Annotated in this window: 50 protein-coding genes, 9 tRNA genes and 1 other RNA gene; 31 read left to right on the forward strand and 29 right to left on the reverse strand. The window is 71.8% G+C overall.

Annotated elements, in window-relative coordinates; genetic code table 11:
- The 3 genes from ACIBTU_RS03680 to ACIBTU_RS03690 all read right to left on the reverse strand — a co-directional run.
- Positions 1-2,025 (reverse strand): DEAD/DEAH box helicase (locus ACIBTU_RS03680; RefSeq protein WP_399124262.1); only part of this gene is annotated, 2,025 nt, incomplete at its 3' end.
- 237 nt (positions 2,026-2,262) lie between these two features.
- The gene (locus ACIBTU_RS03685; RefSeq protein WP_399124263.1) at positions 2,263-2,793 is read right to left on the reverse strand and encodes a hypothetical protein; all 531 of its coding nucleotides are present in this window, start codon (positions 2,791-2,793) and stop codon (positions 2,263-2,265) included.
- Between the two features lie 135 nt (positions 2,794-2,928).
- The gene (locus tag ACIBTU_RS03690; RefSeq protein ID WP_384618905.1) at positions 2,929-3,279 is read right to left on the reverse strand and encodes a metallopeptidase family protein; all 351 of its coding nucleotides are present in this window, start codon (positions 3,277-3,279) and stop codon (positions 2,929-2,931) included.
- A gap of 58 nt (positions 3,280-3,337) precedes the next feature.
- Between ACIBTU_RS03690 and ACIBTU_RS03695 the strand changes: the two genes are divergently transcribed.
- From ACIBTU_RS03695 to ACIBTU_RS03710, 4 genes are all read left to right on the forward strand, one after another.
- Positions 3,338-4,888, forward strand: coding sequence for a metallophosphoesterase (locus tag ACIBTU_RS03695; RefSeq protein ID WP_399124264.1), 1,551 nt, complete (start codon positions 3,338-3,340; stop codon positions 4,886-4,888).
- Positions 4,889-4,968: 80 nt separating this feature from the next.
- A tRNA-Glu gene (locus ACIBTU_RS03700) sits at positions 4,969-5,041 on the forward strand.
- Between the two features lie 38 nt (positions 5,042-5,079).
- A tRNA-Asp gene (locus tag ACIBTU_RS03705) sits at positions 5,080-5,154 on the forward strand.
- 22 nt (positions 5,155-5,176) lie between these two features.
- Positions 5,177-5,253, forward strand: a tRNA-Phe gene (locus ACIBTU_RS03710).
- A 46-nt stretch (positions 5,254-5,299) separates the two neighbouring features.
- Here the strand turns inward: ACIBTU_RS03710 and ACIBTU_RS03715 are convergent.
- Entirely contained in the window at positions 5,300-5,743 is a 444-nt protein-coding gene (locus ACIBTU_RS03715) for a hypothetical protein (protein ID WP_399124265.1), read from the reverse strand.
- Positions 5,744-5,764: 21 nt separating this feature from the next.
- The gene (locus ACIBTU_RS03720) at positions 5,765-6,859 is read right to left on the reverse strand and encodes an ABC transporter permease (RefSeq protein ID WP_399124266.1); all 1,095 of its coding nucleotides are present in this window, start codon (positions 6,857-6,859) and stop codon (positions 5,765-5,767) included.
- Positions 6,860-6,985: 126 nt separating this feature from the next.
- Between ACIBTU_RS03720 and hrpA the strand changes: the two genes are divergently transcribed.
- The 3 genes from hrpA to ACIBTU_RS03735 all read left to right on the forward strand — a co-directional run bounded on the left by hrpA (position 6,986) and on the right by ACIBTU_RS03735 (position 11,736).
- Entirely contained in the window at positions 6,986-10,993 is a 4,008-nt protein-coding gene (gene hrpA, locus ACIBTU_RS03725; protein ID WP_399124267.1) for an ATP-dependent RNA helicase HrpA, read from the forward strand.
- 96 nt (positions 10,994-11,089) lie between these two features.
- Positions 11,090-11,164, forward strand: a tRNA-Asp gene (locus tag ACIBTU_RS03730).
- A gap of 347 nt (positions 11,165-11,511) precedes the next feature.
- On the forward strand, positions 11,512-11,736 hold the full coding sequence (locus tag ACIBTU_RS03735) for a DUF6274 family protein (RefSeq protein ID WP_399124268.1): 225 nt from the start codon (positions 11,512-11,514) through the stop codon (positions 11,734-11,736).
- 549 nt (positions 11,737-12,285) lie between these two features.
- Here ACIBTU_RS03735 and bldC read toward each other — a convergent pair.
- Both bldC and ACIBTU_RS03745 read right to left on the reverse strand, forming a co-directional pair.
- The gene (bldC, locus tag ACIBTU_RS03740) at positions 12,286-12,492 is read right to left on the reverse strand and encodes a developmental transcriptional regulator BldC (RefSeq protein WP_003949541.1); all 207 of its coding nucleotides are present in this window, start codon (positions 12,490-12,492) and stop codon (positions 12,286-12,288) included.
- Positions 12,493-12,979: 487 nt separating this feature from the next.
- Complete coding sequence (locus ACIBTU_RS03745; protein ID WP_399124269.1) at positions 12,980-13,825, reverse strand: hypothetical protein; 846 nt, start codon at positions 13,823-13,825, stop codon at positions 12,980-12,982.
- Between the two features lie 222 nt (positions 13,826-14,047).
- Here ACIBTU_RS03745 and ACIBTU_RS03750 point away from each other — a divergent pair, with 222 nt between their 5' ends.
- Positions 14,048-15,142, forward strand: coding sequence for a Leu/Phe/Val dehydrogenase (locus ACIBTU_RS03750; RefSeq protein ID WP_399124270.1), 1,095 nt, complete (start codon positions 14,048-14,050; stop codon positions 15,140-15,142).
- Positions 15,143-15,405: 263 nt separating this feature from the next.
- Positions 15,406-15,669, forward strand: coding sequence for a DUF3073 domain-containing protein (locus ACIBTU_RS03755; RefSeq protein ID WP_399124271.1), 264 nt, complete (start codon positions 15,406-15,408; stop codon positions 15,667-15,669).
- A gap of 141 nt (positions 15,670-15,810) precedes the next feature.
- Here the strand turns inward: ACIBTU_RS03755 and purM are convergent, their stop codons facing one another.
- Positions 15,811-16,878, reverse strand: coding sequence for a phosphoribosylformylglycinamidine cyclo-ligase (gene purM / locus ACIBTU_RS03760; protein WP_399124272.1), 1,068 nt, complete (start codon positions 16,876-16,878; stop codon positions 15,811-15,813).
- Between the two features lie 43 nt (positions 16,879-16,921).
- Positions 16,922-18,448, reverse strand: coding sequence for an amidophosphoribosyltransferase (gene purF, locus ACIBTU_RS03765; protein ID WP_399124273.1), 1,527 nt, complete (start codon positions 18,446-18,448; stop codon positions 16,922-16,924).
- Between the two features lie 276 nt (positions 18,449-18,724).
- Here purF and ACIBTU_RS03770 point away from each other — a divergent pair, with 276 nt between their 5' ends.
- Both ACIBTU_RS03770 and ACIBTU_RS03775 read left to right on the forward strand, forming a co-directional pair.
- Positions 18,725-18,820: a putative leader peptide gene (locus tag ACIBTU_RS03770; RefSeq protein ID WP_399124274.1), complete on the forward strand. Its 96-nt coding sequence runs from the start codon at positions 18,725-18,727 to the stop codon at positions 18,818-18,820.
- Positions 18,821-18,934: 114 nt separating this feature from the next.
- A complete protein-coding gene (locus ACIBTU_RS03775; RefSeq protein WP_399124275.1) occupies positions 18,935-20,359 on the forward strand; it encodes a sulfatase in 1,425 nt (474 codons plus the stop codon).
- Positions 20,360-20,386: 27 nt separating this feature from the next.
- On the opposite strand, the gene ACIBTU_RS03780 is transcribed toward ACIBTU_RS03775, so the two are convergent.
- From ACIBTU_RS03780 to ACIBTU_RS03790, 3 genes are all read right to left on the reverse strand, one after another.
- On the reverse strand, positions 20,387-20,887 hold the full coding sequence (locus tag ACIBTU_RS03780; protein WP_399124276.1) for an META domain-containing protein: 501 nt from the start codon (positions 20,885-20,887) through the stop codon (positions 20,387-20,389).
- A gap of 117 nt (positions 20,888-21,004) precedes the next feature.
- Entirely contained in the window at positions 21,005-21,808 is an 804-nt protein-coding gene (locus ACIBTU_RS03785; protein ID WP_399124277.1) for a sterol carrier family protein, read from the reverse strand.
- Between the two features lie 10 nt (positions 21,809-21,818).
- Positions 21,819-22,463, reverse strand: a complete 645-nt coding sequence (locus ACIBTU_RS03790; RefSeq protein WP_399124278.1) for a TetR/AcrR family transcriptional regulator — start codon at positions 22,461-22,463, stop codon at positions 21,819-21,821.
- Positions 22,464-22,580: 117 nt separating this feature from the next.
- On the opposite strand from ACIBTU_RS03790, the gene ACIBTU_RS03795 reads away from it, so the two are divergent.
- Positions 22,581-24,077 carry an MFS transporter gene (locus ACIBTU_RS03795; RefSeq protein WP_399124279.1) on the forward strand — a complete coding sequence of 499 codons (1,497 nt, stop codon included), beginning with the start codon at positions 22,581-22,583 and terminating at the stop codon, positions 24,075-24,077.
- Positions 24,078-24,139: 62 nt separating this feature from the next.
- On the opposite strand, the gene purL is transcribed toward ACIBTU_RS03795, so the two are convergent.
- The 3 genes from purL to purS are packed head-to-tail and all read right to left on the reverse strand — an operon-like array spanning position 24,140 to position 27,332.
- Positions 24,140-26,389, reverse strand: a complete 2,250-nt coding sequence (purL, locus tag ACIBTU_RS03800) for a phosphoribosylformylglycinamidine synthase subunit PurL (RefSeq protein WP_399124280.1) — start codon at positions 26,387-26,389, stop codon at positions 24,140-24,142.
- Positions 26,386-27,069: a phosphoribosylformylglycinamidine synthase subunit PurQ gene (gene purQ, locus ACIBTU_RS03805; RefSeq protein ID WP_399124281.1), complete on the reverse strand. Its 684-nt coding sequence runs from the start codon at positions 27,067-27,069 to the stop codon at positions 26,386-26,388. Before purQ ends, purL begins: the two co-directional genes overlap by 4 nt.
- Positions 27,066-27,332, reverse strand: coding sequence for a phosphoribosylformylglycinamidine synthase subunit PurS (purS, locus tag ACIBTU_RS03810; protein WP_188337827.1), 267 nt, complete (start codon positions 27,330-27,332; stop codon positions 27,066-27,068). Before purS ends, purQ begins: the two co-directional genes overlap by 4 nt.
- 325 nt (positions 27,333-27,657) lie before the next feature.
- On the opposite strand from purS, the gene ACIBTU_RS03815 reads away from it, so the two are divergent.
- From ACIBTU_RS03815 to ACIBTU_RS03850, 8 genes are all read left to right on the forward strand, one after another.
- Positions 27,658-28,008 carry an Lsr2 family protein gene (locus ACIBTU_RS03815; RefSeq protein WP_399124282.1) on the forward strand — a complete coding sequence of 117 codons (351 nt, stop codon included), beginning with the start codon at positions 27,658-27,660 and terminating at the stop codon, positions 28,006-28,008.
- A gap of 124 nt (positions 28,009-28,132) precedes the next feature.
- Positions 28,133-28,204, forward strand: a tRNA-Gly gene (locus ACIBTU_RS03820).
- Between the two features lie 78 nt (positions 28,205-28,282).
- Positions 28,283-28,358: transfer RNA gene (locus tag ACIBTU_RS03825), tRNA-Gly, on the forward strand.
- Between the two features lie 174 nt (positions 28,359-28,532).
- Complete coding sequence (locus ACIBTU_RS03830) at positions 28,533-29,513, forward strand: ABC transporter ATP-binding protein (protein WP_399124283.1); 981 nt, start codon at positions 28,533-28,535, stop codon at positions 29,511-29,513.
- Complete coding sequence (locus ACIBTU_RS03835) at positions 29,510-30,298, forward strand: ABC transporter permease (protein ID WP_399124284.1); 789 nt, start codon at positions 29,510-29,512, stop codon at positions 30,296-30,298. Before ACIBTU_RS03830 ends, ACIBTU_RS03835 begins: the two co-directional genes overlap by 4 nt.
- A gap of 23 nt (positions 30,299-30,321) precedes the next feature.
- Positions 30,322-31,572, forward strand: a complete 1,251-nt coding sequence (locus ACIBTU_RS03840) for a sensor histidine kinase (RefSeq protein WP_399124285.1) — start codon at positions 30,322-30,324, stop codon at positions 31,570-31,572.
- On the forward strand, positions 31,569-32,177 hold the full coding sequence (locus ACIBTU_RS03845; RefSeq protein WP_399124286.1) for a response regulator: 609 nt from the start codon (positions 31,569-31,571) through the stop codon (positions 32,175-32,177). Before ACIBTU_RS03840 ends, ACIBTU_RS03845 begins: the two co-directional genes overlap by 4 nt.
- Positions 32,178-32,219: 42 nt before the next feature.
- Positions 32,220-32,295, forward strand: a tRNA-Gly gene (locus tag ACIBTU_RS03850).
- Positions 32,296-32,337: 42 nt separating this feature from the next.
- On the opposite strand, the gene ACIBTU_RS03855 is transcribed toward ACIBTU_RS03850, so the two are convergent.
- The 6 genes from ACIBTU_RS03855 to ffs form a co-directional block, all read right to left on the reverse strand.
- Positions 32,338-33,240 (reverse strand): phosphoribosylaminoimidazolesuccinocarboxamide synthase, encoded by a 903-nt coding sequence (locus ACIBTU_RS03855; protein WP_399124287.1) that lies wholly within the window; start codon positions 33,238-33,240, stop codon positions 32,338-32,340.
- A gap of 91 nt (positions 33,241-33,331) precedes the next feature.
- Positions 33,332-34,795 carry a N,N-dimethylformamidase beta subunit family domain-containing protein gene (locus tag ACIBTU_RS03860; RefSeq protein ID WP_399124808.1) on the reverse strand — a complete coding sequence of 488 codons (1,464 nt, stop codon included), beginning with the start codon at positions 34,793-34,795 and terminating at the stop codon, positions 33,332-33,334.
- A gap of 438 nt (positions 34,796-35,233) precedes the next feature.
- Positions 35,234-37,078 (reverse strand): hypothetical protein, encoded by a 1,845-nt coding sequence (locus ACIBTU_RS03865; RefSeq protein ID WP_399124809.1) that lies wholly within the window; start codon positions 37,076-37,078, stop codon positions 35,234-35,236.
- A gap of 329 nt (positions 37,079-37,407) precedes the next feature.
- Positions 37,408-38,667, reverse strand: a complete 1,260-nt coding sequence (purD, locus tag ACIBTU_RS03870; RefSeq protein WP_399124288.1) for a phosphoribosylamine--glycine ligase — start codon at positions 38,665-38,667, stop codon at positions 37,408-37,410.
- A gap of 104 nt (positions 38,668-38,771) precedes the next feature.
- Complete coding sequence (locus ACIBTU_RS03875) at positions 38,772-41,024, reverse strand: DNA polymerase III subunit gamma and tau (RefSeq protein WP_399124289.1); 2,253 nt, start codon at positions 41,022-41,024, stop codon at positions 38,772-38,774.
- 76 nt (positions 41,025-41,100) lie between these two features.
- An RNA gene (gene ffs / locus ACIBTU_RS03880) (signal recognition particle sRNA small type) lies at positions 41,101-41,195 on the reverse strand.
- 74 nt (positions 41,196-41,269) lie between these two features.
- On the opposite strand from ffs, the gene ACIBTU_RS03885 reads away from it, so the two are divergent.
- Positions 41,270-41,354: transfer RNA gene (locus tag ACIBTU_RS03885), tRNA-Ser, on the forward strand.
- Between the two features lie 74 nt (positions 41,355-41,428).
- Here ACIBTU_RS03885 and ACIBTU_RS03890 read toward each other — a convergent pair.
- The 3 genes from ACIBTU_RS03890 to ACIBTU_RS03900 are packed head-to-tail and all read right to left on the reverse strand — an operon-like array spanning position 41,429 to position 44,662.
- Entirely contained in the window at positions 41,429-43,327 is a 1,899-nt protein-coding gene (locus tag ACIBTU_RS03890) for a propionyl-CoA synthetase (RefSeq protein ID WP_399124290.1), read from the reverse strand.
- 55 nt (positions 43,328-43,382) lie between these two features.
- Positions 43,383-43,709, reverse strand: coding sequence for a cupin (locus ACIBTU_RS03895; RefSeq protein ID WP_399124291.1), 327 nt, complete (start codon positions 43,707-43,709; stop codon positions 43,383-43,385).
- 41 nt (positions 43,710-43,750) lie between these two features.
- Positions 43,751-44,662, reverse strand: coding sequence for a LysR family transcriptional regulator (locus ACIBTU_RS03900; RefSeq protein ID WP_399124292.1), 912 nt, complete (start codon positions 44,660-44,662; stop codon positions 43,751-43,753).
- Between the two features lie 182 nt (positions 44,663-44,844).
- Between ACIBTU_RS03900 and ACIBTU_RS03905 the strand changes: the two genes are divergently transcribed.
- Complete coding sequence (locus ACIBTU_RS03905) at positions 44,845-45,606, forward strand: sulfite exporter TauE/SafE family protein (RefSeq protein ID WP_399124293.1); 762 nt, start codon at positions 44,845-44,847, stop codon at positions 45,604-45,606.
- An 18-nt stretch (positions 45,607-45,624) separates the two neighbouring features.
- On the opposite strand, the gene ACIBTU_RS03910 is transcribed toward ACIBTU_RS03905, so the two are convergent.
- A complete protein-coding gene (locus ACIBTU_RS03910) occupies positions 45,625-46,197 on the reverse strand; it encodes a GNAT family N-acetyltransferase (protein ID WP_399124294.1) in 573 nt (190 codons plus the stop codon).
- Entirely contained in the window at positions 46,194-48,227 is a 2,034-nt protein-coding gene (locus ACIBTU_RS03915) for a penicillin acylase family protein (RefSeq protein WP_399124295.1), read from the reverse strand. Before ACIBTU_RS03915 ends, ACIBTU_RS03910 begins: the two co-directional genes overlap by 4 nt.
- A 107-nt stretch (positions 48,228-48,334) precedes the next feature.
- Between ACIBTU_RS03915 and ACIBTU_RS03920 the strand changes: the two genes are divergently transcribed.
- A complete protein-coding gene (locus ACIBTU_RS03920; protein WP_399124810.1) occupies positions 48,335-48,931 on the forward strand; it encodes an HhH-GPD-type base excision DNA repair protein in 597 nt (198 codons plus the stop codon).
- Between the two features lie 302 nt (positions 48,932-49,233).
- Here the strand turns inward: ACIBTU_RS03920 and ACIBTU_RS03925 are convergent, their stop codons facing one another.
- On the reverse strand, positions 49,234-50,853 hold the full coding sequence (locus ACIBTU_RS03925; RefSeq protein ID WP_399124296.1) for a helicase HerA-like domain-containing protein: 1,620 nt from the start codon (positions 50,851-50,853) through the stop codon (positions 49,234-49,236).
- A 121-nt stretch (positions 50,854-50,974) separates the two neighbouring features.
- Between ACIBTU_RS03925 and ACIBTU_RS03930 the strand changes: the two genes are divergently transcribed.
- Both ACIBTU_RS03930 and ACIBTU_RS03935 read left to right on the forward strand, forming a co-directional pair.
- The gene (locus ACIBTU_RS03930; protein WP_003955420.1) at positions 50,975-51,271 is read left to right on the forward strand and encodes a type II toxin-antitoxin system VapB family antitoxin; all 297 of its coding nucleotides are present in this window, start codon (positions 50,975-50,977) and stop codon (positions 51,269-51,271) included.
- A 102-nt stretch (positions 51,272-51,373) separates the two neighbouring features.
- Entirely contained in the window at positions 51,374-52,018 is a 645-nt protein-coding gene (locus ACIBTU_RS03935) for a LytR C-terminal domain-containing protein (protein WP_399124297.1), read from the forward strand.
- 107 nt (positions 52,019-52,125) lie between these two features.
- On the opposite strand, the gene upp is transcribed toward ACIBTU_RS03935, so the two are convergent.
- Positions 52,126-52,761, reverse strand: coding sequence for a uracil phosphoribosyltransferase (gene upp, locus ACIBTU_RS03940; protein WP_399124298.1), 636 nt, complete (start codon positions 52,759-52,761; stop codon positions 52,126-52,128).
- 139 nt (positions 52,762-52,900) lie between these two features.
- On the opposite strand from upp, the gene ACIBTU_RS03945 reads away from it, so the two are divergent.
- From ACIBTU_RS03945 to ACIBTU_RS03960, 4 genes are all read left to right on the forward strand, one after another.
- The gene (locus tag ACIBTU_RS03945; RefSeq protein WP_399124299.1) at positions 52,901-53,110 is read left to right on the forward strand and encodes a hypothetical protein; all 210 of its coding nucleotides are present in this window, start codon (positions 52,901-52,903) and stop codon (positions 53,108-53,110) included.
- 197 nt (positions 53,111-53,307) lie between these two features.
- Positions 53,308-53,859, forward strand: coding sequence for a hypothetical protein (locus tag ACIBTU_RS03950; protein WP_399124300.1), 552 nt, complete (start codon positions 53,308-53,310; stop codon positions 53,857-53,859).
- 59 nt (positions 53,860-53,918) lie between these two features.
- The gene (gene tadA, locus ACIBTU_RS03955; protein ID WP_399124301.1) at positions 53,919-54,455 is read left to right on the forward strand and encodes a tRNA adenosine(34) deaminase TadA; all 537 of its coding nucleotides are present in this window, start codon (positions 53,919-53,921) and stop codon (positions 54,453-54,455) included.
- A gap of 10 nt (positions 54,456-54,465) precedes the next feature.
- Positions 54,466-54,550, forward strand: a tRNA-Ser gene (locus ACIBTU_RS03960).
- Between the two features lie 70 nt (positions 54,551-54,620).
- Here the strand turns inward: ACIBTU_RS03960 and ACIBTU_RS03965 are convergent.
- Entirely contained in the window at positions 54,621-55,010 is a 390-nt protein-coding gene (locus tag ACIBTU_RS03965; protein ID WP_399124302.1) for a hypothetical protein, read from the reverse strand.
- Positions 55,011-55,465: 455 nt separating this feature from the next.
- Between ACIBTU_RS03965 and ACIBTU_RS03970 the strand changes: the two genes are divergently transcribed.
- Both ACIBTU_RS03970 and ACIBTU_RS03975 read left to right on the forward strand, forming a co-directional pair.
- Positions 55,466-55,639: a hypothetical protein gene (locus tag ACIBTU_RS03970; protein ID WP_188337853.1), complete on the forward strand. Its 174-nt coding sequence runs from the start codon at positions 55,466-55,468 to the stop codon at positions 55,637-55,639.
- A gap of 52 nt (positions 55,640-55,691) precedes the next feature.
- Complete coding sequence (locus ACIBTU_RS03975; RefSeq protein ID WP_399124303.1) at positions 55,692-55,985, forward strand: Dabb family protein; 294 nt, start codon at positions 55,692-55,694, stop codon at positions 55,983-55,985.
- The last annotated feature ends 96 nt before the right edge of the window (positions 55,986-56,081 follow it).

Here is a 56,081-nt window from a genome sequence, read left to right on the forward strand (position 1 = left end):
GCCGCCACGGTCGTCACGGTTGAAGGGACGGCCACCACGGTCGCCACCACGGTCGTCACGGTTGAAGCCGCCACGGTCGTTGTCCCGACGGAAGCCGCCACGGTCGCCGCCGCGGTCGTCACGACGCTCGAAGGAACGGCCACCACGGTCGCCGCCACGGTCGTCACGGTTGAAGGGACGGCCACCACGGTCGCCACCACGGTCGTCACGGTTGAAGCCGCCACGGTCGTTGTCCCGACGGAAGCCACCGCGGTCGTCGCGACGCTCGAAGGGACGGCCACCACGGTCGTCACGACGCTCGAAAGAACGGCCACCACGGTCACCGCCGCGGTCGTCACGACGCTCGAAGGAACGACCACCACGGTCGCCGCCACGGTCGTCACGACGGTCACGGCGCTCGAAGTTGCCCCGCTCGTCACGGCGCTGGCGCGGCTCGTACGAGGACGAGCGCTCCGGCTGCTCCGGGACCTCGACCACGACGGCGGCGGCAGCGGCCTCCGCGGCGGCGGCGACGGCCGCGGCCACACCCTCCTCGTCCTCGCCACGGTCACGGGCGGCGCGGGCGGTGAGGCGGTCGGCCTCCTCGCGCAGCTCGGTGGCACGGCGGGTGGCGCGCTCCAGGTCCTTGGTCAGGGAGGCGACCTCGCGCTCGGCCTGCTGCGCCGCGTTGCCCGCGGACTCGGCCTGGACCTCGGTCATGGAGCGGGCGCCGGTGATCTCGGCGACCTCCGGCTCGAAGGCCGCGCCGCCCTGGATGATGTGACGCCCGGCGTCGACGCCCGCGTCCTCCATCAGGCGGAAGATCTGGCGGCGCTGGTGCGGCAGCGACAGGGAGACGACGGTGCCCGTGCGGCCGGCACGCGCGGTGCGGCCCGCGCGGTGCAGGTAGTCCTTGTGGTCGCCGGCCGGGTCCACGTTCAGGACCAGGTCGATGCCGTCGACGTGGATGCCGCGGGCGGCGACGTCGGTGGCGACGAGGGCGTTGACGTAGCCCTTCTTGAAGTCCTCGAGGACGCGGGTACGGGCGCCCTGCGTCATGCCGCCGTGCAGCGCGTCGGCCTTCACACCGGCGTCGCAGAGCTGCTCGGCGATGCGGTCGGCGCCCAGCTGGGTGCGGACGAAGATGATCGTGCGGCCCTTGCGGGAGGCGATGGCCGCGGTGACCGGCGCCTTGTCCTTGGGCTTCACGATGAGGATGTGGTGCGACATGGTCGTGACGGCGCCCTGGGCGGCGTCGACCTCGTGGCTGACCGGGTTGTGCAGGTAGCGCGTGACCAGGGTCTTGATCTCGTTCTCCATGGTGGCGGAGAAGAGCATGCGCTGGCCGCCGGCCGGCACCTGGTCGAGAAGCTCGGTGACCTCGGGCAGGAAGCCCAGGTCGGACATCTGGTCGGCCTCGTCGAGGACCGCGACCTCGACCTCGGAGAGGTCGGCGGCACCGCGGTTGATGAGGTCACGCAGACGGCCCGGGGTGGCGACGAGGATGTCGACGCCGCGCTCGAGGGCGTAGATCTGGTTGCCCATCGACGTACCGCCGCAGACGACCTTCATCTTGAGGCCGACCTGGTCGCCGTAGGGCTGCAGCGCGTCCGCGACCTGCATCGCGAGCTCACGGGTCGGGGTGAGGATGACGGCGCGCGGCTTGTGCTTCTCGCTGCGGCCACCGGCCAGACGCGTCAGCGTCGGCAGGCCGAAGGAGAGGGTCTTGCCGGAGCCGGTGCGGCCACGGCCGAGGATGTCCTTGCCGGCCAGGGCGTCCGGGATGGTCGCGGCCTGGATCGGGAACGGGCTGGTGACGCCGTTCTGCGCGAGCTTGCGCACGATGCCCTCGGGGAGCCCGAGGTCGGCGAAGGTGATGGTGGGCTCGTCGTTGTCGGCCTCGTCGTTCTCGACGACGTCGGTCTCGACGGCCTCGACAGCCTCGGTGGCCTCAGGGGCCTCGGCCTCGACGACAGCGGTGTCGGTCACGTCGTTCTCGACGGCGTCGACGTTCTGGTCAGCGAGGTTTTCAGTGGAAATGGACATGCGAAATGCGAAACCTTCCGGAGTCTCGGCACGCGCCCGTCAACTCCGTGTAATTGCGCTTTCGCAAGTCGACCGCCTCAATGCGGTCCAGCCACGGCAAGGGAGAGTACGCGCCACACGGCGCTCTCTTCTGCGGCGCCGGGCAAATGGGATCAAACGATCTACCACCATACGCACCCACCCACCACCTAGGCAAACCAGATCCCTGAGACCCCGCTCACACAGGGCCACGAGGACTCAGGCGGGCGCCCCGGCACGCGGCGTCGGCTCCCCCATCATGACGCGCGCCCCGGCCTGCTCGTGCGCCGAGGACGAGGGCTCCGCGGTCGTCGGGGACGGCGGCGGGGTCTGCGACGGGGTCGGGTCCGGCGTGGGCGTCGACACCGGCGGGGTGGTGCGGGGCGGCGTCGGCCGGCCCGGAGAGGTCGCGGGCGCCGGCTTCGAGGGGCGCCCGCCGCGCGAGGGCGAGGCCGACCCGGACGGCTCCGCCGAGGCGTCCGCCCCCTCGTCGCCGTGCCCGTCCTTGCCGCCCTTGCCGTCCTCGGCGCCCTTCGCGTCGTCGTCCGCCCCGTCCGAAGCCCCCGCCCGGCCGGGGTCACGGCCGGCCCGCGGCCCGGCGGCGGCACCGCCCGAGTCCGCCGTCCCGCCCTCGGGAGCGGCCGCGCCACCGCGGTGCGAGGCGGAGTGCGACGGCGCGGGCCCGTCCCCGCCGTCGGCCACACTCATGCACCCGGCGGCCGCGGCGACGGCCACCGTGGCCGCGGCCACACGCCCCAGACGAAGGACACGGACGGATACGGGCAGCTGGCGCACAGGGGCACCTCCGGGGCACGGAACGGGGACACCGTTCCCAACTCCCGTGCCCCGCAAGAGGACACGCGCCACCCCGGCCGGAACCGCCCGTCAGCCGTATCCGAGCGCGTGCAGCCGGGCGTCGTCGATCCCGAAATGGTGCGCGATCTCGTGCACCACGGTGATCTCCGTCTCCGCGACCACGTCCTCCCGCGCCTCGCACATCCGCAGCGTCGGCCCCCGGTAGATCGTGATCCGGTCCGGCAGCACCCCCGCGTACCACTCACCGCGGTCGGTCAGCGGCGTGCCCTCGTAGAGCCCGAGCAGCTCGGGATCGTCGGCGGGCGGCTCGTCCTCCACGAACACGGCCACGTTGTCCATGAGCCGCGTCAACTCGGGCGGAATCCGGTCGAGCGCCTCGGCGACCAGTTCCTCGAACTCCTCACGCGTCATCTCCAGCACCCGGCCATTGTCCGGCACAACCCGCATATCCACCCGCTCACTTGGGCATACGGGAGCAATGGCCCGCTCGCCCACCGCCGCCATACGTGTCCTGCGCCGGGCGCTCCGCCCCGCGCGGGGAGCCCGGGACCCCCGCGCGCGCCCCGTCGCCCTGCAGCTCGTCCACCCGCCGCACCCCCTGACCCGCGCCCTCGGCCTGGTCGCCGTCGTCCTGCTCGGCGCCTGGCTGGGCCTGCTGATCGTGGGCAGCGTCCGTACGCCGGTCGGCCCGATGGACACCAAGATGACGCTGCGCCCGTCGCTGACCGGCGGCACGAAGATCAACGTGTCGCCGCTCGGCGCCCTGGAGCTGGACTCCCACACGGGCCCGATCCGCCTCGACGTCGACGTCGACCGGCTCGACCCCGACCGCTCCCAGGCCCTCGTCGACCACCCCGAGCGGATCTCCGGCCTCCAGGACGAGGTGGCCCGCGACGTCGAGCACGGCACCGTCGACCTGGCCCTGCGCTCCTGCGTCGCCGTCGTCTCCGGCGCCACCGCCCTCGGCCTCGCCGTCTACCGCCGCCCGCGCCGCGCCCTCGCCGCCGGCGGCCTCGCCCTCGCCCTCCTCATGGCCTCGGGCGTGAGCGCGTACGCCACCTGGAACCCGAAGTCGGTCCTGGAGCCGAAGTTCTCCGGACTGCTCTCCTCGGCCCCCTCCGTCGTCGGCAACGCCCGCTCGATCGTCACCGAGTTCGACGTCTACCAGCAGGAGTTGGCCCGCCTGGTCACCAACGTCACCAAGCTCTACGACGTGACGTCCACGCTCCCCGCGTACCGGCCCGACCCGTCCACGATCCGCGTCCTGCACGTCTCCGACATCCACCTCAACCCGGCGTCCTGGAAGATCATCGCCTCGCTCGTGAAGCAGTACCGGATCTCGGTGATCGTCGACACCGGCGACACCATGGACCACGGCTCCACGGCCGAGAACGCCTTCCTCGACCCGGTCGCCGACCTGGGCGCCCCGTACGTGTGGATCCGCGGGAACCACGACTCGAAGGAGACCCAGCGCTACCTGGGCCGCTTCAAGAACGTGCGCGTGCTCGACGAGGGCCGGGCGGTCACCGTCGCGGGCCTGCGATTCGCCGGCACCGGTGACCCGCAGTACACCCCGGACCGCTCCACGAAGGCCCTCGGCGACCCCGCCGAACGCCTCGCGGGCATCCGGCTCGCCTCGGCCCTGCGCGACCAGCGGGCGGCCGGCACGCCCGTCGACGTCGCGCTCGCCCACAATCCGCTCGCCGCGCGCCAGACGGACGGGGCGGTGCCGCCGGTCCTGGCGGGGCACGTCCACCACCAGGAGATGGAGGTGCTGCCGCTGGGGACCCGGCTGCGGATCGAGGGCTCGACCGGAGGCAGCGGACTGCGCGCCGTCGACGACAAGGAGCCGGACCCGGTGGAGGCCTCGGTGCTCTATCTGGACCGCACGAGCAAGCGGCTCCAGGCCTGGGACGAGATCAGGCTCGGCGGCCTGGGGCTGACGACGGCCGAGGTCAGCCGCCATCTCCCGGCCGAGAACCAGCCCGGCGCGACCCCGTCCCCGAGCGCCCCGCGCGGCAGCCCGTAAACCGTTTTGGCGAACCGTCCCCGCATCCCATATGCTTCTCACGTCCCCGACGCGCTGCGAAGCGCGCAGGCGGGCCGATAGCCCTCATCGTCTAGCGGCCTAGGACGCCGCCCTTTCAAGGCGGTAGCACGGGTTCGAATCCCGTTGGGGGCACGCAACACAATGTGCGACACTTAGTCGCGCAACAGCTTGGTCCTGTGGAGCAGTTTGGAGTGCTCGCCACCCTGTCAAGGTGGAGGCCGCGGGTTCAAATCCCGTCAGGACCGCTGAAGTTCTTCGGAACTTCGTGGCTGGGTAGCTCAGTTGGTACGAGCGATCGCCTGAAAAGCGATAGGTCGCCGGTTCGACCCCGGCCCCAGCCACCAGCCTTCGGGCCCCGTCCATCGGACGGGGCCCGAAGTCGTTTCCGGATCAGGCCCCCGGCAGCGCGGCGGTCTCGCCGACCGCGAGGAGCAACTGGACGGGCCATTCCGGGTCCGCCTGGCCCACGGCGAGTCCGATCCAGCGGTCGCTGTCCGGCAGGTGCCACACCTGGACGCTCCCGGCCATGCCGCTCAGGAAGCTCATCGGTTCGGGCACCGGCCCGTCCGCCTCCACGTACGGCCACAGGTCGATCTCGCCCGGCGCGCCCCAGCGGCCGGTCAGTTGAGCGGCGAGTGCCGTGTGCGCGGCCTCGATCTCCCGCTCGGCCGCCTCGACGGTCCCGGTGTCCCGGTCGTCCCAGAAGTCCCGGCTCTCGCGGAGCACGGCGAGATGGTGGCCGGGCCCGCCCCACCGGCCGTCCACGGGCCGCGTCGCCTCGGGCGGGAACGGCAGGGCGGCCAGCCGGTCCACGGCGGACAGTTCGTTCGGCATGGCGGGAGCGTACGAGAGGCCCTACACGGGTGCCGCGTGCAGGGGCTGGGTGCCACGGCCGCCCGGGTGGCGGTGGCGCCAGAACCAGAAGAGGGCGCAGGAGACGACGGACCAGGCGGTCAGGACCAGGAACGGGAAGGCGTGCTGGTTCCCCTGGAAGTAGACCGCCGTGTGCTGGGCGTTGACGGAGGCACCCGGGGGCAGCCACTGGCCGACGCGGCCGATGAAGGTGGGGAGCAGCGGCGGGGCGACGGCGCCGCCAGAGGCCGGGTTGCCGAGCAGGACGAGCAGGCCCCAGGTCGGGATCATCGCCCAGCGGTGGAAGAACGTGTTGAACATCGTGAAGACCATGCCGCAGGTGAACATCGTCAGGGCGAGGATCAGCCAGGACTCGACGAAGGGCAGGTCGACCGCGCCGAGCCACCAGTCGGCGACGGCGGCCACGGCGAAGCCGCCGAGCAGGGCGTAGGCAACGGTGAAGGCGATCCGCTCGGCCGGGTTGAGACCCCGGGCGTGGACGCTGAGCTGGATCGCGCCGACGAAGCCGATGATCACGGCCGCGAGCGAGATGTAGAAGATCGTGAGGCCGCGCGGGTCGCCGCTCTGCAGCGGGCGCACGTCGCGGACGGTGACAGGGATGCCGGTGGCCTTGCCGACGGCGGGGCCCGCCTCGGCGAAGACCTGGGCGACGGAGAACCCGGAGGCGCCGGAGACGTCGAGGAGAACCCGGTCGCCGCCGTCCCGCACGTCCATGACGGCGTAGATGCGCTGCTCGTCGATGGCCTCGGCGGCGTCCTGCCGGGAGGCGTAGGGCTTGAGGTCGAGCTGGGCGTCGAGGGCCTTCTCCATCGCGCCGAGGAACTGCCGGCCGCGGGCCTGGTCGTACTGGCCGGTGACGCCGGTGGGGATGTGGTGCGGGGTCGGGTTGGCCATGGAGTACGTGTAGGCGGCGGCGAAGAGCGCGGCCGCGGCGGCGAGGATGAGGACGAGGACGGTCGCGGGCAGGAACGGGGACTTCTTGTAGTTGGCCCAGTGGTCGCCCCGGGTGGGCGGGCGTCCGTGCTCACCGTGCGGCGGGTGCGGGCGCGGCTGTTCGTCATCGGCCAGGGGCGACATACCCTGCACGCTAAAGCACGTATAAGCCGCATACATCCCAGAAGGGCCCGCTTCCCTCCCCGGGTGCGGGGCCCGCGGCAAAACCGTTCGCCACGAATTTCTCCGAGGTGAGATCCTGGAGGACGTATGTCTACGCAGCCTGCCCCCGCCGCCACCGACCGGATCGCCGCCGTAGCGCGGCGCCTGTCCGAGCTGTCCCTTCGCGACGCCCACCGCCTCGGTCGCAGGCTGGAAGGGGCCCGCAAGATCCGTAAGCCCGAGGCCCGGGCCGCCGTGATCGCCGATATCGACGCCGAGGCCGAGAAGGCCGCGGTGCGTACGGACACGCGCCGGGCCCGCCGGGCCGAGCTCGAGGTCACGTACCCCGAGCAGCTCCCGGTCAGCCAGAAGAAGGACGAGATCGCCGACGCGATCCGCGATCACCAGGTCGTGATCGTGGCCGGTGAGACCGGTTCCGGCAAGACCACGCAGATCCCGAAGATCTGTCTGGATCTGGGGCGCGGGGTGCGCGGCATGATCGGGCACACCCAGCCGCGCCGGATCGCGGCCCGCACGGTCGCCGAGCGCGTGGCGGAGGAGCTGCGCACGCCGCTGGGCGACGCGGTCGGCTGGAAGGTCCGTTTCACCGATCAGGTGAACCAGGACGCGACGTTCGTGAAGCTGATGACGGACGGCATCCTGCTGGCCGAGATCCAGACCGACCGCGACCTGCGCGCGTACGACACGATCATCATCGACGAGGCGCACGAGCGGTCCCTGAACATCGACTTCCTGCTCGGGTACCTGGCGCAGCTGCTGCCGCGCCGCCCCGACCTGAAGGTCGTCATCACCTCGGCGACGATCGACCCGGAGCGTTTCTCGCGGCACTTCGGAGACGCGCCGATCGTCGAGGTCAGCGGCCGTACGTATCCGGTGGAGGTGCGGTACCGCCCGCTCCTCGAGGAGGACTCCGACGACTCCGACCGCGACCAGATCACGGCGATCACGGACGCGGTCGAGGAGCTCCAGCGCGAGGGCGACGGCGACATACTCGTCTTCCTCTCCGGCGAGCGGGAGATCCGCGACACGGCGGACGCACTGGAGAAGAAGAAGTACCGGTTCACCGAGGTGCTGCCGCTGTACGCGCGGCTCTCGCACGCCGAGCAGCACCGCGTCTTCCAGCGCCACACGGGCCGCCGGATCGTCCTCGCGACGAACGTCGCGGAGACCTCGCTGACCGTCCCGGGCATCAAGTACGTGATCGACCCGGGCACCGCCCGCATCTCGCGCTACAGCCACCGTACGAAGGTGCAGCGGCTGCCCATCGAGCCGGTCAGCCAGGCCAGCGCCAACCAGCGCAAGGGCCGCTGCGGCCGTACGAGCGACGGCATCTGCGTCCGGCTGTACTCGGAGGACGACTTCCTCGCCCGCCCCGAGTTCACGGACGCAGAGATCCTCCGGACGAACCTGGCCTCCGTCATCCTGCAGATGACCGCGGCGGGCCTCGGCGACATCGAGAAGTTCCCCTTCATCGACCCGCCGGACCACCGCAACATCCGCGACGGTGTCCAACTGCTCCAGGAACTGGGCGCGTTGAACCCGGCGGAGAAGGACGTCCGCAAGCGGCTCACGGAGCAGGGCCGCCGGCTCGCCCAGCTGCCCGTCGACCCGCGTCTGGCCCGCATGGTCCTGGAGGCGGACAAGAACGGCTGCGTGCGCGAGGTCATGGTGATCGCGGCCGCGCTGTCCATCCAGGACCCGCGCGAGCGCCCCTCCGACAAGCAGCAGCAGGCGGACCAGCAGCACGCCCGCTTCAAGGACGAGACCAGCGACTTCCTGGCGTTCCTGAACCTGTGGCGGTACGTGCGCGAGCAGCAGAAGGAGCTCGGCTCCTCGGCGTTCCGCCGGATGTGCAAGCGCGAGTTCCTGAACTTCCTGCGCATCCGCGAATGGCAGGACATCTACACGCAGCTGCGCACGGTCGCCAAGCAGATGGGCATCCACCTCAACGAGGACGACGTCCCCGGCGACTCCATCCACGTCTCCCTCCTGTCCGGTCTGCTCTCGCACATCGGCATGAAGGACGTGAAGGAGTCGAAGGAGTCGCAGGCCAAGGACCCCAAGCAGGCGGGCCGCGACCGCGGTCGCAACGAGTACGTGGGTGCGCGGAACGCGAAGTTCGCGATCTTCCCCGGCTCGGCGCTCTTCAAGAAGCCGCCGCGGTTCGTCATGTCCGCGGAGCTGGTGGAGACCAGCCGGCTCTGGGCGCGGGTGAACGCGAAGATCGAGCCCGAGTGGGTCGAGCCTCTCGCCGAGCACCTCCTCAAGCGCACGTACAGCGAGCCGCACTGGGAGAAGGACCAGGCGGCCGTCATGGCGTACGAGAAGGTGACGCTGTACGGCGTCCCGCTCGTCGCGCAGCGCAAGGTGAACTACGGGCGGATCGACCCGGAGGTCTCGCGCGAGCTGTTCATCAGGAACGCGCTGGTGGAGGGCGACTGGCGCACCCACCACAAGTTCTTCGCGGACAACCGCAAGCTGCTGACCGAGGTCGAGGAGCTGGAGCACCGGGCGCGCCGCCGCGACATCGTGGTGGACGACGAGACGCTCTTCGACTTCTACGACCAGCGGGTGCCGGAGCATGTCGTCTCGGGCGCCCACTTCGACTCCTGGTGGAAGCACAAGCAGAAGGACGAGCCCGAGCTGCTCGACTTCGAGCGCTCGATGCTGATCCGTGAGTCGGCGGAGGCGGTCACCAAGGCCGACTACCCGGACTCGTGGCGGCAGGGGCAGCTGAAGTTCCGGGTGACGTACCAGTTCGAGCCGGGTGCGGACGCGGACGGTGTCACCGTCCACATCCCGCTCCAGGTGCTCAACCAGGTCACGGACGAGGGCTTCGACTGGCAGATCCCGGGCCTGCGCGAGGACGTGGTGGTCGAGCTGATCCGCTCGCTGCCCAAGCCGATCCGGCGCAACTACGTGCCGGCGCCGAACTTCGCGAAGGCGTTCCTGGAGCGGGCCGTACCCCTGCAGGAGCCGCTGCCGAACACGCTCGCGCGCGAGCTCCAGCGGATGGTCGGGGTCCCGGTCTCGCCGGACGACTTCGACCTGACCCGGATCCCGGACCACCTGAAGATCACGTTCCGGATCGTCGACGAGCGGCGCCGCAACCTCGCCGAGGACAAGGACCTGGAGGCCCTGAAGCTCAAGCTGAAGCCGAAGGCCCGGCAGGCGATCTCGAAGGCGGCCGCGGCGACGGCCGAGCGCTCCGGCGGCGAGTCCCTCGAGCGCACGGGCCTGACCGACTGGACGCTGGGCACGCTGTCGAAGGTCTTCGAGACCCGCCGCGCCGGCCAGCCGGTCAAGGCGTACCCGGCGCTCGTCGACGACGGCGACACCGTCTCCGTACGGCTCTTCGACACGGAGGCCGAGCAGGCGCAGGCCATGTGGAAGGGCACGCGCCGGCTCATCCTGCGCAACATCCCGGTGAACCCGGGCAAGTTCGCCTCCGACAAGCTGAGCAACGCGGCGAAGCTCTCCCTCTCGGCGAACCCGCACGGCTCGATCCAGGCGCTGTTCGAGGACTGCGCGATGGCGGCCGCGGACCGGCTCATCAGGGAGTTCGGCGGGCCCGTCTGGGACGAGGAGTCGTACCGCAAGCTCTACGAGAAGGTGCGGGCCGAGATCGTCGACGCGACGGTGCGCACGGTCGACCAGGTGCAGCAGGTGCTGGCCGCCTGGCAGGCCTGTGAGCGGCGCCTGAAGTCGACGAACAGCCCGGTGCTGCTCGCCAACCTCCAGGACGTGCGGACCCAGTTGGACCGGCTGGTGAAGCCCGGCTTCGTGACGGCCACGGGGACGCGCCGGCTGCCGGACCTCATGCGGTACCTGGTCGCGGCCGACCGGCGGCTCCAGCAGATGCCGACCAACGTCCAGCGGGACACCACCCGTATGGAGAAGGTCCACGAGATGCAGGACGAGTACGCCTGGCTGCTCGAGCAGATGCCGCAGGGGCGGCCCGTGCCGCAGGAGGTCCTGGACATCCGCTGGATGATCGAGGAGCTCCGGGTCAGCTATTTCGCCCACGCCCTGGGCACCGCGCACCCCGTCTCGGACAAGCGGATCGTGAAGGCGATCGACGCCGCCGTTCCGTGACGAGGCAGCCACGCGGGGTGAGTTCGACGCGTGGGCCTGCACTGCTGTACTGTCCTACTCGCAGCGCAACGCAGAAGAAAAAGCGCCGCGAAACCTGGTCCTGTGGAGCAGTTTGGAGTGCTCGCCACCCTGTCAAGGTGGAGGCCGCGGGTTCAAATCCCGTCAGGACCGCAGCAAAGAAGGCCCGCACCGCAAGGTGCGGGCCTTCTGCGTGTGCTGGACGTGGCGGCCACACGGAGCACCCGCCCGCACACCCCGCGCCTCGCGCCGCACCTCTGGAGGCCGCGCCCGCGGCGGAGCCGCAGACGACACAGCAAATCCCGTCAGGACCGCAGCAAAGAAGGCCCGCACCGCAAGGTGCGGGCCTTCTGCGTACGCCGAGTTCATGGCCCGCACCTGGTGGTGCGGGCCTTCTTGTTGTGTTCGGGTGCGGGTCCCGGTCGTCCCGGGGTGTCTTGACGGACGCTCAGGGGCTGGGTACTCCAGAACCACGACCCGGCGCGAGGGGAGGGGGCGGCATGGCGGCACCCGTACGGCACGAGACCCGGGCCCTGTTGCGCGCACACCTCGCCGCGGCCTCGGGCTACCGGCACGTCACCCGGCACTGCCCCATCTGCCATCGCCTCCTGCGGCTCGCCATGGAGCCGGGCGGGGAACTCGCCCCCGAGGACCTCACGCAGGCCCTGACGGGCCGCGAGAGCGCCTCCGAGGAGGGCGAGGACGAAAGTCCCCCGAAGGGGTGACGAAAGCCGACCCACAAGCCGCCCGTCAGATGACAGCCTGGGGAGAGTCGGAAGCCGCCTCACCCTCGCCGGCCCCCTCTAGCGCACGGGCATCCGGGGCAACAAGATTCAGGGCGTGTGACGGGTGTCACCGAACTTGTTTTGGAAACACCGTTTCTTACCCCCGCCCTACAACTCCTCAATTTAATATGTGCAATTGCACCACCCCCACGGGCGCCTGCCAGCTCTTCGTCAGCCCTCCGTCAGGCTCTGGCCAGAGGCCTCGCCGAGACTCCCCCAAGACCCACCAAGACCGCACCGGAACCCCCGCCGGAGCCCCACGACTCCCCCGCCGGCACCCACGCAGCGCACAAAAAAATCGCGCTGGACCCGGCGGAGTCCAGCGCGATCGACGACGCACCGTGTGAAGCAGTGGAGATGACGCTTCGTGGCGCTTCATAAGAAGGGGGCCTGTTGGGGCAGGTCCCGCGTCGTGTGGAGCTATGGGGTGGGCGCAGTACGGGTTGGGGGACCCGAAACGCCCGATATGTACCGCGTTCTGCGGGGTCCTCAGGCCTCGCTGCGCTGCTGCGGAATACCCGCAAGCAGGGCGCGGACCTCGGCCTCGCGGTAACGGCGGTGCCCGCCGAGCGTGCGGATCGACGTGAGCTTGCCAGCCTTCGCCCAGCGCGTGACCGTCTTCGGGTCGACGCGGAACATCGTGGCGACCTCAGCGGGGGTCAGCAGCGGCTCGGCATCAGGGGTGCGAGCGGTCATGAGCGGCCTCCTCGGGAGAACCGAACCTTCTCGGTTCTTTCCTTTAAATTCTGCACCTTGACCCGCGTTGCCCGATATGGCGGACACGGGTCGAGTCGGTTATAGGACGAACGGCTTGTCCTCGGCACTACAACTACACCATCCGTCCAGCCGCGTCGGCCAAACCGATGGAATTGCCCTCCCAGGTGTTCATCAGCGACGGAAGCCGATGGACCATGCCATAGCGGACAGTCACGCCCCTGTGACGATCAGTCACAGGGGCGTCAGGAGTCACCAGACCCCCCAAAGACAGTGCAATGCTGAGTGATCCACCCGAAGTGGTGCCTAGCCGGGCGGACAGAGTCCTCCCCGGACTCCTTGTCCTATTTTGGCACGAGGAGGGGTGATGGGCGCAAGGGCGAAGTTAGTGCAGTCCGTCACGCTTGCATCACGCTTGACTTAAACGCCCGGATCAGGACGTAGGTCCCGAAGGCCCGCATGCGTCCGGTCAGTTGGCGTTCTGCCGTTCCTTCACCGCACGCCAGCGTGCCACGAGCCGCGCGTACGCCTCGCTCGCGCCCGCCCCGTCGCCGGCCCGCAGCGCCGCGATCCCCTCCGCGACGTCCGCCGCCGAGTGGTCCTCGTCCAACTGCTCGGCGGGCAGGGTGTGCACGAGCCCGCCGTAGTCGAGCTCCACGTACGAGCGCGGGTGGAACTCCTCCAGCCAGCGCCCCACGTCCATCAGGCCGTCGATGAGCGGCCCCTCGTCGATCGCGTCCTTGAGCGCCTTCAACGCCCGCGCCACCCGCCGCCGCGCCTGCACCATCGGCGTCCGGTACCGCAGGGACGCCTCGCCCCCTGCGCTCTTCGGCGCGTAGGCCCGCTCCTCATCAGCGACGAGCACGAACCAGTTCAGCGGCACGTGCCAGGTCGAGGTGCGGATCCAGGGGCGCGCGTCCGGGTTCCGCTCGAGCCAGCGCTCGTAGTCGTCGGCGGTCTGCCGGCGCACCACCGGCGGGAGCGCCGCGTCCAGGACCGGCAGCGGCAGGAAGCCCGGCAGCTCGCCGAGCGCCTGCCAGCCGCGCAGCCGGGTGCGCCAGGGACAGACGCACACCACCCCGTCCGCCTCGAGCACGAACGCGTCGTCGCTCTCGTGGACCGGCACCGGCACCGGCGGCGTCGGCAGCAGATCGGCGAGCGAACCGCGCAGTTCGTCCTGGTAGGAGGGGAGGTGCTCGCGCCGGGCGTAGCGCTCCCAGTGGCCGCGCTCGGGCTGCGGGAACGCGGCCAGCGGCTCGTAGACCCGCAGATAGGCGGCGTACGGGACGGTCGGCGAGGACACCTTCTTCGGCACGGCTGCTCCCTCCCCCGACCACGACCCGGAAAACACTGCAAATCGTGCCACGGCAGGCCCCGGCGCACGCGCCCCCGCGTACGGAGTGCCCTGACGCGAGAGAGTGATCCTGGGCACTGCGCGGGTGGCGGCCCGCGCCGCGTTCTAGTCTTCTGCCCACGGAGACCCGCCACCCGTACGGGGCTCCGCTCAACCGCCGCAACTTACTTGGGAGTCACCACAGTGACCGATGTGACCGGCGCCGCTGCCGACGTGCTGCAGACCCTGTTCCACTCGGACCAGGGCGGGCACGAGCAGGTCGTGCTCTGCCAGGACCGGGCGAGCGGCCTCAAGGCCGTGATCGCCCTGCACAGCACCGCCCTGGGCCCCGCCCTCGGCGGCACCCGCTTCTACCCCTACGCGACCGAGGCGGAGGCCGTCGCCGACGCGCTGAACCTCGCGCGCGGCATGTCGTACAAGAACGCCCTGGCCGGGCTGGACCACGGTGGCGGCAAGGCCGTCATCATCGGCGACCCGGACCGCATCAAGACCGAGGAACTGCTGCTCGCCTACGGGCGCTTCGTGGCCTCGCTCGGCGGGCGCTACGTGACGGCCTGCGACGTGGGCACGTACGTGGCCGACATGGACGTGGTGGCGCGCGAGTGCCGCTGGACCACCGGCCGCTCGCCCGAGAACGGCGGCGCGGGCGACTCCTCCGTGCTCACCGCCTTCGGCGTCTTCCAGGGCATGCGGGCCAGTGCCCAGCACCTGTGGGGCGACCCGACGCTGCGCGGCCGCACGGTCGGCGTCGCGGGTGTCGGCAAGGTCGGGCACCACCTGGTCGAGCACCTGCTGGCCGACGGCGCCGAGGTCGTGATCACGGACGTGCGCGAGGAGTCGCTGCGCCGCGTCACCGACCTGCACCCCGAGGTCCGCATCGCCGCCGACACGGACGAGCTGATCCGCGTCGAGGGCCTGGACATCTACGCCCCGTGCGCGCTGGGCGGCGCCCTGAACGACGACTCGGTGCCGGTGCTCACCGCCAAGGTCGTCTGCGGCGCGGCCAACAACCAGCTCGCCCACCCCGGCGTGGAGAAGGACCTCGCGGACCGCGGGATCCTCTACGCCCCGGACTACGTGGTGAACGCGGGCGGGGTCATCCAGGTCGCCGACGAGCTGCACGGCTTCGACTTCGACCGGTGCAAGGCGAAGGCGTCGAAGATCTTCGACACCACTCTCTCGATCTTCGCTCGCGCAAAGGCTGACGGGATCCCGCCGGCCGCCGCGGCCGACCGGATCGCCGAGCAGCGCATGGCGGAGGCGCGCGGCCGCGCGTGATCGCGGGCGCTGAGTAACGAGCGTCACTCTTCTCGGCGGGTCGCCCGCCGAGAAGAGGTTAAAATCGCAGCTGACCAGCGAGGACGGGGCTCTTCGCTGGTCCTGCGCACACGCGCGTCCTGCGGGCGACGTACCGTATGGGCGTGGGCTCAGGTACCGTGGAAGCCCTACGGACCGGTCTCTCTGCGGAGAGCCCGTTCCTGAACATGAACGCGTGTCAAGACTCTGGGGCCGTCGAGCCCCGTCACCGAGGGGGTCGAGCCATGGGGCGCGGCCGGGCAAAGGCCAAGCAGACGAAGGTCGCCCGCCAGCTGAAGTACAGCAGCGGCGGGACTGACCTGTCGCGTCTGGCCAACGAGCTGGGCGCATCGACGTCTGATCCGGTCTCGAATCAGCCGCCTAACGGCGAGCCGTTCGAGGACGACGAGGACGACGAGGACCCGTACGCCCGCTATGCGGATATGTACGACGACGATGAGGACGAGGACGAGGAGTCCGGTCCATCGTCTCAGCGCCGCGGCGCTTGACCTCGTAGTACATAGCACGTTCAGCAGTTCATTCGTTCTCCGAACACTGCTGCACTCACCCGGTCCGGGGTGGTCACCACGCCGGACCGGGTTTTGTGCTGCCCCGGGACCCTGAGGGCCCGGGGCGGCACCCCGTGTGTCCTACTGGGCGTAGTCGCCCGTGAGCTCGGCGCCCGTGGTGTGATCGCCGCGGTCGGTGATCTCGCCGGCCACCCAGGAGTCCACGCCGCGGTCGGCGAGGGTCGTGAGGGCGACGTCCACGGACTCCTGCGGGACGATCGCCATCATGCCGACGCCCATGTTCAGCGTCTTCTCCAGCTCCAGGCGCTCGACGGAGCCGGCCTTGCCGACCAGGTCGAAGATCGCGCCCGGGGTCCAGGTGGAGCGGTCGACCGTGGCGTGCAGGCCTTCCGGGATCACCCGGGCCAGGTTGGCCGCGAGGCCGCCGCCCGTGATGTGGCTGTAGGCGTGGACCTGGGTCGTGCGGGTGAGCGCCAGACAGTCCAGGGAGTAGATCTTGGTGGGCTCCAGGAGCTCCTCGCCGAGCGTGCGGCCGAGCTCGTCGACCTGCTGCTCCAGCGCCATGCCCGCGCGGTCCAGGAGGACGTGGCGGACCAGCGAGTACCCGTTCGAGTGAAGACCGGAGGACGCCATGGCGATCACCGCGTCACCCTTGCGGATGCGATCGGGGCCCAGCAGGTTGTCGTACTCGACGACACCCGTGCCGGCGCCCGCGACGTCGAAGTCGTCCGCGCCGAGGAGGCCCGGGTGCTCCGCCGTCTCGCCGCCGACCAGGGCGCAGCCGGCGAGGACACAGCCCTCGGCGATGCCCTTCACGATGGCGGCGACGCGCTCGGGGTGGACCTTGCCGACGCAGATGTAGTCGGTCATGAAGAGCGGCTCGGCGCCGCACACCACGATGTCGTCCATGACCATCGCGACCAGGTCGTGGCCGATCGTGTCGTAGACGCCGAGGCGGCGGGCCACGTCCACCTTCGTGCCGACGCCGTCGGTCGCGGAGGCGAGCAGCGGACGCTCGTACTTCTTGAGGGCGGAGGCATCGAAGAGGCCGGCGAAACCGCCGAGGCCGCCGAGGACCTCGGGGCGCTGCGTCTTCTTCACCCACTCCTTCATCAGCTCGACGGCGCGATCGCCCGCCTCGATGTCGACGCCCGAGGACGCGTAGCTGGCACCAGTGGTCTCAGACATTGCCTGGGATCTTTCGGGTTGGTGGATACGAGAACTTGGACGCCTACGGGCGACGGATCGCGTCGGCCGCGGCGGTGGCGGCAGGACCTGCGGCCAGTTCCGTCTCCAGGAGCTGCTTGCCGAGGAGCTCGGGGTCCGGCAGATCCATCGGGTACTCGCCGTCGAAGCAGGCGCGGCAGAGGTTCGGCTTGGCGATGGTGGTCGCCTCGATCATGCCGTCGATGGAGATGTAGGAGAGCGAGTCGGCGCCCAGGGAGGTGCCGATCTCCTCGACCGACATGCCGTTGGCGATGAGCTCGGCGCGGGTCGCGAAGTCGATGCCGAAGAAGCAGGGCCACTTCACGGGCGGGGACGAGATCCGGATGTGGATCTCGGCGGCGCCGGCCTCGCGGAGCATCCGGACCAGGGCGCGCTGGGTGTTGCCGCGCACGATCGAGTCGTCGACGACGACCAGTCGCTTGCCCTTGATGACTTCCTTGAGCGGGTTCAGCTTGAGCCGGATGCCGAGCTGGCGGATCGTCTGCGAGGGCTGGATGAACGTACGCCCGACGTAGGCGTTCTTCACCAGGCCGTTGCCGAACGGGATTCCGCTGGCCTCCGCGTAGCCGACGGCGGCGGGGGTGCCCGACTCCGGCGTCGCTATGACGAGGTCGGCCTCGACCGGCGCCTCCTTGGCGAGGCGGCGGCCCATCTCCACGCGGGAGAGGTACACGTTCCGGCCCGCGATGTCCGTGTCGGGACGGGCCAGGTACACGTACTCGAAGACGCAGCCCTTGGGCTTCGCTTCTGCGAAGCGGGAGGTGCGCAGGCCGTTCTCGTCGATGGCGACGAACTCGCCCGGCTCGATCTCGCGGACGAAGCTGGCGCCGCAGATGTCGAGGGCGGCGGACTCGGACGCGACCACCCAGCCGCGCTCGAGACGGCCGAGGACCAGCGGGCGGATGCCCTGGGGGTCACGGCCGGCGTAGAGGGTGTGTTCGTCCATGAAGACGAGGGAGAAAGCGCCCTGGACCTGGGGCAGCACCTTGTGCGCGGCCTCTTCGATGGTCAGGGGCTTGCCGTCGTCGTCGACCTGGCCCGCGAGCAGCGCGGTCACCAGGTCGGTGTCGTTGGTGGCCGCCACCTGGGTGGCGCGGCCGTTCTCCTTGGGGAGGGCGGCGACCATCTCGGCGAGCTGCGCCGTGTTGACCAGGTTGCCGTTGTGACCGAGCGCGATCGAACCGTGCGCGGTGGCGCGGAACGTCGGCTGGGCGTTCTCCCACACGGAGGCTCCGGTGGTCGAGTAGCGGGCGTGACCGACCGCGATATGACCTTGGAGTGAACCTAGGGAAGTCTCGTCGAAGACCTGGGACACGAGGCCCATGTCCTTGAAGACGAGGATCTGGGAGCCGTTACTGACCGCGATTCCCGCGGATTCCTGACCCCGATGCTGGAGGGCGTAGAGCCCGAAGTACGTGAGCTTTGCGACCTCTTCGCCCGGAGCCCAGACACCGAAGACGCCACAAGCGTCCTGGGGGCCTTTCTCGCCGGGGAGCAGATCGTGATTGAGTCGACCGTCACCACGTGGCACGCCACCGAGTGTAGACGGGATCGACCACTGGTCCGAATTGGGGACAAGCGCTACCCGCGTTGACGAACGGGGACCGCCCCGGGTGACAGGGTGGGCGCACCGGTCGCGACCGCCTCTCCATGTCGCCTCTGACCTGCGCAAACGCCCTGAGCCTCGCCCGCTGGGCGCGGCCGGCGCCGGTGTGACGGAACTCGCGTTGCCGTCGCCCCGCGGCCGTTGTCCACAGGGCGGAACGTCGTTGACAGGTGTACGTCATGATCGGCATCGTCCTGGGTCATGCAGCCACTCCGTGACCGTGCGGTCACCCTTGTGGAGCGCCGCCACGTCGACCTGGTCCGTGTCGCGAGCGCCATCTGTCGCCGCGCCTTCTGAGCGCGTTCTCCACCGTTCACATCCTTCGTTCCCGGGTCCCAGCGAGCCGCTCCTTTGCGCCGGAGGAGCGGGCCTGACCCGTTCTCCCCCTTTCGCTCTCCTTCTGGAGCCTTCATGTCCTCGCATGCCTCGAAGCTGTCCCGGCGCGCGTTCGGCGGGGTGGTCGGTGCCTCGGCGACCGTCGCCGCGCTCGGCACCGCCGCCACGCCCGCCGCCGCCACCCCGGCCGTGGCCGACGCCCCGCAGGAGCGGCCGTTCCGCGCCGCCGCCGGGCGGCGCTCCCGCCGGCCCAACATCCTGTTCATCCTCGGCGACGACCTCGGCTGGGCCGATCTGTCCTCGTACGGGGCGCCGCACATCAGGACCCCGCACCTGGACCGGCTGGCCCGGCAGGGCGTGCGGTTCACCGACGCGTACAGCGGGTCCGCGACCTGCTCGCCGACCCGGTTCAGCCTCTACACGGGCCTCTATCCGGGGCGTACGAAGGGCGGGCTGGCCGAGCCGATCGCCGACCGGTCCGCCGGGCTCGACCCGAACCACCCGACGCTCGCCTCGCTGCTGCGCGGCGCGGGCTACTCGACCGCGCTCATCGGCAAGTGGCACTGCGGCTACCTGCCCGACTACTCGCCCACCCGCTCGGGCTGGGACGAGTTCTTCGGGAACTTCGGCGGGGCCCTGGAGTACTACTCCAAGCTGGGGCTCGGCGGGGAGTACGACCTGTACGAGGGGGACGCCGAGTACAAGGACCTGCGGTACTACACGCGGATCCTCACCGAGCGGGCGAGCGAGTACGTGCGCCGGGACCACGGGGACACGCCGTGGCTGCTCAACCTGAACTTCACGACCCCGCACTGGCCCTGGATCGCCGACGGGGACGAGGAGGTGAGCGCCGAGGTCGTGCGGCGGATCAAGGCCGGTGACCGGCGGGCCCTGTTCCACGACGACGGTGGTTCGGTGGAGAAGTACACCGAGATGGTCGAGGACCTGGACCGGTCGGTCGGGCAGGTGCTCGCCGCGCTGAGGGAGTCCGGCCAGGAGCGGGACACGCTGGTCTTCTTCGCGTCCGACAACGGCGGCGAGCGCTTCTCCTACAACTGGCCGCTGTCCGGCAACAAGTCCTCGCTGCAGGAGGGCGGCATCCGGGTCCCGACGATCGTGCGGTGGCCGGCCCGGTTCGACGCGGGCCAGGTCAGCCACGAGCCGGTGTTCACCCCTGACTGGACGGCGACGCTCCTGGAGATCGGCGGCGCCCGGCCCGACCCGGCGTACCCGCTCGACGGCACGAGCCTGGCCGGGTATCTGCTGCGCGGCGAGGAGCTCGCCGAGCGCGATCTGTTCTGGCGGGTGCGCGGGGAGCGGGCCGTGCGGCGCGGGGACTGGAAGTACTACCGCGGCAAGGACGGCAAGGACCGCCTCTTCGACCTGTCGGCGGACCGCCGCGAACAGGCCGACCGGGCGGCGGACGAGCCGGAGCGGCTGGCCGGGCTGAAGGCGGTCTGGGAGCGCGTCGACAAGGGGCTGCTGCCCTATCCGGCCTGAGTCCTCCGGGCGGCTACCGGCTACCGGCTACGGGGTCTTGGCGGTCAGGGTGACGCCCTTGCCGTCCTTCGTGGTCAGGGTGAGCCGGTCGCCCTTGATCACGTAGTGGACCTCGCCGTCGAGGGCCGAGGTCATCGCCTTCTCCAGGTCCGCGGCGGGGCCGAAGCAGCCCATCCGCGTCGTGATCAGGCGGCCGAAGCTGATGCGGTCGCCCTCGACCGTGGCCTTGGTGCTGCCGGTGTTGCAGCCGAGGCGGGCGTCGACGCGGCCGTCCTTGTGCAGGACGACGCGGGCGCGGTCCCGGGCGGCCTTCGGCAGCGCGGTGTCGGTGCCGGCCGAGCGCAGGCCCGTGACCTGCCACTCCGTGCCGACCAGCGGGGTGTCGGTCGTCACGGTCCCGGGGCCGGGGCGGCCGGCGCCGGGGGCCTTCTCGGTGCCGCAGGCGGTGAGCGCGGCGAGGGCGGTCACCGCGAGCGTGGTGCTGAGCGTCGTGGTGAGCAGGGCGCGGGGGGTGGTTCGTATCGGCATGGCGATGGGACGGGGGAACCCCCCGGTCCGGTTCCACCCCGTCCTGTAGGCCACCCTGCCTGTAGGCCACCCGGCCCCGCAGGCCACCCCGCCCCGCGGGCCAGCGCCCCACAGACCTCAGGCCATGATCGGAAGCAGGGCCTCCAGGTCGGCCCGCTCGCCGCTCGCGCTGACCTTCGCGTCGTCGAGGGCGGTCCGCCAGCTCGTACGGCCCGTCGCGAGGCGGAGCCAGGTGAGCGGGTCGGTCTCCACGACGTTCGGCGGGGTGCCGCGGGTGTGCCGGGGGCCCTCGACGCACTGGACGACGGCGAACGGCGGGACCCGGACCTCGGTGGACGCGCCCGGCGCCTTCACGGCGAGCGCGTCGGCGAGGAACCGGGTCGCGGCGGCGAGCAGCTGACGCTCGATCGGCAGGCCGAGTTCGGGCAGCGCGTCGTTCAGGTCGTCGGTGTGGACGGCGAGTTCGACCGCGCGGGTGACGAGGGCGGTGGTCAGGGTCATGGTCCCGACCCGGTGGACGAGCGGCCGCTCGCCGTCGACCCCGGCCGGCAGGTACGTGTCGAGCCCCTCGGCGACCTGCGCGTACAGCTCGTCCAGCGGGGCCGCGGACAGTTCGTGGACGCGGGTGTCGATGGCGGGGGCGGCGGGCGCGGTCAGCGACGGATAGTCCATCAGCGTCAGTTCGGCCCGGGCCGGGGCGGGTTCGGCGAGGGTGCGCGGGAGCATCCCGACGGCCATGGTGAGGTGCGCGGCGAGTTCCCGCACGGTCCAGTCGCCGAGCCGGGTGGGCGCCGCGAGCTGCTCCGGGGTGAGGGCCTCGACGGCCGTGCGCAGGGCGGCGAACTGGGCCAGTACGGCGGTCCGCAACTTCTCGGCGTCGTAGGAGCGCTGACGTTTTCTGGAGGTCCTGGGCTCGGGCATGACGGTGACCCTACGCCCGCCGCGCGAATCCGCTCAGGCCCTTTTCGACCAGGGCGAACGCCCGCTCCGCGCGCTCCCCCGCGTCCGCCGCGACCGCCGCCGGCGACTCGCCCGCCAGGATCCTGCGGTGGTGCTCGCTCATGAGGGCGCCGACCACGCCGGACAGCTGGGCCGCGGCGACGGCGGAGAGCAGTGCGTCACCGGTCTCCTCGGTGAGCACGATCGCGGCGGCCCGCTCGCCCCGCACCGACCAGAGCATGGCGCGGCGGGCCAGGACCGGGGTGCGCTGGACGAGCTGGATCAGCGCCAGCTCGTTGCCCTGTTCGCTGAGGCCAATCGACGGGTCCCGGTCGGCGATCTTGCGGAGGACCATCGCCCGGGTCGCGTCGACGGCCGAACTGCCGGACGGGCGCGCCCTGATGGCCTCGGCCAGGTCCTCGACGTGCTCCTCCATGGGGCCCATGAGGAGGTCTTCCTTGGTCTTGAAGTAGTTGAAGACCGTCATCTTCGAGACCTCGGCGGCCTCGGCGATCTGCGCGACGGACACCTGCTCGTAGCCGTGCTCCAGGAACAGGTCGACCGCGGTGCGCCACACCTTGATCGCCGTCTGCTTCTTCTTGCGCTCGCGCAGTCCGGGTCCGCCGTCTTCAGCCATGCCGGAACCGTACCAAGCCGTGGTCGAAGTTTGATCCGGGCAAAATTTTAGGGCACACCGAATTTTGATCCGAGCAAAAAGATTGACCCGATACATTTTCTCGGGCACGGTGATGCCATGACTGAGACGCCCGCACCGAAGACGCCCGGGGCGATGACCCCGGCGGCCCGCGCGATCGGCATGTTCGTCTGCCTCTTCACGATCGTCCTGGCCGTCCTCGACCTGCAGATCGTGTCCGCGGCCACCGTGCCGATCGTCCGCGACCTCGACCCCGCCCACGGCATCGACCGCTTCCCGTGGCTGGTCAGCGCGTTCGCCCTCGCGGCCGCCGCGATGCTGCCGCTGTACGGCAAGCTCTGCGACACCCTCGGCGCCAAGCGTGTCTTCCTCGGCGCCGTCGCCACGTTCCTGCTGGGCTCGGCGCTGTGCGGGCTCGCCCAGTCGATGACCCAGCTGATCGCCGCCCGCGCCGTCCAGGGCCTCGGCGGCGGCGGCCTGATGAGCGTGACCATGGTCGTGATGGCGCACCTCAAGGACCCCGAGGAGGAAGGGGCCGGCAAGGGCGGCGGGATCGGTGGCATCGTCGCCGGCGGCGGCATGGCCCTCGGCCCCTGGCTCGGCGGCTTCCTCACCGACCACGCGAGCTGGCGCTGGATCTTCTACGTGAACCTGCCGCTCGGCATCGCCGTCCTGATCGCCGGCGCGCTCGCCCTCAAGCTGCCCGACCACCCCGTGCGCCGCCCGCTCGACTGGGCCGGAGCCGCCCTCGCCGCCGGCTTCTCCACCGCGCTGCTGCTCGCCATGGAGTGGGGCGGCCGGGAGTACGCCTGGAGCTCCCCGCAGATCATCGGCCTGCTGTGCGCCGCCGTGCTGGGCCTCGCCCTGTTCGTCCGGCGCCAGGCCACCGCCGCCGACCCGCTGCTCCCCCTGTCCCTGTTCCGGATCCCCGAACTGCGCTGGGGCTTCGTCGTCCAGGGCATCACCGGCGCCGCGATGATGTGCTCGATCTACTACGTGCTGGTCTATCTCCAGGTGGCCCGCGGCCTGTCCAGCTCCGACGCCGGGCTCTACCTGCTGCCGATGGCCGTCGGCATGACCGGCGCCGGTCTCGTCACGGGCCGCCTCGACCTGCCCGCCCGGGCCGCCACGCTCTCCGGCACCCTCACCATGGCCGCCGTCTTCGCGCTCCTCGCCACGACCCTGTCCCCCGACACGTCCCTGTGGCTGATCCGCGCCGAACTGTTCCTCGCCGGGATCGCGTTCGGCCAGCTCATCGGGCAGCTCGTCTTCCTCGTGCAGGACGCCGCGCCCCGCCCGCTGCTCGGCGTCGCCACGACCGGCATCCGCTTCTTCCAGACGCTCGGCAACGCGCTGGGCGCCGCCCTCTTCGGCACGATCCTCTTCCGGCTCCTCGACACCGACCTCAACACGATCCCGTCCCTGCACGGCGCCCCGCACGCGGCGGCCGTCCAGGACTTCGTCCACGCCACCGGCATCGTCTTCTGGTGCGGCGCCGCCCTGATGCTGCTCGGCACGGTGCTCGCCACGCGCCTGCCGCGGCGGGGCGGGGCGGGGGCCCGGGTCGCCGTCGGCGCCGGGGCGGCCCGGCCGTAGAACGCGCGAAGTCCCCGTCCGCCGGAGCGGACGGGGACTTCGTGACGTACCGGAAGCCTGGCTTACGCCATCATCTCCGGGATCGTGTTCTCGTGCGCCTCGCGCAGCTCCGTCAGGGAGAGCGCGAACTCGCCCTGGACGTCGACCGCGTCGCCGTCCACGACACCGATACGGGTGACGGGCAGACCCCGCGCACCGCACATGTCGTTGAAGCGGAGCTCCTCGCTGCGCGGCACCGCCACGACCGCGCGGCCCGCCGACTCGGAGAACAGGAAGGTGAACGCGTCCAGGCCGTCCGGGACGACCAGCCGCGCACCCTTGCCGCCGAGCAGCGCCGACTCGACCACGGCCTGGATCAGACCGCCGTCGGACAGGTCGTGCGCGGCGTCGATCATGCCGTCGCGGGAAGCGGAGATCAGGATCTCGCCGAGCAGCCGCTCGCGCTCCAGGTCCACCTTCGGCGGCATGCCGCCCAGGTGGTCGTGGACGACCTGCGACCAGGCCGAACCGCCGAACTCCTCGTGGGTGTCACCGAGCAGGTAGAGGAGCTGGCCCTCTTCCCGGAAGGCGACCGGGGTGCGCCGGGCGACATCGTCGATGACACCGAGGACCGCCACGACCGGGGTCGGGTGGATCGCGGCCTCGCCCGTCTGGTTGTACAGCGACACGTTGCCGCCGGTCACCGGGGTGCCCAGCTGGAGGCAGCCGTCGGCCAGACCGCGGACGGCCTCGGCGAACTGCCACATGACGGCCGGGTCCTCGGGCGAGCCGAAGTTCAGGCAGTCGGAGACGGCGAGCGGCTTGGCACCGGTCGTCGCCACGTTGCGGTACGCCTCCGCGAGGGCGAGCTGCGCACCGGTGTACGGGTCGAGCTTCGCGAAGCGGCCGTTGCCGTCCGTCGCGATGGCGACACCGAGGCCGGTCTCCTCGTCGATGCGGATCATGCCCGAGTCCTCGGGCTGCGCCAGCACCGTGTTGCCCTGCACGAAGTGGTCGTACTGCGAGGTGACCCACTTCTTCGACGCCTGGTTCGGCGAGGCGACGACCGCGAGGACCTGCTGCTTCAGCTCGTCCGCGGAGGACGGGCGGGCCAGCTTGTTCGCGTCGTCGGCCTGGAGCGCGTCCTGCCACTCGGGGCGGGCGTAGGGACGCTCGTACGTCGGGCCCTCGTGGGCGACCGTGCGCGGGTCGACGTCGACGATCTTCTCGCCGTGCCAGAAGATCTCCAGACGGTCGCCGTCGGTGACCTCACCGATGACGGTCGCGATGACGTCCCACTTGTCGCAGATCTCGAGGAAGCGCTCGACCTTCTCGGGCTCCACGACCGCGCACATGCGCTCCTGCGACTCGCTCATGAGGATCTCCTCAGGAGAGAGCGTGGAGTCGCGCAGCGGCACGTCGTCCAGCTCGACGCGCATGCCGCCCGAGCCGTTGGACGCCAGCTCGCTGGTGGCGCAGGAGATGCCGGCGGCGCCCAGGTCCTGGATGCCGACGACGAGCTTCTCCTTGAAGGCCTCCAGGGTGCACTCGATGAGGAGCTTCTCCTGGAAGGGGTCACCGACCTGCACGGCGGGGCGCTTCGACGGCTTGGCGTCGTCGAAGGTCTCGGAGGCCAGGATCGAGGCGCCGCCGATGCCGTCGCCGCCCGTGCGGGCGCCGTACATGATGACCTTGTTGCCCGCGCCGGACGCCTTCGCGAGGTGGATGTCCTCGTGCCGCATGACGCCGATGGCACCGGCGTTGACCAGCGGGTTGCCCTGGTAGCAGGCGTCGAAGACGATCTCGCCGCCGATGTTCGGCAGGCCCAGGCAGTTGCCGTAGCCGCCGATGCCGGCGACGACGCCGGGCAGCACGCGCTTGGTGTCGGGGTGGTCCGCGGCGCCCATGCGCAGCGGGTCGACCACGGCCACCGGGCGGGCGCCCATGGCGATGATGTCGCGCACGATGCCGCCCACGCCGGTCGCGGCGCCCTGGTAGGGCTCCACGTAGGAGGGGTGGTTGTGCGACTCCACCTTGAAGGTGACGGCGTAGCCCTGGCCGACGTCGACGACGCCCGCGTTCTCACCGATGCCGACGAGCATGGCGTCGGACTGGGGGGCCTTCTCGCCGAACTGGCGCAGGTGCACCTTCGACGACTTGTAGGAGCAGTGCTCGGACCACATGACCGAGTACATGGCGAGCTCGGCGCCGGTCGGGCGGCGGCCGAGGATCTCCACGACGCGCTCGTACTCGTCCTTCTTCAGACCGAGCTCGGCCCAGGGGAGTTCGACGTCGGGGGTCTTGGCGGCGTTCTCTACGGTGTCGAGGCTCATGACGCGGAAACCAGCTTCTTGAGGATCGAGGTGAAGAAGGGGAGACCGTCGGTGCGGCCGGACCCGATGAGGGGCTCGACGGCGTGCTCCGGGTGCGGCATCAGACCGACGACGTTGCCCGCCTCGTTCGTGACACCGGCGATGTCGCGCAGCGAACCGTTCGGGTTGAAGTCTTCGTACCGGAAGACGACCCGGCCCTCCGCCTCCAGCTTGTCGAGCGTGTACGAGTCGGCGACGTACCGCCCGTCCATGTTCTTCAGCGGGATGTGGATCTCCTGGCCGGCCTCGTAGTCGGCGGTCCAGGCGGTGTCCGCGTTCTCCACCCGCAGCTTCTGGTCGCGGCAGATGAAGTGCAGGTGGTCGTTGCCGAGCATCGCGCCGGGGAGCAGGTGGGCCTCGGTGAGGACCTGGAACCCGTTGCAGATGCCCAGGACCGGAAGGCCCGCCTTCGCCTGGTCGATCAGCGTCTCCATGACGGGCGAGAAGCGCGAGATGGCGCCCGCCCGCAGGTAGTCACCGTAGGAGAAGCCGCCGGGCAGGACGACCGCGTCGACCTGCTTCAGATCCTTGTCCTTGTGCCACAGGGCCACCGGCTCGGCACCGGCCAGACGGATCGCGCGCTGGGTGTCCCGGTCGTCGAGCGAACCGGGAAAGGTGACGACGCCAATACGAGCGGTCACTTTTCGGCCCCCACCGCGAGCTCTTCCACCTTCACGGTGAAGTTCTCGATCACGGTGTTGGCGAGGAAGGTTTCCGCGAGCTCGTGGATACGGGCGAGGGCGGCGTCATCCACCGGCCCGTCCACTTCGAGCTCGAAACGCTTTCCCTGGCGGACGTCGGAGATGCCGTCGAAACCGAGGCGCGGCAGCGCACGCTGCACCGCCTGGCCCTGGGGGTCGAGGATCTCCGGCTTGAGCATGACGTCGACTACGACGCGTGCCACTGGCACTCCCGGTGTGTGGTGCTGAGCAGGTTCGTTCAGCGTACCCGCCCAAATCTTCTACTCGCGTAGACGGTAGGAAGCTACGAGATCCGCGTCACGTCACGGCAACGCCCCGAGATCCGGACGGAAAATTACGGGAAAACCCGAGCGAGGCACCCGGAAAACGGGGACGGTAGACACGCGGAGGTTTTCTATTGGCCTTCCCAGCACAATGCCAGGCAGGGTAAAAAGGAATTACCAAGGGCGCATCAAGGGCACATCAACGGCAGGACAGTCGACATCACCGCACGTCAAAGCGGGATGCCGGACGAAGGGACCGATATTCGTGGCGCAGCGTGTCGTGGTCACTCTGTTTGACGACATCGACGGCGGAGAAGCGGCGGAAACGGTGGCCTTCGGCCTCGACGGCAAGTCGTACGAGATCGACCTGAATCAAGCCAATGCGAAAAAGCTCCGCAAGGCCCTCGCTCCGTACCTGCAGGCCGGGCGCAAGCAGGCCGGCGGCGCGGGCGCCGGCGCCGGGCGGACCCCCAAGGTCCCGACGGTGTTCACGCACACGGCGGTGACCCCCGCCCCGGCCGCGGTGCGCGCCTGGGCCCGCTCGCACCAGCTCGACGTGCCGCCGCGCGGCCGGATCCCCAAGCGCGTCTACGAGGCGTTCGCCGAGGCCAACTGAGCCGCGCGTCCCTCCGTCAGGAGCCCCTCGCCGGAACCGACTTGCGCTGCACCCCCGCCGGTCAGCTAGAGTCTGGAGCACGCCGAGGGGCAAGGCCGAAAAAGCCGCACCTCACGGAGTACATGCGGGTGTAGTTCAGTAGCAGAACATCCCCCTTCCAGGGGGAAGGCGCAGTGTGCAATTCCTGTCACCCGCTCTGCATCGCGTACCGATCACCACTTGTGGTGCGGTAGGCTGGTGCTCGCACCGACCAGTGAGAGCTGATCGGCCGCATGCGAACGTAGCTCAGTTGGTAGAGCGCAACCTTGCCAAGGTTGAGGTCGCGAGTTCGAACCTCGTCGTTCGCTCCAGTTCCGGAAACCCCGGGTCCGCAAGGATCCGGGGCTTCCGGCGTTCCCGGGGTCTTCCGGGCCTTCGTGGTCTTCGGGTCTTCGGGTCTTCGGGTCGGCGCCTCTGACATTTGTCATGCGGGCCGATGACAGCGCGCACTGCCCCACGGCCCGCGCCGCCGCGAGGCTGGATCCATGACCAGCAACGAGCGCGTGATCGATGTCACTGATCTGCGCCGCGTGTACGGGGACGGCAAGCGGGGGTCCTTCGAGGCGGTGCGCGGAGTCAGCTTCTCCGTGGGCCGCGGCGAGCTCTTCGCGCTCCTCGGCACGAACGGCGCCGGAAAGACCTCCACCGTCGAGCTCCTCGAAGGACTCGCGGCGCCCGCCGCCGGACAGGTCCGGGTGCTCGGCCACGACCCGCACACCGAACGCGCCCGGGTGCGGCCGAGGATCGGCGTCATGCTCCAGGAGGGCGGCTTCCCCGCCGAGCTGACCGTCACCGAGACCGTCCGCATGTGGGCCGGCTGCACCAGCGGAGCCCGGCCGGTCGGCGAGGCCCTGGAGTCCGTCGGGCTCACCCGTCGCGCCAAGGTGCGGGTCAAGCAGCTGTCCGGCGGCGAGAAGCGGCGGCTCGACCTCGCGCTCGCCCTGATCGGCCGGCCCGAGGTGCTCTTCCTCGACGAGCCGACGACCGGGCTCGACGCCGAGGGGCGGAAGGAGACCTGGAACCTGGTGCGCGCGCTGCGGGCCGAGGGCACCACGGTCCTGCTGACCACCCACTACCTCGAGGAGGCCGAGGAGCTGGCCGACCGGCTGGCGATCCTGCACCAGGGGCGGATCGCCGCCCAGGGCACGGTCGACGAGGTGGTCGCCGCCCAGCCCTCGCACGTCTCCTTCGAACTGCCCGACGGGTACTTCGTGGGCGACCTGCCGCCACTCGACCGGCTCGGCGTCACCGGGCACGAGGTCGACGGGCGGCTCGTCCGGCTGCGCACCGGCGAGCTGCAGCGCGCCGCGACCGAGCTCCTCGTGTGGGCTCGGGACGCGGGCGTCGAACTGCGCCGGCTCGACGTGCGGGGCGCCTCGCTCGAGGAGGCGTTCCTGCGCATCGCCCAGGACGCCAAGCAGCAGGACGGCACGGCCGGCACCCGCGAGAAGGAGATGGCGGCATGAGCACCGCGACGATCACGGCCACGACCACCCCGCTCGGACGGCTGCGCGCGCTCGGCCGCGCCGAACTGACCCTGCTCGGCCGCAGCAAGGGCGTCCTGATCACCTCCCTGTTCGTGCCGCTCGCCCTTCCGCTGAGCCTGAGCAGCACCCTGAAGGAGGACCGGCTCAAGGGCACGGGCCTCGACCTCGGCACCGTCGTGGTGTCCTCCGCGATGGGCTTCTCGCTGCTGTTCGCCGTCTACACGGCCCTCGTCAGCGTGTACGCCGCGCGCCGCGAGGAGCTCGTCCTCAAGCGGCTGCGCACCGGCGAGCTGCGCGACGCCGAGATCCTCGCCGGGGCCGCGCTGCCCTCCGCCGCGATCGGACTCCTGCAGTGCCTCGTGCTCGCCGTGGCCTGCGCCGCGCTGCTCGACACCGGGATGCCGGACGCGCCGCTGCTCGCCGTGGTGGGCCTGGCGCTCGGGTTCCCGATGTGCGCGGCGCTCGCCGCACTGACCACGGTGGTGAGCCGCAGCGTGGAGAGCGCGCAGGTCGCCGCGATGCCGCTGATGCTCCTGACGATGTTCGGCTCGGGCTCCTTCGTCCCCCTCGAGTTGCTGCCCGACAAGCTCGCCTCGGTCTGCGAACTCCTGCCGCTGACCCCGGTGCTGACCCTGATCCGGGGCGGCTGGAGCGGCCAACTCGCCGCGTCCGACGTCGCGCCGGCGATCCTGACGGCGGTGGCCTGGACGGTCGTGGCGGTGTTTGCTGTACGACGGTGGTTCCGCTGGGAACCGCGGCGCTGACGGGGGGTTGTGCGGTGGGCCGGGTGCGGTGGCGGGACCGGAGCAAGGTCGAACGGGTCGAGTGGCAGAGCCGGGTCAGTCTGCGCGTCGTCAACTGGGTGTTCTTCCTGGCCTGGTCGGGCCTCGGGCTGGTCGGGAGCATCCAGGGGGACGCCACGGCCACGACGCTCTTCGGCTGTCTGATGGCTGTCAACGTGGCGCAGTGTGTGGTCGCCGACCGGCACGTGCGGCTCGCCATCGACCAGTACCTCGGCCGGGGCCGGGTGCCCCGGGCGTGGACCGTGGCCGGCTTCTGTCTCGCGCTCGCCTCGGTCGGCCTGATCGCGGCGCTGGCCGGGACGCAGAGCGTGAAGCACGGAATGATCGTGATGCCGCTGATCTTCGCGCCGATGCCGTTCGGCGGCGCGTACGCGCTCCAGGTCCCCATCCGCACCTTCGTACGACAGTCCGTCGCGCTGCTGGCGGCGGGCATCCTGGCCACCGCCGTGATCGCCCGGCCGTCGCCCGGCTGGCTCGCGACCCTGACCGCGATGCTGGTCCTCGCCCTGGGCATCGCCCTCCTCTGCTACCGGTGCAGCATCTGGAACCTCTCGGTGATGTGGGAGTCCGAGCATGCCCGCGAGATCGAGGCGCGGCTCGCGGTCGCCGAGGAGCGGCTGCGGTTCGGGCGCGACCTGCACGACGTGATGGGCCGCAACCTGTCCGTCGTCGCCCTCAAGAGCGAGCTCGCGGTGCAGCTGGCCCGGCGCGGCCGCACCGAGGACGCCGTCGCCCAGATGACCGAGGTGCAGCGCATCGCGCGGGAGTCGCAGAAGGAGGTCCGCGAGGTCGTACGGGGCTACCGCGCGGCCGACCTCGGCGCCGAACTCGCCGGTGCGCGCGGTGTACTGGGCGCCGCCGGCATCGCCTGCACGGTCGCGGGCGGCGCCCCGGACCTGCCCGCCGACGTGCAGTCGGCGCTCGGCTGGGTGGTGCGCGAGACCACGACCAACGTGCTGCGCCACGGCGACGCCCGGACCTGCCGGGTGACGCTCGTGGCGGGCGCCGGCGACGTGGTGCTGACGGTGGAGAACGACGGAGTGGACCCGTCCGGCGGCGACGGCCGTCCGGGATCAGGGCTCGCGGGCCTGCGGGAGCGGCTCGCCGAGGTGGCCGGCACGTTGGAGGCGGGTGTGGTGGAGCGGGACAGGTTCCGGGTGGTGGCGACCGTGCCGGTAGCGGTGACAGAGCGGCCGGCGCCGCTCACGGCTGCCGGGAACGGGGGTGCCCGGTGAGCCTGCGCGTGCTGCTCGCCGACGACGAGCATCTGATCCGCGGCGCGCTCGCCGCGCTGCTCGCTCTCGAGGACGACCTGACCGTGGTCGCCGAGGCCGCGAGCGGACCCGAGGCGCTGGCCATGGCCCGCGCCCACCGGCCCGACGTCGCGGTGCTCGATCTGCAGATGCCGGGCTGCGACGGTGTGAGTGTGGCCACAACGCTCCGCGCCGAACTCCCCGCCTGCCGCACCATGATCGTCACCAGTCACGGCCGCCCCGGACACCTGAAGCGGGCGCTCGCGGCGGGCGTGCGCGCCTTCGTGCCGAAGACGGTCAGCGCGCAGCGGCTCGCCGAGATCATCCGCACCGTGCACGCCGGAAACCGCTATGTGGACCCGGAGTTGGCGGCCGACGCGATCTCCGCCGGTGACTCCCCGCTGACCGCGCGCGAGGCCGAGGTGCTGGAACTCGCGGCCGACGGGGCGCCCGTCGCGGAGATCGCCGAGCGGGCCGCGCTCTCGCAGGGGACGGTACGGAACTATCTCTCGTCGGCCGTCTCGAAGCTCGGTGCCGAGAACCGTCACGCGGCGGTGCGTCTCGCACGCGAGCGAGGTTGGGTATAGTTGGCGTCGCGCTTCGGGCCACAGAGTCCGGAGAGCAAGCCTGCGAACGTAGCTCAGTTGGTAGAGCGCAACCTTGCCAAGGTTGAGGTCGCGAGTTCGAACCTCGTCGTTCGCTCCACACGAAAGGCCCCGGTCATCGACCGGGGCCTTTCGCCGTTCCCTACAGGTTCCAGCTCGTGCCGGTCAGCAGCTCGTACGCCTCGATGTACTTGGCGCGCGTCGCGGCGACGACCTCGTCGGGCAGCGCCGGCGGCGGCTGCTCGCTCTTGCGGTCCCAGCCGGAGGCACCGGTCAGCCAGTCCCGCACGAACTGCTTGTCGTACGAGGGCTGCGCGCGGCCCGGCTGCCACTGGTCGGCCGGCCAGAAGCGCGAGGAGTCCGGGGTCAGCACCTCGTCGGCGAGGATCAGCGCCCCGTCCTTGTCGAAGCCGAACTCGAACTTCGTGTCCGCGAGGATGATGCCGCGCTCGCGCGCGATGTCACGGGCCCGGCCGTACACGGCGAGCGTCGCCTGACGCAGCGCGGCGGCGGTGTCCGCGCCGACCTGGCGGGCCACCTCCTCGTACGACACGTTCTCGTCGTGCTCGCCGACCTCGGCCTTGGTGGCGGGCGTGAAGATCGGCGCGGGGAGCTCCGAGCCGTCCACGAGGCCCTCGGGGAGGGCGAGGCCGCAGACGGTGCGGGACTCCTTGTACTCGACCAGGCCGGAGCCGGTGAGGTAGCCGCGGGCGACGGCCTCCACGGGGACCATGTCGAGGCTCTGGCAGATCAGGGTGCGGCCCGCCCAGTCGGCGGGGGCGCCGTCGGGGAGGTCCTGCGAGATGACGTGGTTCGGGATCAGGTCCCGGAGCTGGTCGAACCACCACAGCGACAGCTGGGTGAGGACCTTGCCCTTGTCGGGGATCGGGGACGGCAGCACCCAGTCGTAGGCCGACATGCGGTCGGTGGCGACCATCACCAGGTCGCCCGCCTCGTTCCGGTACAGGTCCCGCACCTTGCCGGTGTGGAGATGTACCAGGCCAGGGACCTGCTCTGGCTCGGGCTTTTCGACGAATCCGGACACGGTGCCTCCCCGTGGTTCTGTACGAGTGGTTCCGATTCTCCCGTACGGGGGGACCGGATCCGGCCACGGGGCTGCCGTCGGGCCCGTGTGCTCAGTCTCGTTTGCAGATGCGGTCGAGGAGGTTGGCCGTCGCGCGCTGGACGCGGGGGTCGATGTGGCCCGGCCGGTCCAGGGCCGGGGACCAGGCGAAGGTGCCGGAGGCGAAGACCAGCGCGCCCGACGGCGCCCGGTACAACGATGTCTCCTGGTGGCGGCGGGTCCGCTCGCCGTCCCGGTACGGGGAGTGGGCGAGCAGGATGCGGTCCTGGTGCTCGGGCAGGGCCGTGCGCGGGAAGTAGCGGTCGGCCTCGCCCGCGACCAGGTCCTCGATCTCGTCGCCCTCGTGCGCGCCGGTCGCCTCCCACAGCCAGTGGTCCGCGTTCCGCACGACCAGGGGGTGGGGCTCGGGGACCCGGCCCGCGTACTGGATGCCGAGGAGCTGCTGCTCGGGCCGGTCGATCTCGCGCCACAGGGACGGCTTTCCGGGGCCCCGGCGCTTGCGGCAGGTCAGCAGGCGGTCGGGGACGCCGGACGCGGAGGGGCTCAGCTCGACCTGCCAGTACATCGTGTTCGCCGAGAGGAAGACGAGGGACGTGCCGTGCTCGCGGGCCTGCTCGGTGGTCCGGCGCATGTTCGCCGACCAGTACTCGTCGTGGCCGGGGAAGACCAGGCCCCGGTAGCGGGTCGGGTCGACGCGGCCCGCGTGCAGGTCCCGGGTGTCGGCGTAGGCGAGGTCGTAGCCGTAGCGCTCCGCCCAGCGGATGAAGTCGTAGGCGTGCCCGACGTGCAGCGGCAGGCCCGCGCCCGCGTACGGGCGGTCGAAGGAGACCGTCGTCGCGGCCTCGCTCTCGCCGAGCAGCCGGCCCTCCTCGTCCCACGCGTGGTACAGGCTGGCGCCGGTGTGGCCGTCCTCCGGATACAGGTTGTACGCCTGCCAGGTGATGTCGGGCAGGAGCAGCAGCAGGTCGGCGGGCTCGCTGTCGCGGACGGTGAAGGGGATGTGCGAGCGGTAGCCGTCGAGGGTGGTGAGGACGGCGACGTACGCGCCCACGTTCCAGAACGACGGGATCTGCAGGCGCCAGGACAGCCACCAGTGGTGGCAGGAGACCGTGCGGTCGGCGGTGAGCGGCGCGGGCTGGACGATGCCGGAGAGCCGGGGGCTCGTGGTGATCTTGAACGCGCCGTCGCCGCCGTAGTGGCCGATCCGGTACACGTCCACGGTGAACTGCTGGGGCGGGTCGACCGTGATGTGGAAGTCGATCGCCTCGCCGGGCGCGGCCGCTCCGGTGGAGGTGAAGCCCTTGATCTGGCGGTGCACGTCGTCGGCAGTGCGGGGGCCGCTGGTGCGCGGGGCCGGGATCGGGGCGCCGCCCGTCGCGAGGTTCGTGGCTCCGGGCTGCGGGGCGTGGTCCACGTACCAGGGGACGACCTGGCCCGTGTCGTCGAAGTAGTGCTCGCTGCCGCGCAGCCAGGGCAGCGGGCCCTGACCGAACGGGTCGGACACCGCGTGCGCCATCGCGCCGGACTCCCAGCGGGGTGTGCGGGGCCGCGGCGGCACCGGGTCCGAGGTCGGCCGCTCCCGCTCGTGCTCCTTGCCCGCGCTGTCCCGCCCCATGGCTGCGCCCCTCCCTCGCTCCCCCGAGATCGGCCCGGTTGCGGAATCGCTCCGCTACCGGTCCCAGCACATCACATTACGCACGCAGTCCGTCACCGTTCGTCGCTAATTGGCTGGAGGGGGCGGGAGTGGAACGTTGCCCTCCGGGGGCGCGGGGGTGGTGTACGGGGGGTTTGGGGGTGAGTTGGTGCGTCGCCGGGTGCCGCGCCGTCGTGGCTGGTCGCGCAGTTCCCCGCGCCCCTGGAAGGCGCACTCCGTGCGCCCCAGGGGCATGTTGGTCGCGCCCCGCGACGGAGTCGCTGATCGGGTACGGCCCCGCGCTCCCTGGCGGGGATTGTTCTAGACCAGGCGGACCGGCTTCTCCGGGCGGATGCCGAGGGTGGTCAGCCAGCGGCTGAGGGGCTCGGGGTCGCCGTCCTCGACCAGGCTCAGGACGCGCGGCGCGAGATCCGCGGCGCGCTCGCCGCCGACCAGCAGCGACGGCCCGTCGAGCCAGTCCAGGCCCGGAGCCGCGCCCGCCGTGTCGACGGCGGCGCAGCAGACCATGGCGACCACGTGGTCGGCGAGGAGGTCGCGGCCGGTGCGCGGGGGCTGGAGCGGGAACAGAGGCAGGGCGCCCTCGTCCCACAGCGCCTCGTCAGGGCCCTGGCCCGCGGTGGGCGCGGGCGGCGTGGGGCGGGCCTGCTCCTCCCGGGCCAGCTCGGCGCCGAGACCGGCGGCGAGGGCGTCGGCCTCGGGGCGGGGAGGGGCGCTCTCCTCGTCCTCGGGGTCGAAGCCGAGGGCGAGGCCGTGATCGGGGTCGAGTTCGGGATCGGGCTCCACGGCCGGGTCGTCCACGTCACGGGCCGGCGTCTCGGCGGCCTCGCGCGCGGCGATCGTCTCCGGGTCGGCCGCGAGATGGTCGAGGACGCGGGCCAGAGTCGGGCCGTGGGCCGCGGGGCCGGAGGGCCCGGGGCTGTGCACGCCCAGCGCGTCGAGCACCCGGTGCAGCCGGGCCGCGTCCGCGCGCCACTTACGGTCCACGACCTCGTCCGGGTACTCCTGCCAGTCGACCGGCGCCCAGTCCGGGCCCGGCTCGGCGGGGCCGCCGTGGAACAGCCGAGCGGCGAGCAGGGAGGCCGCCTCGTCGACGACTCCGGGCTCCTCCAGCAGGTCACAGGCGGGGCGCTCGCCGAGCCGCGAGGCGAACGCCCCGTTCTGCGCGGCGAGGCGGTCGCGGCGGGACAGCTCGGTCAGGGCGGCGACCACACCCGCGTCGAGCTTGGACGGCCAGCGGCCCATCCGCCAGGCCGGCAGCGCGACCCGGGTCAGCAGCCGGTCCCAGCCCGCGTAGGCGAGGCCGACCTGCTCCTGCGCGACGATCCGCAGGCCGTAGTCCACCGTCTGGGCGCGCTCGGCGGCGGCCGCGGCGACACCGCGCTCCATCTCGCCCGCGTGGACGCGACAGCTGCTCAGCATGAGCCGGGCGGCCCGGCCGACTCCGGCAAGGACCGTGCGGGTGAGGGGCCCGCGGCCGGGGGCGGCGGCGACCGCGACGGCGGCGTCCAGACCGCGGACGAAGCGCCGGGCCGCGGCTATGTCGGGGTGGGCCGAGGGGCCCGTACCGGCGACGACCGGGGCGAGGACCGCGCGCAGCTCTCCCACGCGCATCCACCAGAGGAAGGGGGAGCCGATGACGAGGACCGGGGCCAATGGAGCCGCCGGGGACGCCCCGCCCGGCCCGTCGAGGCCGTCGGGCCCGGATATGCGGCGGCGGGGGCGCGGCGGGCCGTGCGCGGGGTGCGTCCGGTCCTCCAGCCAGCTGTCGCAGTCCGGGGTGAGGGCTATCGCCGAGGGCGCCGGGACGTCCAGGCGGTCGGCCAGGTCCCGCACCAGGCGGTACAGATCGGGGGCCGTCTCCTCGGCGATCGGGACCGTCGGGCTGACGGCGGGGCGGGCCCGCGCCACGACCAGGGCGATGCCCGCCGCCGCGAGCAGCACGACCACGGCGCACGCGGTGACGATCCCGCGCGCGACGTCCCAGCCGGCGCCCGTCAGACGGCCCATGGCGCCGCCCGCGAGCAGGATCACCGCGGCGGCCGCGGGCAGCAGCGCCAGTGCCGTCGCCCTGCTGCGCACGCGCAGCACCGCGAGCGCCCTGGCCCGCGCACTCCGCGCACCCGCCTCCGCACCCGTACCGGACACGATCGATGTCACCCCCTGCTGCCTGTGCCTGCTGTCCGGCCGCGGACTCGCGCCCACGGCAGGACCCTGGTGGCGTTGCTCACTCCCCCACTGTGGCACCCGCCACTGACATCGCAATGCCGGTGGTCCGTATGGTTCTGTCCGGTCTCGCGGATGCCCGAACTCCGTGCGCCGCACCATAGTTGGGCGTCGCGGCAGCGTCAGCCGGATGGGTCAGCGGTCACTCGATGGAATGGCTTTGGGCAAAGGTGGCTGACACAAAGAGGCCGGGCGGGAGAGGGTGACACCCTCTCCCGCCCGGCCCGTCCGTCTCGGTGCGGCGGCGACCGTCAGCTCTCGTCGGCGGCCTTCGCGGCGATGTCCGTACGGTGCTGGGAGCCGTCGAGGCCGATGCGGGCCAGGGCGGTGTACGCGCGCTCGCGGGCCTGCGTGAGGTCCGTGCCGGTCGCGGTGACGGACAGGACGCGGCCGCCCGCGCTGACCACCTGCCCGCTCTGCTCGTCCCGCTTCGTGCCCGCGTGCAGCACGTACGCGTTCGGGGCGTCCTGCGCGGCCACCTCGTCGAGCCCGGTGATCGGGTCGCCGGTGCGCGGGGTCGCGGGGTAGTTGTGCGAGGCGATGACGACGGTGACGGCCGCGTCGTCGCTCCAGCGCAGCGGCTCCAGGTCGGCCAGCGTGCCGTTCGCGGAGGCCAGCAGAACGCCGGCCAGCGGGGTCTGGAGCCGGGCCAGGACGACCTGGGTCTCGGGGTCGCCGAAGCGGGCGTTGAACTCGATGACGCGGACGCCGCGGCTGGTGATCGCCAGACCTGCGTACAGCAGGCCGGAGAACGGGGTGCCGCGCTTCTTCATCTCGTCGACGGTCGGCTGCAGCACCGTGTCCAGGACCTCCTGGACCAGCTTCGGGTCGGCCCACGGCAGCGGCGAGTAAGCGCCCATGCCACCGGTGTTGGGGCCCTCGTCGCCGTCGAGCGCGCGCTTGAAGTCCTGCGCGGGCTGGAGCGGGACGACCGTCTCGCCGTCGGTGATCGCGAAGAGCGAGACCTCGGGGCCGTCGAGGAACTCCTCGATGACGACGCGCTCGCACGCGTTCGCGTGGGCGCGGGCGGCCTCGATGTCTTCGGTGACGACGACGCCCTTGCCGGCGGCGAGACCGTCGTCCTTCACGACGTACGGGGCGCCGAACGCGTCCAGCGCCTCGTCGATCTCGGCGGGCGTCGTGCACACGTAGGAGCGGGCGGTCGGCACACCGGCGCCGGCCATGACGTCCTTGGCGAACGCCTTGGAGCCCTCCAGCTGGGCGGCCGCGCCGGACGGGCCGAAGACGGGGATGCCGATCGCGCGCACGGCGTCGGCGACACCCGCGACCAGCGGGGCCTCCGGGCCGACGACGACGAGGTCCGCCTCCAGCTCGCGGGCGAGGGCGGCGACCGCCGCGCCGTCGAGGGCGTCGACCGCGTGCAGCTCGGCGACCTCGGCGATGCCTGCGTTGCCAGGAGCGCAGTGCAGGGCGGTGACGGCGGGGTCGAGGGACAGGGAGCGGCACAGGGCGTGTTCGCGGGCGCCGTTACCGATGACGAGGAGCTTCACGCGGGTCAGCCTAGTCTGCGGCTCTTGTGCGGGCTGCCTATGGGTGGGCCTGGGTTGATTTGTGGGTTCGCACAAGCGGGGCACCGGCGGACCGGAACCGTGGGCTACTCGTTCGTGAACTCTTCCAGCACCGTCGCGCCGAGCTCTCTGACGATGAGGTCGTGGCCGGACAGCGACTTCTCGTCCAGGTCCGGGTCGTCGGCCTCGGGGGTGTCGTCCTCCGGGGAGACCGACCGGCGGGGCGGCGGCTGCGGGGCCTCGGGCTGTACGGGGGCGGGGGCCGGAGCCGGGGGCTGGGCCGGTGCGGAGTGCGGGGCCGGCTGAGCCGGGGCGGGGGCCGCCTGGGCCGGGGGCGGGGTGTAGCCGCCACCGCCACCGCCACCGCCGAAGCCGCCGCCACCGCCTCCGTAGCCGCCCGGCGCGGGGGGCACGGGGGCGCCGCCGGACGCGTCGACGACGGCGTCGATCTTCCAGTTCACGTTGAACTGCTCGGTGAGCGCCGCCTTGAGCACGTCCTCGCTGCCGCTGCTCGCGAAGTTGTCCCGCGCGCCCGCGTTCACGAACCCGAGCTGGAGCGTCGTGCCGTCGAAGCCCGTCACCTGCGCGTTCTGGCTGAGCAGGATCCAGGTGAAGCGGCGCTTGTTCTTCACCGCCTCCAGGATGTTCGGCCAGAGGGTGCGGGGGTCGGGGCCGCCGACGGGGGCGGCCTGAGGCACGGGCGCGGGTGCCGGCGCGGGGGCAGGGGCGGACTGCTGCGGTGCCGGGGCGGGCGCCGCCTGCGGGGCCGCGGCCGCGGGCGCGGGGCCCGAACCGGCCGCGGCCGCCGTCGGCCAGCCACCGGGGCGCCGGGCGCCGCCCGCGGGAGCGGCGGTGGGCCAGGCACCGGGGGCCGACGCGGCCGGGGCCGCCTGGGGCTCGGGCTGAGCCGGGGGCTGGGCGACCGGGGCGGGGGCCGGAGGCTGGGCTTCCGCCGCCGGGACCGGAGCGGGAGCCGGAGCCGGAGCGGGAGTCGGGGTGGGAGTCGGAGCAGGTGCCGGGGCGGCGGGCGGTGGGGTCGCGGGCGCCGGAGCGCCTCCGCGCACGGCCGCGCGGGCCGCGGCGGGACCGCCCCCGGGCTGCACCGGAGCGGCGTGCGCCTCGGGCCCGGGCACGTACGCCATCGCCGGGGCGGGGCCCTGCCCGGCCGGTGTGAAGGCGCCGCCGGCGCGCTCGATGCGGTCGAGCCGGGCCATGACGGAGCGCTCGTCCCCGTAGGCCGCGGGCAGCAGGACGCGCGCGCAGATCAGCTCGAGCTGGAGCCTCGGGGAGTTCGCCCCGCGCATCTCGGTCAGGCCCTCGTTGACGAGGTCGGCGGCACGGCTGAGCTCGGCGGCGCCGAAGGTGCTCGCCTGGGCCTGCATCCGCTCGACGACGTCGGCGGGCGCGTCGATCAGCCCCTTCTCGGCGGCGTCCGGGACGGCGGCCAGGATCACGAGGTCCCGCAGCCGCTCCAGGAGGTCCGTCACGAACCGGCGCGGATCGTTGCCCCCCTCGATGACGTGGTCCACGACCTCGAAGGCGGCGGCCCCGTCCCCGGTGGCGAAGGCCTCGACCACGGAGTCGAGCAGCGACCCGTCCGTATAACCGAGCAGACCCGTCGCCATGGCATACGTCACACCGTCCTCGGCGGCGCCGGCGAGGAGCTGGTCCATGACGGACATCGAGTCACGCACGGAACCCGCGCCGGCCCGCACGACGAGCGGCAGCACCCCGTCCTCGACGGGGATGGCCTCCTTGCCGCAGACCTCGCCCAGGTAGTCCCGCAGGGTCCCGGGCGGCACGAGCCGGAAGGGATAGTGATGCGTACGCGACCGGATCGTCCCGATGACCTTCTCGGGCTCGGTGGTCGCGAAGATGAACTTGAGGTGCTCCGGCGGCTCCTCGACGACCTTCAGCAGGGCGTTGAACCCCGCCGAGGTGACCATGTGGGCCTCGTCGATGATGTAGATCTTGTACCGGCTGCTCGCCGGGCCGAAGAAGGCCTTCTCTCGCAGGTCACGGGCGTCGTCGACACCACCGTGCGACGCGGCGTCGATCTCGATGACGTCGATCGAACCAGGCCCGTTCCTCGCCAGGTCCTGGCAGCTCTGGCACTCGCCGCAGGGCGTGGGCGTGGGCCCCTGCTCGCAGTTCAGACAACGGGCCAGGATGCGGGCACTGGTCGTCTTGCCGCAGCCGCGCGGACCACTGAACAGGTACGCGTGATTGACCCGGTTGTTCCGCAGCGCCTGCTGCAACGGATCAGTGACATGCTCCTGACCGATGACCTCGGCGAACGACTCCGGGCGATAGCGGCGGTACAGCGCGAGAGACGACACGCTTACGAGGTTATAGGCGACCACCGACAACCTGGCCCCCGGCGACCTCGGCGCGGGCTCCCCTGCCCCGGAAACGCAAAACGCCCCCCACGCACCCGCCAGAGCCGACCTACCCTTGCTGCCTTCCGGCCCTGGGGGAGTTCAGTCAGATAGCGCCGCGTGGGGAGCTTGCGGACAGAGTACATGCTCGGAGGCGGTGGGAACGAGTTCGCGAGCACTCCCTCCGGTCATGTAATGTCTCCAGCGGAGGATTCGCCTAGAGGCCTAGGGCGCACGCTTGGAAAGCGTGTTGGGGGCAACCCCTCACGAGTTCGAATCTCGTATCCTCCGCCGGCAGAAGGCCCGGACCGAGCAATCGGTCCGGGCCTTCGTCGTTCCCCGGACCCATTCGTTCCGGGGCCGGTTCACTCCCGGTCGTCCTTCCGGCGGGTGAGGACGGGGCGCAGGGCGTCCAGGACGGTCACGTCGTCGACGGTCGACGGGACGGGCTCGTCGCGGCCGTCCGCGATGCCGCGCATCGTGCGGCGCAGGATCTTCCCGGAGCGGGTCTTGGGCAGGGCGGCGACGACCGCGACGTCCTTGAGCGAGGCGACGGCGCCGATCCGGTCCCGTACGAGCTGGACGAGTTCGGCCTCGACCTCGGGCTCGGCGCGCTCGGCGCCCGCCTTGAGGACCACGAAGCCGCGCGGGACCTGGCCCTTCAGGGAGTCCGCGACGCCGATGACGGCGCACTCGGCGACGTCCGGGTGGGCGGCGAGGACCTCTTCCATGCCGCCCGTGGACAGGCGGTGGCCCGCGACGTTGATGACGTCGTCGGTGCGGCCCATGACGAAGACGTAGCCGTCCTCGTCGATGTGGCCGCCGTCGCCGGTCAGGTAGTACCCGTCGTACGCGGAGAGGTAGGAGGCGACGAAGCGGTCGTCGTCGTTCCAGAGGGTGGGCAGGGCGCCGGGCGGCATCGGGAGCTTCACGACGATGGCGCCGTCCTCGCCCGCGGGGACCGGCCTGCCGGACGGGTCGAGGACCTGGACGTCCCAGCCGGGCAGCGGCCAGGTCGGGGAGCCGGGCCGGACCGGAGCGAGCTCGATGCCGGCCGGGTTGGCGACGATCGGCCAGCCGGTCTCGGTCTGCCACCAGTGGTCGAGCACGGGGATGCCGAGCAGGTCACTCGCCCAGTGGTAGGTCTCGGGGTCGAGGCGTTCACCGGCCAGGAAGAGGTACTTGAGGCCCGACAGGTCGTAGCCCTGGGTGAGCTCGCCCTTGGGGTCGGCCTTCTTGATGGCGCGGAACGCGGTCGGGGCGGTGAACAGCGTCTTCACCCCGTGCTCGGCCGCCACCCGCCAGAACTGGCCCGCGTCCGGCGTCCCGACCGGCTTGCCCTCGTAGAGGACCGTGGTGGCGCCCGCGAGGAGCGGCCCGTAGACGATGTACGAGTGGCCGACGACCCAGCCCACGTCGGACGCCGTGAACATCACCTCGCCGGGGCCGACGTCGTAGACCGCCTCCATGGACCAGCGCAGGGCGACCGCGTAGCCGCCGCTGTCGCGGACGACGCCCTTGGGCCTGCCGGTCGTGCCGGAGGTGTAGAGGACGTACAGCGGGTCGGTGGCGGCGACGGGCACGCAGGGGACGGGCTGGGCGTCCCGCATGGCAGCGCTCCACTCCACGTCGCGCGGGCCCAACTCGCCCTCGTACTGCGGCCGCTGAAGGACGACGCACTTCTCGGGCTTGTGCGCGGCGAGTTCGACGGCCTGGTCGAGCAGGGGCTTGTACCGGACGACGCGGGAGCCCTCGATGCCGCAGGACGCGGAGACGACGACCTTGGGCGCGGCGTCGTCGATCCGCACCGCCAGCTCGTTCGCCGCGAAGCCGCCGAAGACGACGGAGTGCACGGCGCCGATGCGCGCGCACGCGAGCATCGCGATCGCGGCCTCCGGCACCATCGGCAGGTAGATCACGACCCGGTCCCCGTGCCCGACCCCGAGGTCCGTGAGCACCCCCGCGAACCGGGCCACCTCGTCGCGCAGTTCGGCGTACGTGTACGTCCGCTGCGTGCCGGTGACGGGCGAGTCGTGGACCAGGGCCGGCTGGTCCCCACGGCCCGCGTCGACGTGCCGGTCGAGGGCGTTGTGGCAGACGTTCAGCCGCCCGTCGGGATACCAGCGGTAGAAAGGCGCGCGTGAGTCGTCGAGCGCCCGCGTGGGCACGACGTCCCAGTCGATCGCGCCGGCGGCCGCGAGCCAGAACCCTTCGGGGTCCTCGGTGCTCGCGCGGAACACTTCCTCGTACGACGTCGTCATCATGCGTACCTCTATCCGGTCACTGCGCTGCACCCGCCTGGACGGGAACACGATCAGGTCAGGCCGTCACCGCCGTCAACAGGACCGCCGCGTCCGTGAGCGCCGTCAGGCCGTGGCGTTCCTGGGGGATCGCGTGGAGTTCGCCCTCGGTCAGGGTGATGTCGCCGGAGACGGCGGTGAGGCGGACGCGGCCGCGGAGGACCTGGAGGGTGGCGGCCACGGGGGCGTTGTGCTCCTCCAGCGCGTTGCCCTCGGTCAGGGCGATGACGCTGAGGCGCAGGGGGTCCTCGCGGATCAGGAGTTCGGCGCTGCGGCCGTGCGCGGCGGACCGGGCGGCGGTCAGATGGTCCTCGGCCAGGGCGGTGAGGTCGTGGATGGTGGTCATGGGGCCAGGGTCCCGCGCGGCGGCGCCAGGCGCGATGTGTGTCAGCCGATCGGGCCGGGCGCCGGGCAGGTGCGGGCGACGGTGTCGGCGAAGGCGCGGGCCAGCGGGGAGAGGGCCGACCAGCGGCGCACGGCCCAGCCGACCTGGAGCGGCGGCAGGCAGGGCACCGGGACCAGGGTGAGGCCGGGGTGGCCTGGGCCGCGCAGTCCGGGCAGGTCGGGGACGACGGCGTGGCCGAGGCCGAGCTCGGCGAGGTGCACGGCGGTGTCCCAGTCGGCGATGCCGGTGCCGGTCGCGGTGGAGCGGGCGATGCCGAGTTCGGCGAACCGGTCGTCGAGGTGGCCGCGGGACGTGGAGTGCTCGGGCGGCAGGATGAGCTGGGCCGAGTCGGTGAGGTCGGCGGGGCTCGCGGCGGTGGCGGCGGCGAGCGGGTCGTCGGCGCGGACGGCGAGGACCCAGGGGAGTTCGACGACGGGGCGCAGTTCTATGCCGCGGGCGGGGGTGCCCATGGTGATCCAGGCCAGGTCGAGGTCGTGGGCGGCGAGCGCCTCGAAGCAGCTGCGGCTGGAGCTGACCGTCTGGAACTCCAGGCTGACCTGCGGACGGTCGCGCCGGAAGTCGACGATCGCCTCGGCCATGAAATGCCGTACGGACGTGGCTCCGGTCGTGACCCGCACCGAGCCGCTCTCGCCGCGGGCCAGGTCGCCGAGGTGGCGCAGGGCCTGGTCGAGGGCGCCGATGCCGTCGGCCGCGGCGGCCTGGAGGACGCGTCCGGCGGGGGTGGGGACGACGCCGCGCGGGTGGCGCTCCAGGAGGCCGATGCCGACCTCCTTCTCCAGTCGTTTGACGTGCTGGCTCACGGCGGACTGGGTGCAGGAGAGGTCGCGGGCGACGGCGCTGAGACTGCCGGCGCGGCAGACGGCGACGAAGACGCGGAGGTCGTCGAGGGTCATGGGCCCACAACTTACCGAAGATCCAAGTTGCGGCTTGGGGATGTGCAAGAAAACCCGAGGATTGACTTGGGTCAGTGCTCGGGCGGACGATCAACGACGGGACGGCCCAGGGCGGCAACCCGCCGCGGAGGTCGCGAACTCCCGGCGGGTGCCGACCCGTTCAGCCATACAGAGGGAGTCACATGGACATCTGGGAAGCCGTGGCGATCACGGCCGCCGGGGTCGCCGCCGGCGGCATGAACGCGGTGGTCGGATCCGGCACCCTGATCACCTTTCCGACCCTGCTCGCCTTCGGCGTCCCGCCGGTCCTCGCGAACGTCTCCAACAACGTCGGCCTGGTCCCCGGCGTCCTGAGCGGCGCCTACGGCTACCGGCGCGAACTGCGCGGCCAGCGCGCCCGGTTGCTCCGCTTCGGCGCCGCCTCGCTGCTCGGCGGGCTCGGCGGCGCGCTGCTCCTGCTCACCCTGCCCGCCGCCGCGTTCCGCGCGATCGTGCCGGTGCTGATCCTCACGGCCTGCGTCCTGGTGCTGCTCCAGCCGCGCCTGAACCGCTGGGTCGCCCGGCGCCGCGGCGAGACCTCCCGCACCGACGGCGGCCTCCCGCTCTGGCTCGGCGTCCTCGGCACCGGCGTCTACGGCGGTTACTTCGGCGCCGCCCAGGGCGTGCTCCTGATGGGCATGTTCGGCGCGGTGCTCCATGACGACCTGCAACGCCTGAACGCGGCCAAGAACGTGCTCGCGTCGCTGGTCAACGGGGTCGCGGCGGTCGTCTTCATCGCGGTCGCCGACGTCGACTGGACGATCGCCGCGCTGATCGCGGCCGGTTCGACGGCGGGCGGCCTGCTCGGGGCGCGGCTCGGCCGCAAGCTGCCGCCGGCCGCGCTGCGCGGCGTGATCGTCACGGTGGGCGTCACGGCTTCCGCGTTCCTGGTGGCCCGCACCTGAGGCCGTCAGCGCCAGTACTTACCGTGTGTAGAAGGCCAGTTGGGCGCGCTTCTCCGGGAGGTGGACCTCGGGCAGGTCGACCTCGGGCAGCACGATCTCCCCGGCCAGTGCGAAGCCGGTGCGCTCGAAGAGGGCGACGGCCTTCGCGTTGCGGGCGTCCGGCTCGACGACGACCCGCCGCCGCCCGAGCCCGTCGAGCATGTACGCCATGAGGACGCTCACCAGCACCGGGGTGAACCCGGGCACGGCGCCCCCGGGACCACTCGGCGCGACCAGCAGATGGGCGCCGATGTCGCCGTCCCGCACGGCGTAGCACTCGCTGACCCGGTCGGCCTCCGGCTCGTACGTCTGGAAGAGGGCGACCGGGGTGCCGTCGAGGCGGACGAGGAAGGCGTGGTGGGTGTCGAGCGTGGCCATGTGGGCGTAGATGCCGCGCACGTCCTCGCGGCCGATGCCGGTCATGCCCCAGAAACCGGCCCGTTCCTCGCTCACCCAGCCGTGCAGGACGTCGATGTCGGCGCCGTCCGGGTCCAGGGGCGTGATCCGGAAGGTGCCGAAGCCGTCCACTTCCTGTGTGTGCACGTCGGTCACGGGTGCTGCTCCTCGGTGAGTAGGGCGAAGTCGATGACGAGCGGGGCGAGTTCGCCGCGCAGCCACAGGGGGAGCTGGTCGCGGTGGTGGGCGTCGCCAGGGATGCCGGAGGCGCCGAAGGGGACGATCCAGCGGCTGTTCGCGCGGTCGGCGAGGTCCCACACGTAGCGGGCGGCGGGCCCGCGCGCGCTGAACTCGGTGATGCCGGGCACCCCGGACGTCGACAGCACGCAGTCGTGGTCGCCGTCGAGGCCGGGCCACGCGGCGTCCGGGTCGGGCAGCGCCTGCCAGGGCGCGAGCCGGTGCAGCTCGCCCCAGGTGGCGGCGGAGGGCTCGGCGGCGATCTCCTCGACGGCCTCCCGCACGGCCGCGAGCCGCTCCGCGTACGGGATCGTGTCGAGGCGCAGCAGGTTCTCCAGGCCGTACGCGACACGCGGCACGAGCGCCAGCCACGGGCGGAAGACGTCCGGGTAGGCGGGCATCAGGCCGGTGAGCGGGGCGAGCGCGTCGTGCGCGGCGATGCGCCGGACGACAGCGGCGCGGACCCGGGCGTACGCGGCGGCGAGCGCGCTGTCCGCGTCCATCCGCCGGTCCCAGCCGAGGAGTTCGCCGCGCAGCACGGCCGCCTCCGGGGACAGCCCGTCGAGTGCTTCTACGAGGGTGAGGAGCGGGCCCGCGGAGGGCAGCAGGGTGTCGGTGTGCACGGCGCGCATGCCGTCGGCGTCCCAGACCGGGCGGCCCGCGAGCAGCTCGGTGATGCGGCGGGCGCGGTGCGGCGGGGCGAACTCGACGCCGAGCGGGGCGGCGAGGGAGCGCTCGTTGGCCATGACGGCGACGCCGGTGTCGACCGCGGCCCGGGGCAGCGGTTCCGTCCGGCCGCGCCAGGCGTACCGCTCCTCCCACGCGGGCACGACCCGCAGCCTGTTCTCGGGGTCGCGGTCGGGGACGGTGCCCGCGACGCGGTGCAGCAGGCCGCCCGCGGTGTCGGCGGCCAGCACGACGTTGACCGGCTCGGCCCAGCGGTCGAAGGCCCGGTCGACGTCGGCGACGGTACGGGCGCGCAGCAGGGCGGGGAGGGCGGCGAAGCCCAGGTCCTCGTACACGCGGGCGGGCTGGCGCAGGCTGATGCCCTCGCCCTCGTCCGTGCCCTCTCCGGGCCCGCCGATGACGACGACGCCGCGCGCGGTCTCGACGACCTCGACGCCCGCCTCCTCGTGGGTGTGCGCGGGCTCCCAGCCGTCGGGGCCGAACGCCTCGACGCCGCCGTCCGGGGTGCGCCGCAGCCGCTCCCGGTACAGGTCCTGGTAGTCGGCCATGGCGTTGGTGATGGCCCAGGCGACCTCGCCCGCGTGCCCGAAGTGGCCGATGCCGGGGACGCCGGGCACGGCGAGCCCGGCCACGTCGAACTCGGGGCAGGCGAGCCGGATCTGCTGGTAGACGCCCGGGTCCTCGATGAAGCGGTGCGGGTCGCCGGCGATCAGCGGGGCGCCGCTCGCGCTGCGCGCCCCGTCCACCAGCCAGCCGTTGCTGCCGGAGGTGCCGGGCCCGTCGGTGGCGAACAGTTCCACGGCCTCGCGCCCGAGCCGCCGCACGACCTCGTCCCGCCACAGCTTGGCCGGGAACCCCGCGAACAGGACGTGCGTCGACAGCCAGATCCCGAGCGCCGTCCACGGCTCCCACGCGCCGGGCTCGATCCCGGCCCGCGCGAACTCGGGCGCCCGCGCCACCTGGAGACCGGCGCCGATGCCCTCCGTGTACGCGTCCAGCCAGGTGCGGGTGTCCTCGTCCAGGGCGGCGTGGCAGCGGCGCGCGGTGTCGGCGAGCCGCGCCCGCCGCGCGAACCGGTCCCAGCCGGCCGCCTCCGCGCCGAGGAAGGCGGCGGACGTGCCGAGCACCCGGTGCCGCTCGACCTCGATCTGCCAGGCCCGGTCGACGGCCGTCACATACCCCTGGCCGTACGCGAGGGACAGCGGATCCCCCGCCCGCAGATGGGGGATCCCCCACGCGTCCCGGAAGACTTCGAACCGCACCCTGCACCCACTCACCCTCGAATTAATTAGGGCAGCCTAACCTAATAACCCCTGCGGGCCGGCTGGCAGCCCCCGCACCCACCCGCGATCATCGACGTATGAGCCGCATGGACGTCACCCTCCACCTCGCCCAGGAGCCCGCCGCCGACGAGCTGCTCGGGCGCAGTCCGCTCGCCGCGCTCGTGGGCATGCTGCTCGACCAGCAGGTGCCCATGGAGTGGGCGTTCGCCGGGCCGCGCACGATCGCCGACCGGCTCGGCACCGACGACCTCGACGCGCACGAGATCGCCGCGTACGACCCCGAGGCCTTCGCCGCACTGCTCTCCGAGAAGCCGGCCGTGCACCGCTATCCGGGCTCCATGGCGAAGCGGATCCAGCAGCTGTGCCAGTACCTCGTCGAGCACTACGACGGGGACGCGGCCGCCGTCTGGGAGGGCGTCGGCACCGGCAAGGAGCTCCTGACCCGGCTGAACGACCTGCCCGGCTTCGGCAAGCAGAAGGCCCAGATCTTCCTCGCCCTCCTCGGCAAACAGCTCGGCGTCCGCCCCAAGGGCTGGCGCGAGGCCGCCGGCGACTACGGCGCCGCCAAGTCCTTCCGCTCCGTCGCCGACATCACGGGCCCCGAATCCCTGACCAAGGTCCGCGCCCACAAACAGGAGATGAAGGCAGCGGCGAAGGCGGCCAAGGCCGCGAAGTCGGGCTGACGGGGCACTCGGCGACGAGGTCGCGACCGGCAACGGCGGCACCCCCAGGGGCTCCGCCCCGGCCCCCGCTCCTCAATCGCCGGAGAGGCTGGATTGTCCCGACCCACCGCCGTCAGGCGCGCGAAGAGACCGCTTGGCGACGCCCGTGGGGGCGCGGAGGACTTCGCAGGCCCTGGGGCGCACGAAGTGCGCCTTCAGGGGCGCGGGGCGGTGACATCAGCGGCTCCGCCGCGGGGCGCGAGAAGCCCCACGAGCCGGCACCCGGCATCGATGCCGAAGCTCCTACGGCGCGAGGCCGCGCCTCAGCGGCGCCGTGTCCCGAAGATCGACCGGGAGATCTCGCGGCCCAGCTGCGTCCCCACCGACCGCGCCAGCGACTTGAAGATCCCGCTGCCCACCACCTGCTCGACCAGCGACTCGTCCTCCTTCGGCGCGGCCCGCCGCGAGGGCGCCGGAGCCGGAGCCGAGTCCGGGGCAGGAGCAGGGGCAGGCTCGGCCGCGCTCAGCTTCTCGTAGGCCGACTCCCGGTCGACGGCCTCCGCGTACCGCCCGTACAGAGAAGAACCCCGCACCGCCGCGTCCAGCGCCTCCACCGCGACAGGCCCCATCAACGACTCCGGCGCCCGCAACCGCGTCGCCGCCACCGGCGTGGGCGCCCCGTTCTCGCTCAGCACGGTGACCACGGCCTCCCCGGTCCCCAGCGAGGTCAGCAGCTCCTCCAGGTCGTACGCCGCGTTCGGGAACGTCTTCACGGTCGCCCTGAGCGCCTTCTGGTCGTCGGGCGTGAAGGCCCGCAGCGCGTGCTGCACGCGGTTGCCGAGCTGCGCGAGGACGTCGCCCGGCACGTCCTTCGGCGTCTGCGTCACGAAGAAGACACCGACCCCCTTGGACCGGATCAGCCGCACGGTCTGCGTGATCGACTCCAGGAACGCCTTCGACGCGTCCTTGAACAGCAGGTGCGCCTCGTCGAAGAAGAAGACGAGCTTCGGCTTCTCGACATCGCCGACCTCCGGCAGCGCCTGGAACAGATCCGCGAGCAGCCACATCAGGAACGTGGAGAACAGCTGCGGCTTGTCCTGCACGGCCGGCAGCTCCAGTACGGAGACCAGGCCCCGCCCGTCGGACGCGGTGCGCAGCAGCTCGCTCGTGTCGAACTCGGGCTCCCCGAAGAAGTCGCCCATGCCCTGCGCCTCGAACGTGGTCAGGGACCGCAGGATCACCCCGGCGGTCGCGGCCGACAGCCCGCCGATCCCCTTCAGCTCGGTCTTGCCCTCGGGCGAGGTCAGGAAGGTGACGACAGCCCGCAGGTCCTTGAGGTCGTAGAGCTCCAGGCCCTTCTGGTCGGCGTAGTGGAAGATCAGGCCGAGGGACTGCTCCTGCGTCTGGTTGAGCCGCAGCACCTTGCTGAGCAGGACCGGGCCGAAACTGGTGACGGTCGCCCGCAGCGGAATGCCGGTGCCGATGCCGCCGAGTGCGTAGAACTCGCAGGGGAAGCCGGTCCCGGACCACTTCTGGCCCACCTGCCCGGACCGCTCGCGCACCTTGTCGCCGTCCTGGCCGGGCGCCGAGACCCCGGAGAGGTCGCCCTTCACGTCGGCGAGGAACACCGGCACGCCCTGCGCGGAGAGCTGCTCCGCGACGAGCTGCAGGGTCTTCGTCTTGCCGGTGCCGGTGGCGCCGGCGACGAGCCCGTGCCGGTTCAGCATCGTGAGAGGGATGCGGATCTGCGCGTCGGGGTGGCTCGCGCCGTCCCAGACGAGCGCGCCGAGGTCGAGCGCGGGTCCCGTGAAGGCGTATCCGGCGGCGATCTCGCGGGCCTCGGCGGGCAGCTCGCCGCCCGGCGTCAACGTGACGCCGCCGTCTGACCCGGACGGGGCCGATCCGCCGCCCTGGTCGCCCGCCTTCGGCTCGCTGTCACTCATTTCAGGCCCCTGTCCCCGGCTGGCGTGATCCCAGTACATCCCGTTTCTGCACGGTATTTCCCAGAGTCGCACTCCGTCTCCATGGCTGCGCCCGGTGAGGCTTGCCCGGTAGGCTTTCCGTGTGATCTTCAAGCGCATCGGAAACGGCCGGCCGTACCCCGACCACGGCCGGGAAAGCACCCGGCAGTGGGCGGACGTCGCGCCGCGCCCGGTCCGCCTCGATCAGCTGGTGACGACCAAGGGCCAGCTCGACCTGGAAACCCTGCTCGCCGAGGACTCGACGTTCTACGGCGACCTCTTCGCGCACGTCGTGAAGTGGCAGGGCGACCTGTACCTGGAGGACGGACTGCACCGCGCGGTCCGCGCCGCACTCCAGCAGCGCCAGGTCCTGCACGCCCGCGTCCTCGAACTCGGCTGACCCGCCCTCAGCGGCGGCCCGGATTGACCCTTTCGGGTCGTACGGGACATCTCGCCTGATCATTTAATAGGAATCACCGGCGAGCGGCACTACGCTGCGCCCATGAGCATGCTCACTCCCCCCGGCATGGGCGGCAAGTACCGCATCACGGGGGACAAGTACCCCCGCATGCGCCGCGGCCGCTCACGTACCCGGATCGTGCTCGCCGTCGTCGCGTCCGTCGCCGCCGTCGGCCTGATCGGCTGGGGCTCCTTCCAGCTCGTCGACGTGTTCACGGGCGGCGACAAGGCGACCGCGGCCGACGCCGGCTCCGCGCACTGCAAGGCGAAGCCCAGTGCCTCCGCCTCCCCCGCACAGGCGGCGAAGAAGCTCCCGGCCCCCGGCGGCATCACGGTCAACGTGCTGAACGCGACCCCCCGCGGCGGCCTCGCCAAGAAGACCGCCGACGAGCTGAAGAAGCGCGGCTTCAAGATCGGCGAGGTGGGGAACGCGACGAAGGAGTACGACAAGAAGGTCAAGGGGACCGGGATACTGCTCGGCGCGACCTCGGCGACCGACGCGGCGCTCCCCGTACTGGGGACGCAGCTGGCCGGGGCCGAGCTGAAGGCTGACGCCCGCGAGAAGCCGGCCGAGGTCGATCTCATCATCGGCGACACGTTCAAGGAACTGTCGCCCCGGCCCGACGCCGACAAGTCGCTGGCCGCGCTGACCCATCCGAAGCCGGCGCCCGCGAAGTCGCGCTGCTAGTTCCCGCTGGTCTTCACCGGTTTCCGGACAACAGAAAGCCGCCGTCGCGTCCTGCCAGGTACTGAGCAGTCGCGACGGCGGCTTTCGTGTGGTTGCTCGCGGGGCGATTACTCCGCGGCGCCGTACATGCGGTCGCCCGCGTCGCCCAGGCCCGGGACGATGTAGCCGTTCTCGTTGAGGCGCTCGTCGACCGAGGCCGTCACCACGGTCACCGGGGTGCCCGCCAGGTCGCGCTCCATGATCTCGACGCCCTCCGGCGCGGCGAGGAGCACCACGGCCGTGACATCGTCGGCGCCGCGCTTGATGAGCTCCTGGATCGCCGCGACGAGCGTGCCGCCCGTGGCGAGCATCGGGTCCAGGACGTACACCTGGCGGCCCGAGAGGTCGTCCGGCATCCGGGTCGCGTAGGTGGAGGCCTGGAGGGTCTCCTCGTCGCGCACCATGCCGAGGAAGCCGACCTCGGCGGTGGGGAGCAGGCGCACCATGCCGTCGAGCATGCCGAGGCCCGCGCGCAGGATCGGCACGACCAGCGGGCGCGGGTGAGAGAGCTTCACGCCCGTCGTCCGCGACACCGGGGTGTCGATGTCGACCTGCTCGGTGCGCACGTCCCGGGTCGCCTCGTAGGCGAGCAGGGTGACCAGCTCGTCGGCCAGGCGCCGGAAGGTCGGGGAGTCGGTGCGCTGGTCGCGCAGCGTGGTGAGTTTGTGCGCCACGAGTGGGTGGTCGACGACATGGATCCGCATGTCCTCAACAGTAACCGTGCCCCGGGGCCCCGGCTCCCCCGCGCACCCGCCTCACTTGCCCCCTGCCGCGCACTGGCATCGGACGGGCCGGTGGAGAGAAAGTGGAAGGGACTCGTCGACTGGGGTGGTGGTGTCGCCGATGCCGGACCGCAAGCAAGGGACGGAGCCCGACCCGGAGTCCGGGGGCGCGGCCCCGGAGCCGGAGACGGACGCCGAGCGCAGGCGGCGCCGCGCCCTGTTCCTGCGGGAACTGACAGAGGCGCGCGAGCTGCGCGCCCGGGTCCAGCCGCGCCGCGCACGGGCCGCGCGCATGCGCCAGCAGATGAGGATGCGCACGTTTCGCTGGTGACACACCGGCGAAGGGCAGGCGACGGCTCGCACGCGACACGCCCGGCGAGGGCGCGCCGCCGACACAGCGTGCGGAAGACCTCTCTTGGAGCCGTACTTTCTGCCACGATTCCGAGTGGTGGGGCCGGTCCCGGCTCCCGCCGTCCGACGCCGGGGGGACCCCCGACCGGCACACCTGAGACCAGTGGGAGAGTCACGGTGTACTTCGCCGCACTGCTCGCGCGCACCGAAGTCGGGTGGGAAGCGAGCGATACAGAGCTCGACGACGTGGAGACCCTGTCCGACCTGGCCGATCTGGCCCGCGAGGCGGCGGCCGAGGCCGGCGCCGAGGACGACACGGTTCTCGTCTTCATCGAACAGGAGGACGCGTGGTTCGGCGTCGTCCGCGTGGACGGTGAGGAGGACCCCCGGATCTACATCTCGGACGCCGCTGCCGCAGCCCGCAGCAGCTACGGCGAGATCCTGCTCACCGACGAACTGCTCGGCAAGGACCCGGACGCGGTCGAGGACGAGCTGGACGCGCTGGACCTCGACGGCACCGAGGACGGCGAACCGGAGGCCTCGGCCGCCGGTGACGAGGACGAGGGCGGTGACGGGGAGATCGTGCCGCCCGGCCCGCTGGGCGACCCCGCGCTCCTCGCCGACCTCGGCGTCGCCGAGGCGGACCTGCTGAGCTTCGGCGCCGGGGAGGCGCTGAACGAGATCGCCGAGGTGCTCGGCGCCGCGGAGGTGCTCGAGACGGTGCGCTGAAGGCCCGTAGAGGACGGCGCGGGGGCGGTCCGCGCGCCGGCCGGGATAGATTCCGGCGCGTGACATCCCCCGATGCCTTTTCCGACGTCTCTCCCGACGGACCGCCCGACCCGGTGCGGGATCCGTGGAAGCCGGCCGTGCGGCGGGCCCTGGCCGAGGCCGGGCTCGCGGCGGCGGCCGGTGACGTGCCGGTCGGTGCCGTCGTGCTGGCGCCGGACGGCACCACCGTGCTCGCCGTCGCGCACAACGAGCGCGAGCTGACCGGCGACCCCACCGCGCACGCCGAGGTCCTGGTGATCCGCCGGGCCGCCGAGGCCTTCGGCGAGTGGCGGCTGACCGGCTGCACCCTCGTCGTCACCCTGGAGCCGTGCACGATGTGCGCGGGGGCCATCGTGCAGTCCCGCCTCGACCGGGTCGTCTACGGAGCCCGTGACGAGAAGGCCGGCGCGGCCGGTTCCCTGTGGGACGTGATCCGCGACCGCCGCCTCAACCACCGCCCCGAGGTCGTCGCGGACGTGCTCGCCGAGGAGTGCGCACAGCCCCTGATCCATTTCTTCAGGGATACGGATTTCAGACCTCGGCCATCTTTGGGCTAGAGTTCCTCTCGGTAGCGTGTCCGAGCGGCCGAAGGAGCTCGCCTCGAAAGCGAGTGTGGCGCAAGTCACCGAGGGTTCAAATCCCTCCGCTACCGCAGGTAGACGAAGGGCCCGGTCCATCAGGACCGGGCCCTTCGTGCTGCTCCGTCTCAGTTGGGCTACGCCTCAGGACGCGCGCTCTTCAGGTGGCCGGGCGCTGGGCCCGGAGCCCGCTTCGCGCGGCCACTGGTCGACACGACCGGCAGGACCGTTGGCGATCTGGGAAGCCTGCCTCGAGGAGGCAAGCATCAGCTGCGCGGTGGGGGCATCGAATCGAGTCTCGGAGAGCGCCTTCTTTGCGATGACCTTCGCGAAGTATCCGGCCCCGAGGGCAATGTTCATCACCACGTACCAGAACTTCTCCGCCCCAGTCGGCTCGGCCAGTCCGTACTCGCCGAGAGCTCTCTTCACCGGGACCTTCGCGAAGTAGTTCGCCCCGAACCAGAGGCAGCCTAGGACGTACCAGAAGGCTTCTGCGGTCGTGGTTCGGCCCCTCCCGAGAATCTGATCGGGCATGAGGACCCACCTCCCGGCGCCAGCTTCACCTACACGCCCATGATGCACCTTTTGCCTCATGTGCAACATGGGCCGACCTGCCCGGCCATTAGGCCCAATTCCCGGCACCGTCGCGGAGGGGCGTTCTGCATCTCCACCCACTGAGAGAAGTAGGTCGGGGGGAGCGGCATCGGGGGGACAAGCCGCTCCCCCCGGTGAGGACGGTCCCCGTAGCCCGCGCCGCTTTCTCGGGGGGAGGTGCGGCGTGGGCCCCGCAGTCGGGGGCTCGTCCCTGCCCTTCGGATTCCTGCCAGGTCCTCCGGGCTCGTCATCCATCCTGCGTCACCGCACCCCCCTGCGAGCGCGGCAAACGGCCCGTACCGCAGGGCCGTTGGTCCTTAAAGGCCGGGTGAACAGATGTCCGGGATACACTCGCCGCCGGCGATCAGGGGCTACAGGGACAGGGGAGGCCGAGCGTGGTGCAGGCGAAAAAAGTGGGTCTGTACGTCGCGGTGGTCTTCGTCCTCTACGTGGTCATCACGGACCCCGCCAAGGCCGCGGACTACGTCCAGATAGGCTTCGAGGGCATATCCTCCGCCGCCCAGGCGGTCGGTGACTTCATGACATGGGTCGCCAACGGCGGCCAGTGAGTTCATCCACGCGTGCGTCTCGCGCGCGCGTACGGCACCGCCTGGAGCACCTGTGATCCGCCATCTGGTCCTCTTCAAGCTCAACGACGGCGTCAGCCGTGACGAACCCCGCGTGGCCGAGGGCGTGAAGGCCTTCCGCGTGCTGGGCGAGCAGATCCCCGAGCTGCGCTTCTGGGAGTGCGACTGGAACATCACCGACCGGCCGATCGCGTACGACTTCGCGATCAACTCGGCGGTCGACGACGCGGACGCCCTCAAGCGCTACCTGGAGCACCCGGCCCACCAGGCGGGTGTCGCGCAGTGGCGGGAGTTCGCCACTTGGGTGATCGCCGACTACGAGTTCTGAGCCTGCCGAGGCCCCGCGCGGTGGCCTCCTCTCGCACGACCGAACGGCCCTTCACCGGGAACGGTGAAGGGCCGTTCCATGTCCGGCGCCAGGTTT

The sequence above is a fragment of the Streptomyces sp. NPDC050145 genome (assembly GCF_044460245.1).
Lineage (GTDB): Bacteria > Actinomycetota > Actinomycetes > Streptomycetales > Streptomycetaceae > Streptomyces.

Excerpts from the sequence above, each read along its gene's own strand:
- ACIBTU_RS03695 (WP_399124264.1), top strand. The coding sequence starts at position 3,338 with ATGGCCCGCTCGCCCACCGCCGCCATACGTGTCCTGCGCCGGGCGCTC.
- ACIBTU_RS03715 (WP_399124265.1), bottom strand. The coding sequence starts at position 5,743 with ATGCCGAACGAACTGTCCGCCGTGGACCGGCTGGCCGCCCTGCCGTTC.
- ACIBTU_RS03720 (WP_399124266.1), bottom strand. The coding sequence starts at position 6,859 with ATGTCGCCCCTGGCCGATGACGAACAGCCGCGCCCGCACCCGCCGCAC.
- hrpA (WP_399124267.1), top strand. The coding sequence starts at position 6,986 with ATGTCTACGCAGCCTGCCCCCGCCGCCACCGACCGGATCGCCGCCGTA.
- ACIBTU_RS03735 (WP_399124268.1), top strand. The coding sequence starts at position 11,512 with ATGGCGGCACCCGTACGGCACGAGACCCGGGCCCTGTTGCGCGCACAC.
- bldC (WP_003949541.1), bottom strand. The coding sequence starts at position 12,492 with ATGACCGCTCGCACCCCTGATGCCGAGCCGCTGCTGACCCCCGCTGAG.
- ACIBTU_RS03755 (WP_399124271.1), top strand. The coding sequence starts at position 15,406 with ATGGGGCGCGGCCGGGCAAAGGCCAAGCAGACGAAGGTCGCCCGCCAG.
- purM (WP_399124272.1), bottom strand. The coding sequence starts at position 16,878 with ATGTCTGAGACCACTGGTGCCAGCTACGCGTCCTCGGGCGTCGACATC.
- ACIBTU_RS03770 (WP_399124274.1), top strand. The coding sequence starts at position 18,725 with ATGCAGCCACTCCGTGACCGTGCGGTCACCCTTGTGGAGCGCCGCCAC.
- ACIBTU_RS03775 (WP_399124275.1), top strand. The coding sequence starts at position 18,935 with ATGTCCTCGCATGCCTCGAAGCTGTCCCGGCGCGCGTTCGGCGGGGTG.
- ACIBTU_RS03780 (WP_399124276.1), bottom strand. The coding sequence starts at position 20,887 with ATGCCGATACGAACCACCCCCCGCGCCCTGCTCACCACGACGCTCAGC.
- ACIBTU_RS03785 (WP_399124277.1), bottom strand. The coding sequence starts at position 21,808 with ATGCCCGAGCCCAGGACCTCCAGAAAACGTCAGCGCTCCTACGACGCC.
- ACIBTU_RS03790 (WP_399124278.1), bottom strand. The coding sequence starts at position 22,463 with ATGGCTGAAGACGGCGGACCCGGACTGCGCGAGCGCAAGAAGAAGCAG.
- ACIBTU_RS03795 (WP_399124279.1), top strand. The coding sequence starts at position 22,581 with ATGACTGAGACGCCCGCACCGAAGACGCCCGGGGCGATGACCCCGGCG.
- purL (WP_399124280.1), bottom strand. The coding sequence starts at position 26,389 with ATGAGCCTCGACACCGTAGAGAACGCCGCCAAGACCCCCGACGTCGAA.
- ACIBTU_RS03830 (WP_399124283.1), top strand. The coding sequence starts at position 28,533 with ATGACCAGCAACGAGCGCGTGATCGATGTCACTGATCTGCGCCGCGTG.
- ACIBTU_RS03835 (WP_399124284.1), top strand. The coding sequence starts at position 29,510 with ATGAGCACCGCGACGATCACGGCCACGACCACCCCGCTCGGACGGCTG.
- ACIBTU_RS03860 (WP_399124808.1), bottom strand. The coding sequence starts at position 34,795 with ATGGCGCACGCGGTGTCCGACCCGTTCGGTCAGGGCCCGCTGCCCTGG.
- ACIBTU_RS03890 (WP_399124290.1), bottom strand. The coding sequence starts at position 43,327 with ATGATGACGACGTCGTACGAGGAAGTGTTCCGCGCGAGCACCGAGGAC.
- ACIBTU_RS03895 (WP_399124291.1), bottom strand. The coding sequence starts at position 43,709 with ATGACCACCATCCACGACCTCACCGCCCTGGCCGAGGACCATCTGACC.
- ACIBTU_RS03900 (WP_399124292.1), bottom strand. The coding sequence starts at position 44,662 with ATGACCCTCGACGACCTCCGCGTCTTCGTCGCCGTCTGCCGCGCCGGC.
- ACIBTU_RS03905 (WP_399124293.1), top strand. The coding sequence starts at position 44,845 with ATGGACATCTGGGAAGCCGTGGCGATCACGGCCGCCGGGGTCGCCGCC.
- ACIBTU_RS03920 (WP_399124810.1), top strand. The coding sequence starts at position 48,335 with ATGGACGTCACCCTCCACCTCGCCCAGGAGCCCGCCGCCGACGAGCTG.
- ACIBTU_RS03925 (WP_399124296.1), bottom strand. The coding sequence starts at position 50,853 with ATGAGTGACAGCGAGCCGAAGGCGGGCGACCAGGGCGGCGGATCGGCC.
- ACIBTU_RS03935 (WP_399124297.1), top strand. The coding sequence starts at position 51,374 with ATGAGCATGCTCACTCCCCCCGGCATGGGCGGCAAGTACCGCATCACG.
- upp (WP_399124298.1), bottom strand. The coding sequence starts at position 52,761 with ATGCGGATCCATGTCGTCGACCACCCACTCGTGGCGCACAAACTCACC.
- ACIBTU_RS03945 (WP_399124299.1), top strand. The coding sequence starts at position 52,901 with ATGCCGGACCGCAAGCAAGGGACGGAGCCCGACCCGGAGTCCGGGGGC.
- ACIBTU_RS03965 (WP_399124302.1), bottom strand. The coding sequence starts at position 55,010 with ATGCCCGATCAGATTCTCGGGAGGGGCCGAACCACGACCGCAGAAGCC.